We start from the raw sequence: 56,169 nt of genomic DNA on the forward strand, positions 1-56,169 counted from the left end.
AGCGGCGTCACCAACCCAGGCGCGCCCCGCCGCTCCGGGAAACGGGTGGTTCGGCCGGGCTCGGGCCGGTAGCGCCGTGGCTTCGATCATGGAGCCTGAGAATGACATTGCTGGCAGGGAAGGTGGCGCTCATCACGGGGGCCAGTTCGGGGATAGGGCAGGCGGCCGCGACGCTGTTTGCCGCCAACGGGGCCGCTCTGGTGCTGGTCGCGCGGCGGGAGCGGCCGCTCGCGGCGACGGTCGAGGCGATCCGGCAGGACGGGGGGCGCGCCGTCGCGGTGGTCGGCGACGTCACGCAGGAGCACACGCATGAGGAGGCGGTCGCTGCTGCGGAGACGGCGTTCGGCGGCCTGCACATCGCCTTCAACAATGCAGGCCTCGTCGGCCCGATCGCGCCGCTGGCGGCGCTGGCGCCTTCGGATTGGACAGAGGTGCTCGGCGTCAACCTCACCGCCGGGTTCCTCGGCGCGCGGGCGCAGATCCCGGCCATGCTGCGCCAGGGCGGCGGCGCGCTTGTCTTCACCGGCAGTTTCGTCGGCAACAGCGTCGGCCTGCCCGGGATGGGCGCCTATGCCGCGGCCAAGGCCGGGCTGATTGGCTTGGTGCGCGGCATCGCCGCCGATTACGGCGCGCGCGGCATCCGCGCGAACGCCCTGCTGCCGGGCGGCACGGCCACCGAGATGGCGGGCGACCAGGCGCAGCGCGACTGGGCCGCCGGCCTGCACGCGATGAAGCGGATCGCCGAACCGATGGAGATCGCGCAGGCCGCCTTGTTCCTGGCCAGCGAGATGTCGAGCTTCGTCACCGGCTCGGCGCTCTGGGCAGACGGCGGCAACGCCGCCGTGAAGCTGTAGGGCGCTGCGGCGCGCAAGGCCTCATGCCATCGTGGCGCCATCGACGACGCCTGAAGGGCGAGGATGGCGCCCCGATGGCTCGCCGGGCCGCGTCAGGGCCGGCGCGAAATGCGGATGCGCTTGGCCACCAGCTTTTCCTCGACGTCCATCCACTGGGCGCCCTCATGGGGGCGGGAGTCGTCCAGCAGGGTGTCGAGGTCGAGCCCGTGGCGCAGCAGGCCGCGCCGCGCGCCGGCGGGGAGCAGCCGGGCGAGGAGCCGCAAGGGTGCGGTCGGAACCTGGAACTCCTCGACGCGGACGCCGTCGACATATTTCTCGATGACAACTGTGCTCATGGGGCTGCCTTTCCAAAGTGCGGGTGAAGGGAGGGGCGACCGAGCGCGACGGGCCGCTCGGACGGGAACACGGGTCTGTTCTGGAGCGGAAACGCTGTGGCGGCGCGGTTTCAACTGACGTCGGCGGGGGCCATCCCGAGGGTCGCGAAGCGCGCGGCGATTGCGCCGGCAGGTGCGCCTAGCGCGCGCTCGATGACGATCAGCGTGGCCTGCAGCCGCCGCACATGGTCGTCGGGCGACCAGTCGAAGCGCCCGCCGCCGAGCAGCGCGGCTTGGCCGGCGAGCAGGAATTCGATTGTCGCCTCGGCGTCCTCGACATCGAAGGCGCCCTCGCGCCGGCCCTGCTCGACGATCGCGGCGAGCACGGGGGCGACGCGGCGCACCAGCGCGACATTGGCGAGCTCGTGCAAGGCGCTGTTCTCGGGATGGTTCAGCGCCTCGACGAGATGATGCTGGCTGCGGCCGGCGCCCTGCATCGCCAGTACCGCCGCGGCGAAGCGATCGATCGCACCGGCCTCGACAGCGCCCGCCGCCTCGGCCGCCAGCGCGATCTGCTCGACCAGTGCGTTCGACAGCTTTTCAAGGAGATCATCTTTGGTCTTGAAGTAAAGATAGAACGTGCCCTTGGCGACACCCGCGCCCTGGACGATCTCGTCCACGGAGACGGCCTTGACCCCCTTGTCGCGGAAGAGCCGCGCGGCGCTGGCGATGATCTCGCTGGCCTTGTCCGGGCCGGCTGAACGGCGTGTCGACATGCGAACCTCGGTATGACTGACGGTCAGTCAGTACGATTGTCCAGGTTTTCCGTCAAGGATGTTCCTGCCCGAGCTTCTCCGGTACAAGCGGAAACGGACATCAAGCAAGTCGCCCCGCTGCGCTTGCCTTGAGCCTTGGTGCGGCCGACGGTACCGGCCGTGCTCCGCCATTTGCCTGGCTGACCGGCGTAGCCGCCGCGGCGCACTCCTCAGCGTTGCGCCTCGGCCACGAAGTCCGCCACTGCCTGCCGGTTCTGCTCGCCGATCAGCCGCGCGCCGTCGTCGACCAGGTCGGCGAGCGTCTGTGCGCGCAGCGCGTCGCGCCAGACTGCTTCGGCGGCAAGCATGCGCGTCTTGATGAAGCAGTCCGTCTTGTAGGCGCACGGATCCTGGGCCTTGCCCGGGCCGCGGCGACGGATCTCGCGGCAGGTGAAGGCCGGCTCGCGGCCGTCGATGGCTTCGACGATGTCGAGCAGGGTGATCTCCGTCGCGGCGCGCACCAGCCGATAACCGCCGCGAGGGCCGGGCAGGGCCTCGACGACGCCTGCCGCGGCCAGCGCGCGCAGATGCTTGAGCAGATAGGTTTCCGAGAGTCCGTGCAGCTCCGCCAGGCTCTTTCCCGGCAGCACCTTGCCCTCGGGCAGGCCGGCGAGCACCAGGGCGCAATGCAGTGCGGCCTCGACGCCGTCGCTCAATCGCCTCACGCGGTCTCTCCTTTTTCGTTGCCAACCGGCCCGTGGCGGTGCCGTCAAATCATGGATATAACCTATCTACGATTCCTGTCTTACCCACAGAGGAGGCCGCTCCATGCAGCCAAGAATGGATATTTCGCAGCTCGCGCCCGAGCTCTATCGGGCCGTTGCCCGGCTGGATGGCGCGGTGAAGTCATCGGGGCTCGACGGCAGGCTGCTGCACCTCGTCAAGCTACGTGCCTCGCAGATCAATGGCTGCGCCTATTGCGTCGACATCCATGTGAGGGATGCGCTGGCTGACGGGCTGGATTCCCACATGCTGCATCTCGTCGCCGTCTGGCGGGAATCGCCCTTCTTCGACGCCAGGGATCGTGCCGCGCTTGCCTGGACCGAGAGCCTCACCCTGATCGCGCAGACCGGCGCGCCGGATGCCGACTTCGAACAGGTTCGCTCGGTGTTCTCGGATGGCGAGATCGCGCAGCTGACGGTCGCGATCGGCACGATCAACATCTGGAACCGGATCGCCGTGAGTTCGCGGCGCATACACCCGCTCTGACAGGGGAGGCTGCGCGGCCGCCTGACAACGTCGCGGAAGCCGCCGGCGCGTGTGCCGCCGGCAAGTGGCATCGGGGCAGTGTGCCCCGACGCGGCCGTCTTCAGCCCGGCTGGGCGCCGGCATCCGCCACGGCGGCGCGCAGGCGGGTTCGGCCGCCCTCCAGATGGTCCTGCACCGCGGCGCGGGCGGCCTCGCCATCGCCGGCGACGAAAGCCTCGAGAATGCGTTCGTGCTCGGCGAGCACGGCCGGCGAGGGCGCCCCGGTCGAGGAGCGCGTCAGGTAGAGCCGCGACTGCAGCAGGATGATGTGCAGCCCGGCATAGATCTTCGACATGGCCGGGTTGGCGGCGCTGTCGATGATCGCCTGATGGAAGAGCGCGTCCTCGTCGGTGAAGCGGCGATATTCGCGATAGCGCGTGCCGAGGCGGCGCGTGCCGCGCATCTTCTTGAACGACTGTTCCAGCGTGCGCAGCGTCTCGGGCTGGCGCAGCGGTGCGCCGACGGCGGCGCAATGGCCCTCCCACAGGATGCGGAAATCGAGCAGCCCCTCGAGATAGTCGGGCCGCGGCGGCGGCGCGACCGAATAGCCCGAATACAATTCCAGCAGCACGAGTTGCTCGCGCTCCAGCCGGGCCAGCGCCTCGCGGACCGGAGTCGACGAGACGCTGAGCTCGCGCGCCAGCGCGTCGATGTTCAGGCGCGCGCCGGGTGGCAGCGTCTGGTCGATGATGCGTTCCTTGATGTCTTCATAGGTCTGCTCCGCGACCGTGGTTCTCTGCAGCGTTCGCGGGGGTGTGCGTCCTGTCATCATGATCCTTTCCGACATCGTGCACGATCTTACCCGATAAACGACATGTCGCGCCAGAGGCTTGACAGCCTGTCGCGCCTCTGACAGTGACAGTCAACAAGATCCGAAATCGTGCATGATGCACGAAGCATCGGGCACGGAAATTCAAGCGAGGTCCGGTCGACCTGGCGTCCGCGGCGGCCTGAAAGCTTCGCCGCGACGGCAGGGCAGGGGCCGGAATGCGCGAATGAGGCCCGGCAGACGGGCCGAGGGGAGGGTTGTGATGAAGGTGCACCTGCTCGGCGATGCCATGCGCCAGCGTGCCGTGCTGGCGCCGCTGCTGCCGGGGGTCGAGATCGTCGACCTGCCGCGCGAGGCCGCGCAATCGGCCGCCTTCGACGGTGGAATCGCCAGCGACGACGTGGTCGTCGCCCTGCGCTTCCGCCGGCCGGGCGGCGCGCCGCCCTTCGCGCTGCTGCATGTGCCCGGCGCCGGGCTCGACGGGATCGACTTCGAGTCGCTGCAGCAGGGCTGCCAGGTCTGCAACGTCTTCGAGCACGAGGTGCCGATCGCGGAATATGTGATCCACGCCATGCTCGGCTGGGAGCTGCGGCCGCGCAGCATGAGCTTTACCGCCGAGAGCTGGGGCGAGGCGCACCGTACCCGCCAGCCGCATGGCGAGCTCTCCGGCAAGACGGTCGGTATCGTCGGCTTCGGCCGCATCGGCCGTGCCATCGCCGAGCGGGCCCGCGCCTTCGGCGTCAGGATCCTGGCGCTCGACCAGGCGCCGGCGCCGTCCGCGCTGGCCGACGAGGTGATCGCCCCCGCCGATCTCCACCGGCTGCTCGCCGCGAGCGATTATGTCGTTCTCGCCGCGCCGCTCACCGATTCTACCCACGGAATGATCGATGCCGCAGCGCTCGCGGCGATGCGCCCGGACGCGGTGCTGATCAACATCTCCCGCGCCGAGATCGCCGAGGAGGAGGCGCTCTATCGGGCGCTGGCCGAGAACCGCATCGGCGGGGCGGTGCTCGACGTCTGGTACCGCTACCCGGCCGACGCCGGCGACAACCCGGCACCGTCGCGCTTCCCCTTCCTCGACCTGCCCAATGTGGTCGCCACCGCCCATTCCTCGGCCTGGAGCACCGGGCTGCCGGGGCGGCGCTACCGCGTCATCGCCGAGAACATCCGCCGGCTCGCGGCCGGCGAAGCCCTCCTCAACCAGGTCTGGCCCCAGCGGTCGGCCGTCAGCCGGAATGCAGCCAAGTGAACGAGCCGATCAGGATCACCGACGTCCAGACGCTGGTCGTCAACGCCGAGATGCGCAACTGGATCTTCGTCAAGGTCATCACCGACCAGGACGGGCTCTACGGCTGGGGCGAGGCCAGCCTGAACTGGAAGACCCGCGCGGTCACCGGCGCGGTCGAGGATCTCAAGGCGCTGCTGATCGGCAAGGATCCGCGCGACATCGAGCAGATCGTCCGCATCCTCAACAAGCACAGCTATTACCGGCTGGGCATCATCGGGGCGACTGCGATCAGCGGCATCGAGCACGCGCTCTGGGACATTTTCGGCAAGAGCCTGAACCTGCCGGTCTGGCGCCTGCTCGGCGGCAAGACCCGCGACAGCGTGCGCGTCTACACCCATCTCGGCCTGGGCGACATGAAGTCGGTCTACGAGACCTTCGACGAGGGCGCGCTGCGCGACAAGGCGCTGCAGGTCGTCGAGAAGGGCTATGACGCGCTCAAGGTCGTCTTCATCCCGTATTCGCATTATTCGGCGGGGATTCCGGCGCGCAAGCATGTCGGCCGGCTGATGCGCGTGCTGCGCGACGCGGTCGGCGACGGCGTCGACATCATGATCGACTTCCACGGCCGCCCGGCCTCGATCGCCGCCGCGCTGCAGTTCATCGAGGAGTTGGCGCCCTACAACCCGATGTTCGCCGAGGAGCCGGTCATCCCCGGCGATGCCGAGGCGATCAGGCTGGTGACGGAGCGGGCCGGCTGCCCGATCGCGACGGGCGAGCGCCTGGTCGGCTTCAAGGAGTTCGAGCCGCTCTTCGCGACCAAGGCCTGCCATATCGTCCAGCCGGACCTCAACCACACCGGCGGCATCCTCGAGGGCAAGCGCATCGCGGCCGCGGCCGAGCAGGCCTTCATGGGCGTCGCCCCGCACAATCCCAACGGCCCGATCGCCGGTGCCGCGGCGCTGCATTTCGACGTGTCGACGCCGAACTTCGTCATCCAGGAGGAAATGAGCGGCGCCGTGCCCTGGTACGACGACGTGGTCACCGTGCCGATGAAGCGCACCGGCAGCGCCTGGGAAGTTCCCTATGCGCCCGGCCTCGGGGTCGAGGTCAACGAGCGCGAGGCCGCCAAGCACCCCTTCGTGCAGGAAGTCATCCACACGCAGACCGCGCTGCTGCCCGACGGCACCGTGGTGGACTGGTGAGCGCCATGACCCAGGGTTTCGACAGTCGTCGCAGCTTCGCGACACCGGGGGGCGTCTTCAACGCGACGCCGTCGCGCATCGTCTTCGGCGCGGGATCGCTGGCGCGGGTCCGTGAGGCGGTGGAGGCGCATGGCGCGCGGCGCGCCGTGGTGGTCTCGACCCCCGGCCGACAGGGCCTGGCGCAGCGCGTCGTCTCGCTGCTCGGCGAGCGCTGCTGCGGGCTGATCCCCGAGGCGGTCTCGCAGGTGCCGATCGAACTGGCGCGGCGCGGGCGCCGGCTCGCGGCCGAGATGGAGGCCGACTGCATCGTCAGCGTCGGCGGCGGCGCCTCGATCGGCCTCGGCAAGGGCATCGGGCTCGAATACGCCAAGCCGATCGTCGCGATCCCGACCACCTATTCCGGCTCGGAGATGACCGGGTTCTGCGGGATCACGATCGACGGCGTGAAGCGGATGCACAAGAGCCTCGACATGCTCGCATCCACCGTCATCTACGATCCCGAGCTCTCGGTCGGCCTGCCTGTCGACGTCAGCATGGCGAGCGCCATGAACGCGCTCGCCCATTGCGTCGACGCGGTCTATGTCGATACGATCAGCCCGATCGTGCTGGCCGCGGCGCATGAGGGCGCAGCGGTCCTGATGGACGCCATGCCGCGCGTCGCGGCCGACCCGACCGATCTGGCGGCGCGCACCGACCTGCTCTACGGCGCCTACCTCGCCGGCGCGGCGCTGACCGGCGGCTTCGCCTTCCAGCACGGCCTGGCCCATACGCTCGGCGGCTCCTTCGGCATCGCGCACGGGCTGTCGCATGCGCTCGTGCTGCCGCATGTCGCCTCCTACAATCTTCGCCATGCGCCGGATCAGCTCGGCCGGCTCGCCGCCTCAATGGGCGTGGCCTCGATCGGGCCGGCGATCTTCGACATCCTGACGCGCGTCGGCCTGCCGACCAGCCTTGCCGAAGTCGGCTTCCGCGAGAGCGACATCGAGCGGGCCGCCCAGATCACGATCGAAACCGACAACGGGTTGAACCCCGGGCTCGTGACGCTCGCGGATGTCCGCAAGCTGCTGGAGGACGCCCTTCACGGGCGGCGGCCGGCATGATCGAGCGTCTGGTCAACCTCACCTGGATCCTGGTCGGCGCCGCCGCCGCGACATTGTCCTGGCGCATCGGCCTGACCGGTCCCTACGGACCGGATAGCGGGCTGTTCCCCTTCGTCGCCGGCCTGTTCGTCGCGGCCGGCGGGGTCGCGCTGATGCTGGCGCGCAGCCATGCGACCGCCGACCTGGAATGGCCCGATTTCGCTGGCTGGACCCGCATTCTCGGGGTGATCGGCGCGTTGGCCTTCATGGCGCTGGCCATTCCCTATCTCGGTTTCGCCATCGCCAGCCTGGTGACGATGATCATCCTGCTACGCACGGTCGAGCCGGGTAGCTGGCTCTCGACCCTGGTGCTCGCGGTCGTCTCGGTCGCGGCGACCCTCGCGCTGTTCGTGGGCCTGCTCGACCTGCAGCTGCCGCGCGGCCCTCTGGGATTTTGAACCATGGAAGCGATGTCGGGACTGTTCACCGGCTTCGGCGTCATCCTGACGCCTGAGAACCTGCTGCTCTGCCTCGCCGGAAGCTTCGTCGGCACGATGATCGGCGTGCTGCCCGGGATCGGGCCGCTGGCGGCGCTGGCGCTGCTGCTGCCGATCACCTTCTCGCTGCCGCCCATCGCCGGCGTGGTGATGCTGGCCGCGATCTTCTACGGCGCCATGTATGGCGGCTCCACCACCTCGATCCTGCTGAACCTGCCGGGCGAGGCGGCCTCGGTCGTAACCTGCCGCGACGGCTACCAGATGGCCAAGCAGGGCAGGGCGGGCGCAGCTCTCGGCATCGCCGCGATCGGCTCCTTCATCGCCGGCACGCTCAGCGTCGTCGCGTTGACCTTCTTCGCGCCGATCCTCGGCGAGTGGGCGATCCGCTTCGGGCCGCCCGAGAATGTCGCGCTGATGCTGCTCGGCCTCGTCTGCACGCTCTACATGATCACCGGCTCGGCCCTGAAGGGGCTGGTGATGATCGCGCTCGGCGTCCTGCTGGCGATGGTCGGCACCGATGTGGTCACCGGCAACGAGCGCTTCACCTTCGGCTCGATCGACCTCTCCGGCGGGCTCGACCTGCTCGCCATCGTCATCGGCCTGTTCGGCATCTCCGAGATCCTGCTCAATGTCGAGACGATCTCGAAGAGCACGCTGCTCGCCGACAAGATCCGCGGTCTGTTCCCGACGCGGGAGGACTGGAAGGCCTCGCTCGCGCCGATGCTGCGCGGCAGCGGGCTCGGCTTCCTGCTCGGGCTCGTGCCCGGCGGAGGGCCGATCACCGCATCCTTCATCTCCTATGCGGTGGAGCAGCGCGTCGCCAAGGATCCGAGCCGTTTCGGCAAGGGCGCGATCGAGGGCGTCGCCGGGCCGGAGGCGGCCAACAACGCCGCGGTGGGCGGCAGCATGATCCCGGTGCTCTCGCTCGGCATCCCCGGCACGCCGGTGACGGCGCTGCTGCTCGGCGCGCTGGTGATCCAGGGCATCCAGCCCGGTCCGCTGTTCATGCAGCAGCGCCCGGACCTGTTCTGGGGGATCGTCGCCAGCATGTATGTCGGCAACGTCTTCCTGCTGATCCTCAACCTGCCGCTGGTGGGCCTGTGGGTGCAGTTGCTGCGCGTGCCCTACCGCGTGCTGTTCCCGATCGTGCTGATGCTCTCGGTGGTCGGGACCTATTCGGCGAACAAGAACCTGTTCGACCTGTGGGTGATGCTCGCCTTCGGCGTCTCCGGCTACGTGCTGCGCAAGCTCCAATACGATCTCGCGCCCTTCCTCATCGCCTTCGTCCTCGCGCCGCTGCTCGAGCAGTCGCTGCGCCAGACGCTCGTCATGTCGCCCGACGGGATCATGATCATGACCCAGCGGCCCATCGCAGCCGTCCTCATCGCGATCTCCTTCGTGCTGGTGGCGCTGATGATCAGAAGAGGTCTCACGACCCGCAAAACCGGAGGAATCCCCCATGAAGCTCATGTGTAAGCGCCTGGCCGCGGCGGCGGGGCTCGGCTTGGCCCTGATCTCGGGCGCCGCCTGCGCGCAGGGCGCCAAGGCCGCCCTGGCCAAGGTCAAGCCGGCCGACTTCCCGACCCAGCCGATCGAGATGACAGTCGTCTATCCCGCAGGCGGCGGGGCCGATCTCACTGCCCGCCTGCTCGCCAAGACGATGGAAGACATCACGGGCAACCGTATCCTGGTCAACAACCGCACCGGCGGCGCCGGCATGGTCGGCCATGCCTGGCTTGCGACCCAGGCCCCTGCCGACGGCTATGCGATCGGCATGCTGGTCAACCTGGTCTGGGGCGACTCGATGCTGCGGGCCCAGGGCCGCTGGACCCACACCGATCTCGAGCCGGTCGGCTATCTCAACAGCGACCCGATGATGTGGTTCGTCACCAATGACGGGCCGTTCAAGGGCAAGACGCTGAAGGACATCGTCCAGGCGGCCAAGGACAAGCCGGGCACGATCCGCGTCGCGACCGTGCCGGGCTCGATGTGGGATTACAGCATCGAGCAGGTCGAGAAGCAGAACGATGCCCGCTTCCTGCGCGTGCCGTTCCAGAGCGGCGGTGCCGGCGTTGTCGGCCTGATCGGCAACAATGTCGACGTGGCGCTCGGCTTCTACGCCGAGGCCAAGCCGCATATGGAGGCCGGGAAGATTCGCGGCGTCGGCGTCGCCTCGCCCGAGCGGCTCTCGCACGCCAAGGACATGCCGACGCTGAACGAGCAGCTCGGCGGCAAGGACTATCTCTGGACGCTGCTGCGCTTCGTCGTGGTGCCGAAGAAGACCCCGGCCGACCGCAAGGCCTATATCGGCGCCATGGTGAAGGCGGCGATGCAGCAGAAGAGCCTGCGCGACGAATACGCCAAGCTCGGCGTCTATTTCGACCCGGCGCTGGAAAACGCCGCCAACATCACCGAGGCGCTGAACGCCGAAGCCGAGCGCGAGCGCGCCTTCTACGTGAAGACCGGCCGTCTCAAGCCCTGATCCGGCCCCATGGCCTCCCGGCACCGCGCCGGGAGGCCGCTTTCCCCGCGGATTGACGACATGACCACATCACTCGCTCCCGACGCGTTCGGGCGCCGGCTCGCCTGCGGGCTGCTCGGCTTTCCCCTGACCGATTTCGACGCCGCCGGGGAGCTCGCCGGCCAGGCCTTCGGCGACCGCGTGCAATGGATGGCGGGGCAGGGCGCGGCGGCGCTCTTCGCCGCCGGCGGAGCGGGCGAGTTCTTCTCGCTCACCCGCGACGAATACCGCGCCGTCATGGAGATCGCGGTGGCGGCCTGCGCCGGCACCGTGCCGCTGCTCGGCGCGGCCGGCGGCCCGACGCGCGACGCCATCGCCCATGCCGGGATCGCCGAGAAGGCCGGCGCGGACGGCATCCTGCTGCTGCCGCCCTATCTCGCCGAGGCCTCGCAGGCCGGGCTGTTCGCGCACGTCTCGGAGATCTGCCGCAGCACCAGCCTCGGCGTCGTCCTCTACGGCCGCGCCAATGGCCGCGTCTCACCCGAGACGCTGCGTCGGCTGGCCGATGCCTGCCCGAATCTCGTCGCCTACAAGGACGGGGTCGGGGCGACGGAGGATCTCTGGGGGATGCGCAGCGCGCTCGCGGACCGGCTCGCCTTCCTGAACGGCATGCCGACCGCCGAGGTCTACGCGCCGGCCTATCACGCCATGGGCGTGCCGACCTATTCCTCGGCCGTCTACAATTTCGCGCCGGGCGCGGCGATGCGCTTTTTCCACGCCGTGCAGGGCCGCGACCTCGCCACCGTCGACGCGATGATGCGCGCCTTTTTCATCCCCTACGGTCGGCTGCGGGCGCGCCAGAAGGGCTATGCGGTCAGCATCGTCAAGGCGGGCGTCGCCATCGCCGGGCGCGACGCCGGCAAGGTACGCCCGCCACTGTCGGATCTGACGTCCGAGGAGATGGCCGAACTGGGCGTGTTGCTGGAGGCGCTGTCGGCGTTCGAGGGCGACGGTCATGGCTGACCGGAACGATGTCGTTCGGATCGTCACCGCTTCCTCGAGCGCTCAGGCCATGGAGGATTGCCGCGGGCAGGTGCTGATCTCCGGCTCCTATGGCGGCGACTACAACGCTTGGCACGCCGCCAAATGGGGGCTGCGCGGCGTGGTGCTCAACGATGCCGGTATCGGCAAGGACAGGGCGGGCGTGCGCGGGCTCGACTATCTCGACCGGATCGGCCTGCCGGCCGCGACCGCCGACGGCTGGACCTGCCATATCGCCGATGGCGACCACATGCTCGCCCACGGCTTCGTCAGCCATGTCAACGCGGCAGCGCGGGCGCTCGGCTGCGCCGTCGGCCAGAGCGTGCGGGCCTGCGCCGAGGCGATGCGGCGGGGCGAGCCCGTGGTGGCGGAGCTACCGGAGATCGCAGGCGGCAAGCGCTTCGTCCTGCACGATATGCCCGGCGAGCCGCGGGTGATCTGCCTCGACGCCGCGCCGATGCTCGAACCCGGCGATGCCGGTGCGATCGCCATCACCGGCTCGCATGCGGCACTGTTTCGCGGGCAGCCCGACGATGTGGTGAAGCCGGATGTCCATGCGATCGTCTTCAGCGATGGCGGAGTCGGGCTCGACGGGGCAGGGGTGCGCCGCCTGCCGGAGCTCGACAAGCGCGGCATCCCGGCCGGGGCGGCCGCCGCGATGAGCGCGCCCATCGGCGATTCCCGCGCCATCCATGCCGATGGCGTGTTCTCGCATGTCAACGCCACCGCGGCGGCGCTGGGGGCGCATCCGGGCCAGCGCGTCGCGGATTTCGTGGCGCTGCTGCTGGCGCGGGCGCGGGGCAGCCGGGTGCCATGAGGGCGGCTGACGCGCTCTCGATCGCCGACCTGCACACGCTGGCGAAGCGGCGCCTGCCGCGCATCCTGTTCGACTGCATCGAGTCGGGCACGGAAGACGAGACGGCGCTGGCGCTGAACGAGGCGAGCTTCGGCCATTACCGGCTGATGCCGCGCCATCTCGTCGATGTGCGCCGGCGCGATGCGGGGCTGACGCTGTTCGGCCGGCGCTATGCGCAACCCTTTGGCATCGGCCCGACCGGCTTCGCCGGGCTGTTCCGTGTCGATGCGGATGCGATTCTGGCGCGGTCGGCCCTGACGGCCGATATCCCCTTCGTGCTCTCGGGTGCCAGCGTCGCCCGGCCGGAGGCCGTGGCGGCCGTCGCGCCGGCGCATCTCTGGTATCATCTCTACGCCGCGCGCGATCCGGCGATCTCGGCCGACATCATGCGCCGCGTTTCCGGTGCCGGCGTCGAGGTGCTGGTGCTCACCGTCGACAATCCGGTGCCGGCCAAGCGCGAGCGCGACATTCGCAACGGCTTCGCGCTGCCCCTGCGGTTGAAGCCGTCGATCCTGCTCGAGGCGCTGACTCATCCGGGCTGGGTAATCGACTATCTGCGCAGCGGCGGGCTTCCGGGCATGGGCAGCTGGGCGGACTATGCCCCGCCGGGCGCTGGACCTGCCGAAATCGGCCAGTTCTTCCGCTCGCACAGCCCCTCGATCCAGGACTGGGACGATCTCGCTCGCATGCGCGCGCAATGGCGCGGCCGGCTCGTGCTCAAGGGCATCCAGAACCCGGACGATGCCCGCCGGGCTCTGGCGCTCGGCGTCGACGGGATCATCGTCTCCAACCATGGCGGCAAGGCCTACGACATGCTGCCGCTGCCGCTGTTCTCGCTGCCGGCGGTCAAGGCCGCGGTCGGCGGGCGGATCCCGGTCATGCTCGACGGCGGCATCCGGCGCGGCTCCGACATCCTGGTGGCGTGCGCGCTCGGCGCCGATTTCGTCTTCGTCGGCCGGGCCACGCTCTATGGCGTCGTCGCCGGCGGGCAGGCGGGCGCCGACGGGGCCGTCGCGATCCTCGCCGACGAGGTCGATCGGGGGCTGGCGATGATCGGCTGCCCCGCCGTTGCGGATCTCGATGCGCGCTGGCTCACCCAAACCCATCCGGGCAGCGCTGCGACGCTGCCGCCCTTCGACGCGGAGACCGTCCGATGACCAGCCAAGACGAACCCGGCCGGCTCCCGCAGGCACGGGTCGAGGCGGTTCTGGCCGCCGGTGCCGAGGCGGCGCGCGAGCACAGGGCCGCGGTGACGCTGGCGGTCGTCGACGATGGCGGCCATCTGCTCGGCCTCGTGCGGATGGATGGCGTGCATACGGCGACCGTCGAGGTCGCGATCGCCAAGGCGCGCAGCGCCGCCGCCTTCCGCCGGCCGATCAAGCTGTTCGCCGACCAGCTCGCGGCCGGCAATCTCGCTCTGCTCGCCATTCCCAGCTGCGTCCCGTTGCAGGGCGGCGTGCCGATCCGGCCGGATGGGCGGATCGTCGGGGCCGTGGGGGTCAGCGGTGCGGCGCCCGAGGTCGACGAGGCGGTGGCGCACGCGATGGTGCGCCATGCCGCCAGCCTCGATCTCGCCGCGCTGTCCTGAGCGGCCGTCAGCAGGGAGGATCACCGATGCCGTTCATGGTCGTCGCCGACGATGCCGCCGGGGTCGGCGAATTGCGGGCGCGCCTGCGCCCCGCGCATCTGGACTATCTCGACGCCAATCTCGATAGGCTGATCGGCGCAGGCGCCCGGCTCAGCGATGACGGTCTGACGCCGCTCGGCAGCCTCTATCTGCTCGCCACCGACAATCGGGCCGAGGCCGAGGCCTTCGTCGCGAACGACCCTTACGCCAAGGCGGGCGTGTTCGGGCGGATCGAGGCGACCCGCTGGCGCCGCGGCGTGCTCGACCACAAGAGCTTCCTGTCGCGGGGCTGACGTCCGAACGGCGGCCCAGCCCCCCCCGCGTTCGGGGAGGGCTAGGCTGATTGTCGAAACCTGTTCGAAAACAGGGCGATCGCGCGCCTTGTTCGTGCGTCGAATCCGCTTTCTAGCGGCCCTGCCACTGCGGCGGGCGCTTGGCGAGGAAAGCCTCCATACCCTCGCGGAAATCGGCGCTGGTGTAGCACATCTCGACCAGATCATCGCCCTCGACGCCCTCGGCCGCGGCGGCCGCGAGGCGGCGCAGCGCCTCCTTGGTGGCGCGCAGCGTCAGCGGCGCGTGGCCGCCGATGGTGACGGCGAGCTCCGTCACGCGAGCCATCAGCGCCGCGTGGTCCTCGACCAGCTCGTTGTAGAGGCCCATGCCGAGGCCTTCCTCCGCCTCGACGAGGCGGGCGGTGAAGACGATGTCCTTGACCCGCGCCGGGCCGAGCAGGTTCACCATGCGGGCGTAGTTGACCATGGACAGGCAGTTGCCGAGCGTGCGGGCGATCGGGAAGCCGAAGCGCGCCGAGCGCGTCGCGACCCGCAGGTCGCAGGCGCAGGCGATCGCCGCGCCGCCGCCGGTGACGGCGCCCGAGATGGCGGCGATGGTCGGCACCGGGCAACGCTCGATGGTCGTGATGACGCGCTCGATCCGGTTCTCGTAGGCGAGGGCGTCCTCGCCGGTCTCGAAGCTGCGGAACTGCGCGATGTCGGTGCCGGCGGCGAAGGCCTTGTCGCCGGCTCCGGTGACGATAAGGACGCGCGCGCCGCCATGCGCCTGCGGATCGCCGCATATTTCGGCCAGCCGCTCATACATCGCGAAGGTCATCGCGTTGCGGGCCTGCGGCCGGTTCAGCGTGATGGTGCCGATCCCGTCGGCGACGCTGTAGAGAATGTCCTCGGTCATCGCGCAGCCTTCCTCAGATCGCGCCTTCGGAGCGCAGGCGCTCGACGGCATCGGCATCATAGCCGAGCTCGGCGAGAAGTTCGTCGTTGTGCTCGCCGGCATCCGGGCTCGGCGAGACGATGCCATAGGGCGTGCGCGACAGGGTGACGGGCTCGCCGACAACGCGGAAGTCGCCGATCGCCGGATGGCTCACCGGCTGTGCGATGCCGAGATGCTGGACCTGCGGATCCTCGAACATGGCGTCGACCGTGTAGATCGGCCCGGCCGGTACGCCGGCCTCGGCGAAGACCGCGATCCAGTGGGCGCTATCCTGCGTGGTCAGCACCTCCTCGATGATGACGCGCAGTTCGGGGCGGGCGGTGTAGCGCTTGTCGACGAAGTCGAAGCGCGGATCGCTCGCGAGTTCGGGCCGGCCGATGACCTCGCAGAAGATCTTCCAGTGGCCCTCGGCGCCGACGCCGATGTTGATGTGGCCGTCGCGCGTGGCGTAGACGCCCATCGGCGTGGCGTAGGGATGGTCGTTGCCGGCCTGCGGCGGCACCTTGCCCTCGACGAGATAGCGCGCGGCCTGGAAGTCCATCATCGCGATCTGGGCCTCGAGCAGCGAGGTCTGCACCCACTGGCCCTTGCCGGAGACGGCGCGCTCCTGCAGCGCGACCAGCGCGCCGATCGCGCCATAGAGGCCGGCGGCGGAATCGGCGACGGCGATGCCGGCGCGCACCGGCCCCTGGCCGGGCAGGCCGGTGACCGACATCATCCCGCCCATGCCCTGGGCGATCTGGTCGAAGCCGGCGCGCAGGCGGTAGGGGCCGCTCTGGCCGAAGCCGGAGATCGAGACCAGGATCAGCCGCGGATTGAGCGCGTGCAGCGTCTCGAAATCGAGGCCGAGGCGTTCCTTCACGTCCGGGCGGAAGTTCTCGATCAGCAGGTCGGCCGACTTGATCATCTCGCGCAGGATGGCCTGCGCCGCCGGCTTCTTCAGGTTCAGCGTCAGCGAGCGCTTGTTGCGGTGCAGGTTCTGCATGTCGTAGCCATGCCGCGGCCCGCTCATGTTCTCGTTGGGATCGACGCCCGGGGGGCTTTCGATCTTGATCACGTCGGCGCCGAAATCGGCGAAGACCCGGGCGCAGGTCGGGCCGGCGCGGACGCGGGTCAGGTCGAGGACGCGGAGGGATTCGAGGGCAGGCGAGGGCGTCGGGCGAGGCATGGCGATCCGATCTGGCAGGTCGGCGCGACTATTCCGATATCGGCTCGCAGCGTCAACGCATGGCCGCCCGGCGCGGGGCCGGGCGGTGGCTGCGTGAGGTATCAGGTGAGGGCGCCGCGCGCCGCGACGGGCCAGACCGCCTCGACATGCGCGTCCGGGCCCGACAGGCCGCGCACGCAGACATACCAGTCGTGCAGGTTGACGGTGGGGTCGCAATGGCCGGGCACCAGCAGCACGGTGTCGCCGCGATGCGGCACGGCGATCGGGTCGCCGGTCAGCACGCCGTGCTCGTCCGAGGGCTTGGTGTAGATCAGCCCGCTGCGGCCATAGGGCACCGGCATGCCCGAATCGACCGCCGCGGCCTTGTGGCCGGCATCGACGATGGCGCGGTCGGGCACCGGCTTGCTCATCACCCCCGCGAGCACGAACAGCGCATGCTCGAAGCTGTCGAAGGTCGTGCCGTCGGCCTTGCGGTTGCGGGCATAGTCGGCGTCCATGAAGATATAGGAGCCGCATTGCAGCTCGTTCCAGACGCCGGAGCGCCCTTCCAGCTCGAAGGTGCCGGTGCCGGCGCCGCTGACGATCTCGCAGGGCAGGCCGGCATTGGAGAGCCGCTCCACCGCATTGCGGGTCGAGAGCATGGCGCGCTCGATCGCCTCCTGACGCTCGTCGATGGAGCGCATGTGCTGGGCGGCGCCGTGATAGGCCTGAACCCCGCGGAACTGTAGCGAATTATGGCGCGCGACCGCTTCCGCCAGCCGCACGGCGGCCTCGCCCGGCGCGACGCCGCAGCGGCGGCCGCCGATGTCGAGTTCCACCAGCACGTCGAGCACGACGCCTTCGCGCTGCGCCGCCTCGGCCGCCTCGCGCACGCCGTCGACATGGTCGACGCACAGCCCGATCCGCGCATCGCGCGCCAGCCGAGCGAGACGGTCGAGCTTGGAAGCGCCGATCACCTCGTTGGTGACCAGCACGTCGGTGATGCCGCCGGCAACCAGCACCTCCGCCTCGGAGACTTTCTGGCAGCATTGCCCGACGGCGCCATGCGCGATCTGGCGCAGCGCGATCTCGGGAGATTTGTGGGTCTTGGCGTGGGGGCGGAGCCGCATCCCGGCGGCTTCCGCGAAGGCCGCCATGGCGACGAGATTACGCTCGAAGGCGTCGAGGTCGAGAATCAGGGCGGGCGTGTCGATCTCGGCGAAGGACTGTCCGGGCTTGGCCGGAGGAGACATCGGCATGAACTCTCGGGGCTTGAGAAGAGACGGGACTGAATCGATCGCGGCTATCGGACGTCAGCTTCGTGGCTTCAGCAAGACCGGCTGTGGCATGTCGCTGTGCATCATGGTAGGCCGCCCGCCATGAAGATCGGCCGCGTCACCGACGATACCCTCGCGCTCTTCGCCCGCGTCTGGCGCGAGCGCATGGGCGCCTACCTGCCGCAGATCGCGATGATCCTCGGCCTCGTCGTGGTCATCGCGGCGATGACGAGCCTCTATCCGCTCCTGATCAAGGCCGCCTTCGACGCCTTCGCCGACCCGCTGACCACGGAGGCAACGGGATTCGTCCGCCGCGCCGAGCGCCTCGTCTCCAAGTCGATCGGCATCGAGATCGGCGTGGTCAACGCGGTTGCCGTGGTGGTGGTCGTGGTCACCGCGATCAAAGGCTTCTCGCTGCTCGCGCAGACGGTGATGACCAACAGCGTGGTCAGCCGCATCGAGGCCGACATGCAGAGCGCGCTCTACGCGCATCTGATCGACGCCGACCTCGCCCAGCTCCAGCGCGAGAACCCGGCCTCGCTGACGCAGCGCTTCACCACCGACTTCACCTTCGTGAAGGAGGCGCTGACCCGCATCATCAACATCGCGGTGCGCGACGTGCTGACCGCGATCGCGCTCGTCGGCGCCATGTTCTGGATCGACTGGCAGATGACGCTGGCGGTGCTGCTGGTGGCGCCCATCGTCGCCAGCCCGATCGGGCGGATCGGCAAGAAGCTGCGCCGCATGGCGACCTCGCAGCAGGAGCAGACCGGGCTGATGGCCGGCATGGTCACCGAGAGCCTGCAGGGTGCCCGCGTCGCCAAGACCGACCTGCTTGAGCCCTATCTGAAGCGCCGCGCCGCCGAGGCGTTCGAGCGCATCCGGGCGATCAAGATGAAGGCGGCCAATGCGCGCGGGAGGCTCGATCCGCTGCTCGAGGTCGGCGGCGGACTCGCGGTCGCAGGCGTACTGGCCGCGATCGGCGTGCGCATCACCTCCGGTAGTTCCACGGTCGGCGATTTCACCGGCTATGTCTCGGCGCTGCTGCTCGCCGCCCAGCCGATGCGTTCGCTCGGCAACCTCAACGCGATCGTCCAGGAGGCGGGCGCCTCGCTGAAGCGCTATTACGCGCTGATCGACGAGCAGCCGCGGATCACCGCGCGCCCGGGCGCGGGCGAACTCGCCGTGCGGGCAGGGGAGGTCGCCTTCCACGGCCTGCACTTCCGCTATCGCGAAGATGCGCGCGGCCTCGAGGGCATCGACCTCGTCGCGGCCGGCGGCAAGACCACGGCGCTGGTCGGGCGCTCGGGTTCCGGCAAATCGACGCTGCTCGCGCTGGTGCCGCGGCTCTACGATCCCGTCTCCGGCCGGGTCGAGATCGACGGGCAGGACATTCGCGACGTGACGCCCGCCAGCCTGCGCAGCCAGATCGGCGTCGTCAGCCAGGATGTCGTGCTGTTCGACGACAGCATCCGCGCCAATATCGCCTTCGGCCGGCCGGGCGCCAGCGACGCGGAGATCGTCGCCGCCGCCAGGGCCGCCGCCGCGCACGACTTCATCACCGCCATGCCGGACGGCTATGACAGCCGCGTCGGCGAGCGCGGCTCGCGGCTTTCGGGCGGCGAGCGCCAGCGCATCGCCATCGCGCGCGCCATCCTCAAGGACGCGCCCATCCTGCTGCTCGACGAGGCGACCAGCGCGCTCGACACCCATTCCGAGCGGCTGGTGCAGCAGGCCCTGGCCGAGCTGATGAAGGGCCGCACCACGCTGGTCATCGCCCATCGCCTTTCGACGGTGCGCGAGGCGGACCGGATCGTGGTGCTCGACGAGGGGCGCATCGTCGAGAGCGGCGACCATGACGGACTTCTCGCCCAGAACGGCGCCTATGCCCGGCTCTACCGGCTGCAGTTCGCCGAGAGCTGACCGGGCGGGCGAGAGGCAATCCGACGGGGAGGGGGCCTTCCCGTCATCGTCCTGACAGAAATTGCCATGATCGGGTGGCATTGACCCGGCCCGACCGCGACAGAAGAGCTTTTCCGTGACGACTTCCGATACCGCCACGCCCGCGCGCCTCGCGACGCGGCGCGAGTGGCTGGGCCTGATCGCCATCGCCGTGCCCTGCATGATCTACTCGATGGATCTGACGGTGCTGAACCTCGCGCTGCCGACGCTAACGCGTGAATTGCGGCCGTCTGCGGGCCAGTTGCTCTGGATCGTCGACATCTACGGCTTCATGGTCGCGGGATTCCTGATCACCATGGGCACGCTGGGAGACCGGATCGGCCGGCGTCGGCTGCTGCTGATCGGTGCGGCCGCCTTCGGGCTGGCCTCGATCGTCGCGGCGTTCTCCGACAGCGCCGAGATGCTGATCGTGATGCGCGCGCTGCTCGGCGTCGCCGGGGCGACGCTCGCCCCCTCGACCCTGTCGCTGATCACCGTGATGTTCGAGGACGAGACCGAGCGGACCTTCGCCATCTCGATGTGGATCGCCAGCTTCTCGGCTGGCGCCGTGATCGGCCCGGTCGTGGGCGGCGTGCTGATCGAGTATTTCTGGTGGGGCTCGGTGTTCCTGGTCGCGGTGCCGCCCATGCTGCTGCTGATGGCGATCGGGCCGCTTTTGCTGCCGGAATACAAGGCGCCAAGGGCAGGGCGGATCGACCTGCCGAGCGCCCTGCTCTCGCTGGCGGCGATCCTGCCGGCGGTCTACGGCATCAAGCACTGGGCCGAGCATGGCGTCTCGCTGGCCGGCGCGGCCTTCGTGCTGGTCGGCGCCGGTTTCGCCTTCATCTTCATTCGCAGGCAGAAGACCCTCGCCGATCCCATGGTGGATCTTGCGCTTTTCCGGATTTCGGCTTTCCGCGCCGCGCTGGCGATCAACCTGACCGGCATCATGGTGATGTTCGGCAGCTTCGTCTTCCTGGCGCAGTATTTCCAGCTCGTGGCCGGCCTGTCGCCGATCGAGGCCGGCCTGTGGTCGCTGCCGTCGGCGCTGGCCTTCACGCTGGCGTCCTTCGCGGTGACGCCGCTGGCGACCCGGATGAAGCCGTCGCGGCTGATGAGCGCCGGCATGGTGGTCTCGGCGCTCGGCTTCGTCTGGCTGGCGCTGGCGCCGAGCCTGGTCCAGATCGTCGCGGCCTCGATCGTCTTCTCGGTCGGCTTCACGCCGGTGATCGCGCTGACCACCGGCATCGTTGTCGGCTCGGCGCCGCCGGAGCGGACCGGCGTGGCCTCGGCCTTATCGGAGACCAGCGCCGAGCTCGGCGGCGCGCTCGGCATCGCTGTGCTGGGCAGCCTGGGCACGGCGCTGTACCGGGCGCGGATGAGCGATGTTGCGGTCTCGGGACTCGACCCGGCCGTGCTTGAGCCGGCGCGCGCCACGCTGGGCGGCGCTCTGGCGGCGGCCGAGCGCCTGACGCCGGAGCAGTCGGCGCCGCTGCTGGCCGCGGCCCGCGACGCCTTCATGACCGGCTTCCACGCCGTAGCCGCCGTGGCGATCGCCGGCATGGTGGTCTGCATCGTGATCGCGCTGACGGTGCTGCGCGACGCGAAGGCGTCCGGCGGGCATTGAGGCGGCGCCGTCGGGCACTGGCGCTCGTCTGGCGGTAACGGCGAGCCCCGGTGGGCGGGCGACGGCGCCGGCGCCGGGAGGACGCCGCTGACCGCAGACTCAGTTCGACGGACAGCCAGCCTCGGCCGAGGACGCCCGCGGCCCTGCGGTTCCGGGCATCAAAATAAGTTCCATAATATGTCTTATGCGAATCCGATCCGTGGCGAAGCGGTGCCGTTTTCGCGCTCGCCTCCTCGGTGCGGGACCGGCTGTTCCGGCCCCGCCGGGCGATCGCCTCAGACGACGATCACCAGCGCGTTGACGAGCGGCTTCTTGCCCCATTCCTCGTTGACGGCCGAGCGCAGGCCGCGCTCCAGCGCGCTGCGCACGGCCTCCGGGTCGCGGCGCTTGCCCTTGGGCAGACCCTCGATCAGATCCTCGACCGCGTCGGCCACGATGTCGTCGAAGGACGTGCCGTCCTTCGCGGCCAGCGGCAGGCCGACCAGCGCGACCTCGGGATCGCCGGCCAGCTCGCCGCGTTCGTCCATCGCCACCGCGACCGAGATGATCCCGGCGAAGGACAGCTTGCGGCGCTCGGGAATCGAGCGGTCCGCCGCGCCGACCAGCAGCGCGCCGTCCTGGTAGAGCCGGCCGTGCTGGACCTCGGAGATCTTGCGGGCGCCGTCCTGCGAGATGCCGATCACGTCGCCGTTGCCGGCACGCAGGACCGTCTTGACGCCGAGCTCGCGGGCGAAGCGCGCATGCTCGGCCAGATGCAGGTCCTCGCCATGCGCGGGGATCGCGACGCGCGGCTTGAGCCAGCCATAGAGCTTGGCCATCTCCTCGCGACGCGGATGGCCCGAGACGTGGACCAACTGCGTGCGGTCGGTGACGATTTCGATATTGTCGCGCGCCAGCCGGTTGAGGATGGTGGCGACCGCCTTCTCGTTGCCGGGAATGGTGCGCGACGAGAAGATCACCCGGTCGCCGGGCGCCAGCGCGATCTCGGGATGATCGTCGGCGGCGATGCGCGACAGAGCAGCGCGCGGCTCGCCCTGGCTGCCGGTCAACAGCGCCACGACCTTGTCGCGCGGCAGGTAGCCATAGGCGTCGACCGGGCGGAAGGCCGGGATGCCGTCGAGATAGCCGCACTCGCGGGCGACGTCGATGACGCGGTCCATGGCGCGGCCGACCACCACGACCTCGCGCTCGGCCGCCATGGCGGCTTCGGCCACGGCGCGCAGCCGGGCGACGTTCGAGGCGAAGGTGGTGACGGCGACGCGGTTCGGGGCCGAGGCCACCAGCTCCTTCAGCTTGGCCGCGACGTCGGCCTCGCTCGGGCTGACGCCGTCGCGCATGACATTGGTCGAGTCGCAGATCAGGGCGAGCACGCCCTCCTCGCCGAGCGCGCGCATCCGCGCCTCGTCGGTCGGCAGGCCGACCTGGGGAGTCGGGTCGATCTTCCAGTCGCCGGTGTGGACGACGAGGCCGGCGGCGGTGCGGATCGCCAGTGCGTTGGATTCGGGAATCGAATGGGCGACCGGGACGAACTCGATGTCGAACGGGCCGATGGTGACGCGGCCGCCCTGCTCGACGATCTTCATCTCGACCTTCGGCGCCCCCGGCTCGGAGAGCCGCCGCGTCGCCAGCAGGCCTGCCGCGAAGCGCGTGCACCAGACCGGCACGCCGAGCGAGGTCCAGAGCGCCGCGAGCGCGCCGATATGGTCCTCATGGGCGTGGGTGATGACGATGCCGAGCAGGTTGGCACGGTCCTCGATGATGTAGTGCAGGTCGGGCAGCACGATGTCGACGCCGGGCACGTCCGGGCCGGCGAAGGAGAGCCCGCAATCGACCAGGATCCATTTCCGCCTGCCCTCCGGCCCGAAGCCGTAGAGCGCGGCGTTCATGCCGATCTCTCCGAGCCCCCCGAGCGGGACGAAGACGAGCTGGTCGCTGGAACGGGTCACGGGCAATCCTGACGTGGTGCTGAAGGCGGTAACGGACGGTTCGGGGCAGGCCTAGCATGCCCGCCGCCTCGCCTCCAGAGCGGCGGCGGCAGGGCCGGGCGGCGCCCGTCACCCGGGCGGCGGTGCCGCACCGAAGAACAGGTCGCCGGCGTCGATCAGCCGGAGGCCCTCCCCGGTCTCGAGCTCGAGCCGGCCACCGGCGTCGATGCCGCGGAAACGGCCGACCAGCGGTCCCTGCGGCAAGCGCAATGTGATCTCCTGCCCCAGCCAGGCGGCGCGGGCGAGCCAGGCCTCGCGGACCGGGCCGAAGCCGCCCGGCAGCTGCCAGCCGGCGAAGCGCTTCGCCCAGGAATCGGCCAGGGCGGCGAGGACCCGCTCGACGCTCGCCGCGGGCGCATGGGCGCGCAGATGGGTGACCGGGTAGGGCGTGTCCGACGGATGAGAGGCGATGTTGACGCCCATGCCGAGGATGACCGAAAGCCGCCCTGCCCGGCTCTCGCCCTCCAGCAGCAGGCCCGAGACCTTGGCGCCGTCGATGAGCAGATCGTTCGGCCATTTCAGCGCCAGCGACGGCGCGTTCAGCCCGGTCACCGCCGCGACGGCGTCGTGCAGGGCGAGGCCGGCGACGAAGCCGAGCTGTGGCGCGACGGCCGGTTCGCAGGGGGCGACGAGCAGGAGGCTGGCGTAGAGATTGCCGGGGGGCGAGCCCCACTGCCGGCCATGGCGTCCGCGGCCGGCGTTCTGGCTGCGGGCGACGATCCAGAGGCGGCCCGGATCGCCCTCCCCGAGCGCGCGGCGGGCCTCCTCCATGGTGGAGGCGACCTCGTCGCGCATGGTGACGCGGTAGCCCGCGGCCCGCGCGGCCTCGCCGAGCATGGCGGCGGCCTTCAGGTCAGAACAGCGACTTGGCGGCGGCCTGGGCGGCGTTGAACAGCGGGGCAGGCATCAAGGACAGCACCAGCACGAACAGCGCCGAGACCAGCAGCACGGCGCGCACGCCCGGCGCCCCGGTGTCGAAGGCCGGCTTGGCATCGTCGAAATAGATCACCTTCACGACGCGCAGATAGTAGTAGGCGCCGACAACGCTGGTGACCACGCCGACGATGGCGAGCACGTAGAGCTTGGCCTCGATCGCGGCCGAGAAGACGTAGAACTTCGCCCAGAACCCGGCGAGCGGCGGGATGCCGGCCAGCGAGAACATCATCATGGACAGCGCGAAGGCCATCCAGGGATTGGTGCGCGAGAGGCCGGCCAGCTCGGAGAGGTTCTCCACCGGCTTGCCGTCGCGGTTCATCATCAGCACGCAGGCGAAGCCGCCCAGCGTCGTGGCGAGATAGATCGCCATATAGGTGATAACGCCCTGGACGCCGGCTTCGGTGCCGGCGGCGAGGCCGACCAGCGCGAAGCCCATATTGGCGATCGAGGAATAGGCCAGCAGGCGCTTGATGTTGGTCTGGCCGATCGCGGCGAAGGCACCGAGCGCCATCGAGGCGATCGAGACGAAGATGATGATCTGCTGCCACTCGTGCAGCGCGCCCGGGAAGGCGCCGATGAAGATGCGCACCGTCATCGCCATGGCGGCCATCTTCGGCGCCGAGGCGAAGAAGGCGGCGACCGGCGTCGGGGCGCCCTCGTAGACGTCAGGCGTCCACATGTGGAACGGCACGGCCGAGATCTTAAAGGCGACGCCGGCGGCGATGAAGACGATGCCGAATATCAGCCCGAGGCCGCCATGGCCGGCCCGCACGGCCTCGGCGATGCCGGCATAGCCGACGGTGCCGGTGAAGCCGTAGATCAGCGAGGCGCCGTAGAGCAGCATGCCGGACGACAGCGCGCCGAGCACGAAATACTTGAGGCCGGCCTCGCTGGAGCGGGTGTTGTCACGGTCGAAGGCCGCGACGACGTAGAGCGCCAGCGACTGCAGCTCGAGGCCGACATAGAGCCCGATCAGGTCGTTGGCCGAGATCATCATCATCATGCCGATCGTCGCGAGCACGATCAGGATGGGATACTCGAAGCGCATCGCGCCTTCGCGGCGCATGAAGTCGGCCGAGAGCACCACCGCCGCGGCGGCGCCAAGCAGCGTCAGCACCTTCATGAAGCGTGCGAAGCCGTCGGCGACGAAGGCGCCGTTGAAGGTGACCACCCTGCCCTCGCCGCGCAGCACCAGCACGAGCGCCAGCGCCAGCAGCGCGATGGCGGCCGCCTCGAGCGTGCGGGTGGCGCTCTCGCCGCGGATCGCGCCGTAGAGCACCATGGCGATGGCGCCGAGCGCCAGGGCGAGTTCCGGAAGCGCGGGGCCGAGTGCGGGCAAGGTCATTGCGGGCAGCCTTACTGTGCAACCAGCATCGCCGTCTTCGCGGCGGTGATGGCGGCCTGATAGTTCTTGATGAGGGCTTCGGTCGGCGCCGCGAAGGCGTCGAGGATCGTGCCGGGGGCGATGCCGTACCAGATCGTCAGGATGACGAGCGGGGCCAGGATCACGATCTCGCGGCCGTTGAGGTCCTGGATCGTCTTGAGTTCGGGACGCACCAGCTCGCCGAACACGACGCGGCGATAGAGCCACAGCGCGTAGCCGGCCGAGAGGATCACGCCGCTGGTCGCGATCAGCGACACCCACGGATTGGCGCGGAAGGCGCCCATCAGCGTCAGGAACTCGCCGACGAAGCCGGCGGTGCCGGGCAGGCCGACATTGGCCATGGTGAAGACCATGAAGGCGACCGCGTACATCGGCATGCGGTTCACCAGACCGCCATAGGCGGCGATCTCGCGCGTGTGCATCCGATCGTAGACCACGCCGACGCAGAGGAAGAGAGCGCTGGCGACCAGGCCGTGGCTGACCATCTGGAACATGGCGCCCTGGATGCCCTGCGGCGTCAGGGTGAACAGGCCCATGGTCACGAAGCCCATATGGGCGACCGACGAGTAGGCGATCAGCTTCTTGATGTCCTCCTGCATCAGCGCCACCAGCGAGGTGTAGACGATGGCGATGACCGAGAGGGCGAAGACCATCGGCGCGAACATCGCCGAGGCGTCGGGGAACATCGGGATCGAGAAGCGGATGAAGCCGTAGCCGCCCATCTTCAGCAGGATGCCGGCGAGGATGACGGAGCCGGCGGTCGGCGCCTCGACGTGGGCGTCCGGCAGCCAGGTATGGACCGGCCACATCGGCATCTTCACCGCGAAGGAGGCGAAGAAGGCGAGCCAGAGCCAGGTCTGCATGCCGGCCGGGAACTTGTGGGTCAGCAGCGTCGGGATGTCGGTGGTGCCGGCGTGCCAGTACATGGCCATCAGCGCCAGGAGCATCAGCACAGAGCCGAGCAGCGTATAGAGGAAGAACTTGTAGGAGGCGTAGACGCGCCGCTTGCCGCCCCAGATGCCGATGATCAGGAACATCGGGATCAGGCCGGCCTCGAAGAACACGTAGAACAGCACGAGGTCGAGCGCGACGAAGACGCCGATCATCAGCGTCTCGAGGATCAGGAACGCGACCATGTACTCGCGCACCCGCTTCTCGACCGAGGTCCAGGACGCCAGGATGCAGAACGGCATCAGGAAGGCGGTCAGGACCACGAACGGGAAGGAGAACCCGTCGACGCCGAGCTTGAAGCGGATCGCCTCCGAGACCCAGCCATGGGTCTCGACCATCTGGAAGCCGGGATTGGCGGGGTCGAACCGGCCCCAGGCCACCAGCGAGAGGATGAAGGTCGCGACCGTCGCCGCCAGGGCCGCCCAGCGGGCGTTGGCGTTGACCGAGGCCTCGTCGCCGCGCTGCGCCAGGATGAAGGCGGCGCCGACCAGCGGCAGGACCAGGAGACCGGTGAGGATACCGAAGCCGAACATCATCTCACCCGCGCAGGAGATACCAGGTCACCAGGCCGGCGACGCCGATCAGCATCGCGAAGGCGTAGTGATAGACATAGCCGGTCTGCAGACGCACGACCCGGTTGGTCACGTCGACGACGCGGGCCGAGACCCCGTCCGGCCCGAAGCCGTCGATGACGAGCCCGTCGCCCTTCTTCCAGAGGAAGCGCCCGAGCCACTTCGCCGGCCGCACGAACAGGAAGTCGTAGAGCTCGTCGAAGTACCACTTGTTGAGCAGGAAGCGGTACAGGGCCGGATTGGCGGCGGCGAGCTTGCCGGGGACGTCCGGGCGCAGCAGGTACATGTACAGCGCCAGCAGGAAGCCGATCACCATCGCCACGAAGGGCGACCAGACGACCCATTTCGGCACCTCGTGCATGGCGTGCAGGATTTGGTTGTCCTTGCCGGTGAAGAGCGCGCCCTTCCAGAAGCCCTCATAGCCGTGGCCGATGAACGCCTCCTTGAAGGCGAAGCCGGCGGCGATCGCGCCGATCGACAGCACGATCAGCGGCACCAGCATGACGAGCGGGCTCTCATGCGGGGTGTGGTCGTGATGGCCGTGGCCATGGTCGTCGTGATGGGCGTGGTCGTCATGCCCGTGAGCGGCATGGGCATGAGCGTCGTGACCATGGGCATCGTGGCCGTGTGCGTCATGACCGTGACCGGTCCAGCGCGGCTTGCCCTCGAAGGTCATGAAGTAGAGGCGCCACGAATAGAACGAGGTGAAGCAGGCGGCGACGACCAGCAGCACGAAGGCGTAGTCGGTAGAGAAGCCGGCCTTGGCGGCGAAGGCGCTCTCGATGATCGCGTCCTTGGAGAAGTAGCCGGCGAAGAACGGGAAGCCGGTCAGCGCCAGCGTGCCGATCGTCATCGCGGCCGCGGTCAGCGGGATGTGCTTGCGCAGCCCGCCCATGTTCCGCATGTCCTGCTCATGGTGCATCGCATGGATGACCGAGCCGGCACCCAAGAACAGCAGCGCCTTGAAGAAGGCGTGGGTGAACAGGTGGAACACGCCGGCCGAGTAGGCGCCGACGCCGAGCGCGACGAACATGTAGCCGAGCTGCGAGCAGGTCGAATAGGCGATGACGCGCTTGATGTCGTTCTGCACGAGGCCGACGGTCGCGGCGAAGAAGGCCGTGGTCGCGCCGATCACCACCACGACGGTCAGCGCCACTGGGGCGTATTCGAAGATGGGCGACAGGCGCGCCACCATGAAGACGCCGGCGGTGACCATGGTCGCAGCGTGGATCAGGGCGGAGACCGGGGTCGGGCCTTCCATCGCGTCCGGCAGCCAGGTGTGCAGCAGGAACTGCGCCGACTTGCCCATGGCGCCCATGAACAGCAGCAGGCAGGCCAGCGTCAGCGCGTTCCACTCATGGCCGACGAAGCGGAAGGTCTGCGAGGTCATCTCGCCGACGCGCGGGAAGATGCCGTCGAAGGTCACCGCGCCGAACAGCACGAAGAGCAGGAAGATGCCGAGCAGGAAGCCGAAATCGCCGACGCGGTTGACGATGAAGGCCTTCATCGCCGCGGCGTTGGCCGAGGGCTTCTGGTACCAGAAGCCGATCAGCAGGTAGGAGGCGAGACCGACGCCCTCCCAGCCGAAGAACATCTGCACCAGGTTGTCTGCCGTCACCAGCATCAGCATGGCGAAGGTGAAGAGCGACAGATAGGCGAAGAAGCGCGGGCGGTGCGGATCCTCGTGCATGTACCCGATCGAGTACAGGTGCACGAGCGCCGAGACGGTGTTGACTACCACCAGCATGACCGCGGTGAGCGTGTCGATGCGGAAGGCCCAGTCGACGCGCAGGTCGGCCGAGGCCAGCCAGGTGGCGATCTGGATGCGGGTGGTGCCCGCGCCGAAGCCGACCTGGGCGAAGGCGACCCAGGACAGGGCCGCCGACACCATCAGCAGCGAGGTGGTGACGATCTCGGAGGCGCGGGCCCCGATCAGCCGGCCGAAGCAGCCGGCGATCAGGAAACCGGCGAGAGGGAGGAAGACGATCGCGTGATACATGGCGAATTACGGGCGCGGTGGCGCGCTCAGCCTTTCATCATGTTGATGTCTTCCACCGCGATCGTGCCGCGGTTGCGGAAGTAGACGACGAGAATGGCGAGGCCGATGGCCGCCTCGGCGGCGGCGACGGTCAGCACCAGCAGCGCGAACACCTGGCCGACGATGTCGTTCAGGAAGCTCGAGAACGCCACGAAGTTGATGTTCACAGCGAGCAGGATCAGCTCGACCGACATCAGGATGACGATGACGTTCTTGCGGTTGATGAAGATGCCGAGCACGCCCAGCGTGAACAGGATCGCGGCGACCGCGAGATAGTGTCCGAGCCCGATCATCACGCCATCTCCTCGGGAACGCCGGTATGCGACGGCACCTGCTTGACCTCCATCGCAGCGTCCTTGGTGCGGGCGTTCTGCGTAGGGACATGCTGGCGCTTGATGCCGGGCCGATCGCGCAGGGTCAGCACGATCGCGCCGATCATCGCGACGAGCAGCACGAGGCCGGCCGCCTGGAAGTAGTAGATATACGTCGTGTAGAGCACGTGGCCGAGCGCGGCGGTGTTGGTCATGTCGCTCGGGATGGCGGCGACGGGCGCGCTGACGATCTTGGGGTCGATCGTCCAGGTGCCGACGACCAGCAGCAGCTCGACCGCGAAGATCAGCCCGATGAGCGCGCCCACCGGCAGATATTGCAGGAAGCCCTGGCGCAACTCGGCGAAGTCGACGTCGAGCATCATCACGACGAAGAGGAACAGCACCGCGACCGCGCCGACATAGACCACGACCAGCAGCATCGCCAGGAATTCGGCCCCCAGCAGCAGGAACAGGCCCGCCGCGTTGAAGAAGCCGAGGATCAGGAACAGGACCGAATGGACCGGATTGCGCGAGCACACGACCATCACCGCCGAGGCGATGAGGATTCCCGAGAACAGATAGAAGAAAGCCGCTGCGGCATTCATCTTTGCCAGCCTTTCCACCCTTGCGGGCGGTCCTCGTTGCAGTCGCGCCGGATGGGAACCCGGTGCAGTTTGGAGCGTCTATAGTCAGCGTCGACCGAGGGGACAATCATGCCCCCTCGCCTTCCGCCGTCATTCCGCGCCTCGTCCACCGCGGCGGTGGAAAGGCTCTGGACGGACCCTTGCGGGCGGCACCGGTGCGGACCGGTCCCGCCGCCCTCCCCTCAGCGGTAGGGCGCGTCCATCGCGATGTTGCGGGCGATCTCGCGTTCCCAGCGGGCGCCGTTCTCGAGCAGCTTCTCCTTGTCGTAGAAGAGCTCCTCGCGCGTCTCGGTGGCGAACTCGAAGTTCGGCCCCTCGACGATGGCGTCGACCGGGCAGGCCTCCTGGCAGAAGCCGCAATAGATGCACTTCGTCATGTCGATGTCGTAGCGCGTCGTGCGGCGGGTGCCGTCGTTGCGGCGCGGGCCGGCCTCGATCGTGATCGCCTGCGCCGGGCAGATGGCCTCGCACAGCTTGCAGGCGATGCAGCGTTCCTCGCCGTTCGGATAGCGACGCAGCGCGTGCTCCCCGCGGAATCGCGGCGACAGAACGCCCTTCTCGAAGGGGTAGTTCAGCGTCGCCTTCGGCTTGAAGAAATAGCGCATCGACAGGACGAACGCGCCGACGAACTCCTTCAGGAGCAGTCCCTTTGCGGCTTGCGCGAGTGACATCGCCTCGATCTTCCCTTCAGTCCCTTGGCCTGCCCCGGTCACGCCGGTGCCTGCCGATCCTAGCCGAACAGCGCTCGGCCGAGCCCATATCCCAGGATCGGCGTACCGCCGACCAGCAGCACCAGCATGATCGCCCGGAAGAGGCGGATGCGGCGCTCGTAATCGTCCTTCTCGGCCTGCGTCGTCGAACGGTCCGTCCGCTGCAGGGCCTTCGTCACGGCACCCGTGACGATCTTGTATTGCACCAGGCCGACGATCGCGCCGAGGACGGCGCCGATCGGTCCGGCCTGGTCCGCCATCAGCGCACCGGCCCCCAGCCGGTGATCTGCAGCACGGCCGCCACGATCACCACCGAGGCGAGCGACAGCGGCAGGAACACCTTCCAGCCCAGCCGCATCAGCTGGTCGTAGCGGTAGCGCGGCACGAAGGCCTTCACCATCGCGAACATGAAGAACACGAAGCAGACCTTGAGCGCGAACCAGATCACGCCCGGCACCCAGGTGAACGGCGCCACCGGGATCGGCGGCAGCCAGCCCCCCAGGAACAGGATCGTGGTCATCGAGCACATGGTCATGATCGCCACGTACTCGCCGAGCATGAACAGCAGGTACGGGGTCGAGGCGTATTCGACCATGAAGCCGGCGACGAGCTCGGATTCCGCTTCCGGCAGGTCGAAGGGCGGGCGGTTCGTCTCGGCCAGGGCCGAGATGAAGAACACCACGAACATCGGGAACAGCGGCAGCCAGTACCAGCCGAGCATGCCGAGCTTCGAGTTCTGCGCCTCGACGATGGCCGAGAGGTTCAGCGAACCGACGCAGAGCAGCACGCAGACGATGACGAAGCCGATCGAGACCTCGTAGGACACCATCTGCGCGGCCGAGCGCAGCGCGCCCATGAAGGGGTACTTCGAGTTCGAGGCCCAGCCGCCCATCAGCACGCCGTAGATGCCGAGCGACGAGATCGCCAGGATGTAGAGCACGCCGACATTGATGTCGGCGATGGCCCAGCCATCCGCCACCGGGATCACCGCCCAGGCCGCCAGCGCCAGCACGCAGGTAACCAGCGGGGCAAGCAGGAAGATGCCCTTGTTGGCGCCCGCCGGGATGACCGGCTCCTTGAAGACGAACTTCAGCAGGTCGGCGAAGCTCTGGAACAGGCCGAAGGGGCCGACCACGTTCGGGCCGCGGCGCAGCTGCACCGCCGCCCAGACCTTGCGGTCGGCCAGCAGGATATAGGCGATGAAGACCAGCAGGCAGACCAGCAGGAGCAGGCTCTTGCCGGCGATGATCGCCAGATCGATGACGAGATCCCAGTTCATCGGGCCTTACTCCGCCGCCTGGCGCATGCGGCCGGAGGCCAGCGCCGAGCATTCCGCCATCACCGCGGACGCGCGGGCGATGGGGTTCGTGGTGTAGAAATCCGCGACCGCCGGGACGAAGCCCGTCTTGTCGGTGGCGCCGCCCTGCCCTGCCAGCGTCGACAGGCCCTCCGTCTCGGCCGGAGCGACCTGGTCGATCGCGGCGAAGTGCGGGTGCTCGCCATAGAGCGCCTGGCGCAGCGCGCCGAGCGAGTCGAAGGGCAGCGGCTTGCCGAGCGAGGCCGAAAGCGCCCGCAGGATCGCCCAGTCCTCACGCGCGTCGCCGGGCGGGAAGGTGGCGCGAGCGGCCATCTGCACCCTGCCCTCGGTGTTGACGTAGGTCGCCGACTTCTCGGTATAGGCCGAGCCAGGCAGGATCACGTCGGCGCGATGCGCGCCGCGGTCGCCATGGCTGCCCTGGTAGACGACGAAGGCACCCGGTGCGACGTCGATCTCGTCGGCGCCCAGCAGGAAGAGCACGTCGAGCGCGCCCGCCGCCGCCATGCCGGCCGCATCGAGGCCGCCCTCGCCCGGCACGAAGCCGAGATCGAGCGCGCCGACGCGCGCGGCCGCGGTGTGCAGCACGGCGAAGCCGTTCCAGCCGTCCTTGACCGCGCTGAGGCCCTGCGCCGCCTTGGCGGCCAGCGACAGGATCGCGGCGCCGTCAGCGCGGGTGAGCGCGCCCTGGCCGACCAGCACCATTGGGCGCTCGCCGGCGGCCTCTGCCGTCTTCACGACCTCGGCCAGCGTCTCCGGGCCGGCGCCGAGATAGTCGTAGGCGTAGGTCAGGTCGACCTTCTCGCCGATCAGCTGGACCTTGAAGTCGCCGCGCAGCCAGCGCTTGCGGATGCGCGCGTTGACGATCGGCGCCTCGCGGCGCGGGTTGGAGCCGACGATCAGCAGCGAGGTCGCGTCCTCGATCCCGGCGATGCCGGGGTTGAGGAGGTAGCTGGCGCGGCCGAAGGCCGGGTCGAGCTTCGCGCCGTCCTGGCGGCAGTCGAGATTGGTCGTGCCGAGGCCGGCCATCAGCGCCTTGAGCGCGAAGGTCTCCTCGACGGCGGCGAGATCGCCGACGATGGCGCCGACGCGCTCCGGCTTGGCCGCCTTGAGCTTGCTCGCCACGAGGGCGAGCGCCTCGCTCCAGCTCGCCGGGCGGAAACCGCCCTGCTCGCGGATATAGGGCCGGTCGAGCCGCTGGGTCTTGAGACCGTCGGCGACGTGGCGGGTCTTGTCCGAGATCCACTCCTCGTTCACCGCCTCGTTGATGCGCGGCAGGATGCGCATCACCTCGCGGCCACGGGAATCGACGCGGATGGCCGAGCCGACCGCGTCCATCACGTCGATGGATTCGGTCTTGGTCAGCTCCCACGGCCGGGCGCGGTTCTGGTAGGGCCTCGAGGTAAGCGCGCCGACCGGGCAGAGGTCGACAACGTTGCCCTGCATCTCGGAGCTCATCGCCGCTTCGAGATAGGTGGTGATCTCCATGTCCTCGCCGCGGCCGATGGCGCCGAGGTCGGAGGCGCCGGCGACCTCAGTGGTGAAGCGGACGCAGCGCGTGCACTGGATACAGCGCGTCATCGAGGTCTTCACCAGCGGGCCGATATACTTGTCCTCGACGGCGCGCTTGTTCTCGGCGAAGCGCGAGGTGTCGACGCCGTAGGCCATCGCCTGGTCCTGCAGGTCGCACTCGCCGCCCTGGTCGCAGATCGGGCAATCCAGCGGGTGGTTGATGAGGAGGAACTCCATCACCCCCTCGCGGGCCTTCTTGACCATGGGCGACTTGGTCGAGACGACCGGCGGCTCGCCGTTCGGGCCCGGGCGCAGGTCGCGCACGCCGATGGCGCAGGAAGCCTGCGGCTTCGGCGGACCGCCCTTCACCTCGACGAGGCACATGCGGCAGTTGCCGGCGATCGACAGCCGCTCGTGGAAGCAGAAGCGCGGCACTTCCGCGCCGGCCGCCTCGCAGGCCTGGAGCACGGTGTACTCCGGCGGGACGTCGACCTCAATGCCGTCGATGACAATCTTCGTCATGGTCTCACTCCGCCGCCATCATGCGCACGGGCTCGCCATGCGGGTTGGCGGCATAGTCGTCGATGCGCTGCTCGATCTCGTGGCGGAAATGCGCGATCAGGCCCTGGATCGGCCAGGCCGCGGCATCGCCGAGCGCGCAGATCGTGTGGCCCTCGATCTGCTTGGTGACGTCGAGCAGCATGTCGATCTCGCGCTTCTGGGCGCGGCCCTCGGCCATGCGCTCCATCACGCGCCACATCCAGCCCGTGCCCTCGCGGCACGGCGTGCACTGGCCGCAGCTCTCGTGCTTGTAGAAATGGCTGATGCGGGCGATCGCGCGGACGATATCGGTGGACTTGTCCATGACGATCACGGCCGCTGTGCCGAGGCCGGAGCGCAGCTTCGACAGCGAGTCGAAGTCCATCGGCGTGTCGATAATCTGCTCCGCCGGCACCATGCGCACCGACGAGCCGCCCGGGATCACCGCCTTGAGGTTGTCCCAGCCGCCGCGGATGCCGCCGCAATGCTTGTCGATCAGCTCGCGGAACGGGATGCCCATCGCCTCTTCGACGTTGCAGGGCTTGTTCACGTGGCCGGAGATGCAGAACAGCTTGGTGCCGACATTGTTCGGATTGCCGATCGAGGAGAACCAGCTCGCGCCGCGGCGCAGGATGGTCGGCGCCACCGCGATCGACTCGACGTTGTTGACCGTGGTCGGGCAGCCATAGAGGCCCATATTGGCCGGGAACGGCGGCTTGAGCCGCGGCATGCCCTTCTTGCCCTCGAGGCTCTCGAGCAGCGCGGTCTCTTCGCCGCAGATATAGGCGCCGGCACCGTGATGGACATAGAGGTCGAACGGGTAGCCGTGGACGTTGTCCTTGCCGATCAGCTTGGCCTCGTAGGCCTCGTCGACCGCGCGCTGCAGTGCCTCGCGCTCGCGGATGTATTCGCCGCGGATGTAGATGTAGGCGGCGTGCGCGCCCATGGCGAAGGAGGCGATCAGGCAGCCCTCGACCAGCGTATGCGGGTCGTTGCGCATGATCTCCCGGTCTTTGCAGGTGCCGGGCTCCGACTCGTCGGCATTGACGACGAGGTAATGCGGCCGCCCGTCGCTCTGCTTGGGCATGAACGACCATTTCAGCCCGGTCGGGAAGCCGGCACCGCCGCGCCCGCGCAGGCCCGACTTCTTCATCTCGTCGATGATCCAGTCGCGGCCCTGCTGGAGCAGGAACTTGGTGCCGTCCCAATGGCCGCGCTGCTGGGCGCCCTTCAGCGTCCGGTCGTGCAGGCCGTAGAGATTGGTGAAGATGCGGTCGCGATCAGCAAGCATCGTTTTCGCCTCAGTTCACCGGCTTGTCGCCGAGCTTCGACTCCGGCCGCCAGCCGGTCGCGAGCTTCTTCGCCTGGCTGGTCCAGTCGTCGCGGACGGCCCTGCCTTTGAAGCCCGTCAGTCGCGCATCGACCCAGGCCAGTTCTTCCGCGGTCCAGGACGCGATCTGGTCGTAATGCCAGACGCCCATCTCGTTCAGCATGGTCGCGAGCTTCGGGCCGACGCCCCAGATCAGCTCGAGATCGTCACCCTTGCCGCCGCGCGCGGCGGTGAGCAGCGCGGGCTTACTCTCGGGCACGGACGCGGCCTGAGCCGGCGCGTCGGCCGCAGGCTTCGCGGATTCGGCCTTGGCCTCCTTGCCGACCTTGCCGTCCGCAGCCGGCGTATCCTGCGCTGCGCCGGAGGGCTGCGACGGCTCGGACGGCTTGGGGCGGCCTGCCGCAGCGGTCTCGGTCGCGGGCTTGGCTGCGGTCGCAGCCGGTGTCGCCTCGGCCTTCTTGGCCTCGGCCTCGGCGGCCGCCTTGGCGGCGGCGGCTTCCTCGGCGGCCTTGCGCTGCGCCAGGATGCGCTGCTGCCAGTCGCCGGCGCCGACCATCGAGCCGTCGTAGAGGGCCTGGTCCTTCAGCGTCTGCGCGCCGCCTTCCGGCTCGGAGCCGACGCGGCCGTTCTGCGGGCCGGGCTTGGTCGGCCGGCCATGGCGCAGATCGTCGAGCAGCTTGCGGAAATTGTCCGGCGTCAGATCCTCGTAATAGTCGAAGTTGATCTGCGCCATCGGGGCGTTGCAGCAGGCGCCGAGGCACTCGACCTCGAGCCAGGACAGCTTGCCGTCGGCGGTGACGGTCGACTGCGGGCCGATCACCTCCTGGCAGACCTTCTTCAGCGCCTCGGCGCCGCGCAGCGCGCAGGGCGTCGTGCCGCAGAGCTGGACGAAGTGCTGACCGACCGGCTGCAGGTTGAACATGGTGTAGAAGGTCGCGACCTCCAGCACCCGCATCGGCGCCATGCCGAGCTTGCGGGCGACCGCCTCGATCGCGGCGCGCGGCAGCCAGCCGTCATGCTGCTCCTGCGCCTTCCACAGGAGCGGGATCACGGCGGAGGCCTGGCGGCCTTCCGGGTACTTGGCGATCTGCTGGTCGGCCCAGTTCTCGTTCGCCGCGGTGAAGGCGAAGGAAGCAGGCTGGACGTGATCGGGCGCGAGACGACGGACGGACATTAGCGGTCCACCTCACCAAAGACGATATCGAGGGAGCCGAGGATCGCGGAGACGTCGGCCAGCATGTGCTTGCGGCACATGAAGTCCATCGCCTGGAGATGGGCGAAGCCGGGCGCCTTGATCTTGCAGCGATAGGGCTTGTTGGTGCCGTCGGAGACGAGATAGACGCCGAATTCGCCCTTGGGGGCCTCGACGGCGGCGTAGACCTCGCCCTCGGGCACCTTGTAGCCCTCGGTGTAGAGCTTGAAGTGATGGATGAGCGCTTCCATCGAGCGCTTCATCTCGCCGCGCTTCGGCGGCACCATCTTGCCGTCCAGCGAGGAGACCGGCCCGCCGCCATCGGCGGCCAGAAGCTTCTCGCAGCACTGCTTCATGATGCGCACCGACTGGCGCATCTCTTCCATGCGGATGCAGTAGCGGTCGTAGCAGTCGCCGTTCTTGCCGACGGGGATGTCGAATTCCATCTCCTCGTAGCACTCGTAGGGCTGCGACTTGCGCAGGTCCCAGGGCGCGCCGGAGCCGCGCACCATCACGCCCGAGAAGCCCCACTTCCAGCAGGTCTCCAGATCGACCACGCCGATGTCGACATTGCGCTGCTTGAAGATGCGGTTGTCGGTGAGCAGACCCTCGAGGTCGTCGCAGACCTGCAGGAACGGGTCGCACCACTCGGCGATGTCGTGGATCAGCGAAGTCGGCAGGTCCTGGTGGACGCCGCCCGGCCGGACATAGGCCGCGTGCATGCGCGCGCCGCAGGCCCGCTCGTAGAAGATCATCAGCTTCTCGCGCTCCTCGAAGCCCCAGAGCGGCGGCGTGAGCGCGCCGACGTCCATGGCCTGGGTCGTCACGTTGAGCAGATGCGAGAGGATGCGGCCGATCTCGGAATAAAGCACGCGGATGAGCTGGCCGCGGCGCGGAACCGTGACGCCCATCAGCTTCTCGACGGCGAGCGCGTAGGCATGCTCCTGGTTCATCGGCGCGACATAGTCGAGCCGGTCGAAATAGGGCACGGCCTGGAGATAGGTCTTGGCCTCGATCAGCTTCTCGGTGCCGCGATGCAGCAGGCCGATATGCGGGTCGACGCGCTCGACGATCTCGCCGTCGAGCTCCAGCACCAGGCGCAGCACGCCGTGTGCGGCCGGGTGCTGCGGACCGAAGTTGATCGAGAAATTGCGGATGTTGTGTTCGGTCATGCCCCGGCTTCCTGCTGGGCTGCGATGCGCGCGAGGAACTCGGCGCCGGTCAGGCGCGGCCTGTCACCCGCGAAGGCGTAGAGCGCCGGCTTCTCGTCGATGTAGATCTCTTCGCCGAAGGCGAGGCCCTCAACGGCATCGAGCGCCGGGAGGGCGACCGCGACATGGCCGTTATCCTGGCGCAGGCGCCAGAACAGGCTGGAGCCGCAGCGCTTGCAGAACTCGCGCTGACCCCATTCCGAGGACGGGTAGACGCCAAGCTCGGTCTTGTCCTCGATCGTCATGTCGACGCAGGGCACGGCCATGAAGGCGCCACCGCTCCAGCGGCGGCACATCAAGCAATGGCAGACGCCCATCTCGGCGGCCTCGACCACCGCCTTGAAGCGGACGGCGCCGCACAGGCAGCCGCCGGAGACGGACTGGTTGGTGCTGGCGCTCATCACGGCACCTTGGCCTTCTCGTCGCCGGGCAGGACGTAGTCGGTCCCTTCCCAGGGCGAAAGAAAGTCGAAGTTACGGAATTCCTGGTTCAGCTTCACCGGCTCGTAGACGACGCGCTTCAGCTCGTCGTCGTAGCGGACCTCGACGAAGCCGGTCAGCGGGAAGTCCTTGCGCAGCGGATGCCCCTCGAAACCGTAATCGGTGAGGATGCGGCGCAGATCCGGATGGCCGGAGAACAGGATGCCGTAGAAGTCGTAGGCCTCGCGCTCATACCAGTTCGCGGCCGGGAAGACCTCGATCACCGAGGGGACCGGGGTCTGCTCGTCGGTGCGGACCTTGACGCGGATGCGGCGGTTATGGCGCGGCGACAGCAGGTGGTAGACCACCTCGAAGCGCTGCTCGCGCTGCGGATAGTCCGCGCCGGCGATGTCCGTGAAGTTGACGAAGCGGAAGCGCGGATCGTCGTAGAGCGTGCGCAGCACGCCCACGATCTCGGCGGTCTCCGCCAGCACCGTGATCTCGTCATAGGCGACGACGACATCGACGACCGCGCCTTGCAGCGCCGCCTTGATCTCTTCGCCCAGTGTCACGAGCGCATCGCTCATCGCATCACCTTCATCAACCGCGGGATCAAGAACGCCTCAGCGCTCGATCGTCCCCGTGCGCCGGATCTTCTTCTGCAGGAGCAGCACGCCGTAGAGCAGCGCCTCCGCGGTGGGCGGGCAGCCCGGCACGTAGACGTCGATCGGCACGATGCGGTCGCAGCCGCGGACCACCGAATAACTGTAGTGATAGTAGCCGCCGCCATTGGCGCAGGAGCCCATCGAGATGACGTAGCGCGGCTCCGGCATCTGGTCGTAGACCTTGCGCAGAGCGGGCGCCATCTTGTTGGTCAGCGTGCCGGCGACGATCATAACGTCCGACTGGCGCGGGCTGGCGCGCGGCGCGAAGCCGAAGCGCTCGACATCGTAGCGCGGCATCGACAGCTGCATCATCTCGACGGCGCAGCAGGCCAGTCCGAAGGTCATCCACATCAGCGAGCCGGTGCGGGCCCAGTTGATGAGATCGTCGGTGGCCGTGACCAGGAAGCCCTTGTCGGCGAGCTCGTTGTTGATCCCGGTGAAGAAGGGATCGCGGGCGCCGATCGGCGCGCCGTCGGGGCCGAGAAGCCCCTTCGGCGCCGGCGCGACCAGCGGATCGCCACGATCGATAGCGGTTGTAGCCATCACATCAGACCTTTCGCGGACTTTCCCCGGATATAGGCAGCGTCGCCGCCCTCTGCGAGGAAACGCTCAATCCCACTCGAGGGCGCCCTTGCGCCACTCATAGACGAAGCCGACGGTAAGGACGCCGAGGAACACCATCATCGACCAGAAGCCGTACCAGCCGAGCTCGCCGAAGGCGATCGCCCAGGGGAACAGGAAGGCGACCTCGAGATCGAAGATGATGAAGAGAATCGCGACCAGATAGAACCGGACGTCGAACTTCATGCGGGCGTCGTCGAAGGCGTTGAAGCCGCACTCATAGGCCGAGAGCTTTTCGGCGTCGGGCTTCGAATAGGCCACGGCGAACGGGGCGATCAGCAGCGCCAGGCCGATGACCAGCGACAGGCCGATGAAGATGGCCAGGGGCAGGTAGTCGGCGAGCAGGGTCGGGACAGGTAGAGCTTGCATCTGTGACACCCCGCTTCACAAGGCCGGCGCGACGGGGCGCGCCTTCAATCTGCGCAGTCGATTAGACCCTGCTTTAGAATCACGCAAGGGTTCGCCGCGTCGCACAACGCGGCTGTCGCCATGTAATTGCCGCATAGTTGCCAAATGCCGTCCGAACGCTGGCGCGGCCTGCGGCGCCAGCGCCGTTTTTCGCCTCCTTCGCTCCGGACCGTCGCCGGCGCGAAGACCAGGACATGTTGTCCGCGCCCCGCCGCCCATGGCACAGGCGCGCTCCGCACGGGGCTTCGGCCTCGAATCGCCCCGTCCCGCCCGTGCGGCAAGGAGCCCTGCCTTGATCCTTCTGGTCGCCCTGCCCCGTCCCGTCCCCGCCCGCGCTCGTCGATGACGGCTGCGCCCCCTCGCCTGCTGCGCGGCGTCGCCCTGGCCACGCTGCTGGCCACCGCCCTGCCGGCCGCCGCCCAGACCACCGTACTGACGCCGCTGCCGCCGGAGCGGCCTTTCGACCTGCACCCCGGCAAGGAGGCCGAGGTCGGCATCGTGGTACCGCCCCCGGCGAAGGAGCCGGAGCCGGCCAGCGGCGCGCCGGCGCCGAGCATGGCGCTGACCGACGAGGACGAGGCGCCCGAATGGCCGAAGCGCACCCCCGGCCAGCCTGAGCAGGAGCCGGCCTACGACCCGAACGAGAAACCCGAGATTCCTGGCATCTCCACCGATCCCGGCACCTCCATCGCCTGCCTGCCGCAGCCGCTGCGCGACATTCTCGGCAAGATCTCGACCCGCTTCGGCTCCGTGCGGGTGACGTCGACGCTGCGGCCGCCCTGGCGCGCGCGCCGCGGCTCCTATCATCGTCGCTGCGAGGCCATGGATTTCCGCGTGCCCGGCGTCCGGCCGCGCACCGTACTCGACTTCGCCCGCGCCCTTCCGGAGGTCGGCGGACACAAGCTCTACTGGAACGGGCTGATCCACATCGACACCGGCCCGCGCAGGCCATGGTAGCCGGCCCGCCCCGGGATTTCGCCGTGGCCTTCGACGCGGGCTTGAAGCGGCGCGGGCAAGGCCTTACACCGCAGCCGGAAGGGCGGTTAGCTCAGTTGGTAGAGCATCTCGTTTACACCGAGAGGGTCGGCGGTTCGAGCCCGTCACCGCCCACCATGCCGCGACGATCCGCTATCCCTCGGCGTCGCTGCCGGCATCCGGCGTTCCGCCCGCCCCGCCGCTCTTGATCCTCCCTCGCCTCACCGACATTGTCGCGCCGCAGACGTCCCGCGCGGAACGGCCGCGCGGACGAGGAGATCGATCATGGACGAAGAGCTGGTCGCGGCGGCGCTGGAGGCCGGTACCGCCAATTTCGAGGCGACCTCGCGGCGCGTGCCGGACAATTTCACTTTGCTCGCGGAGCATGCCCCGGCCGCGTTCGGCGGCTACGGGCTGATGCGCGCCTCGATCATGCGCGACCGGCCGGAAGGCGGCGCGCTCGACCTCAAGACCAAGGAACTGGTCTTTGCCCTGCTCGACACCATGATCGGCGACCGGCAGGGCGCGCTGGGCCACGCCGCCAATGCGATCCGGGCCGGCCTGACCGTGCCGGAGCTGGCCGAGGGCCTCGTGCAGGTGGTGATGGCCGGTGGAATCACCACCTGGAACCGGGCCGGGGCCGATGTGCTGCGCCATGCGGCCGAGGTCGCGGGCGCGATGCAGCCGCCCGCCGGAGCGAAGGACGCCGTCAGCCCATGAGGGAGGACGCCCTGGCGCGGGCCCTGCTGCCGACCCGTTTCCTCGACGCGGAGTCGGAAGTCGTGCGCGCCTTTGCTGCTGCACATGTCGGCGCCGGCAGTTCGCGAGACAGGGCGGTGCGTCTCTATTACGCCGTGCGCGATGCGGTGCGCTACGACCTGCGCTATCTGGCGCTGTCGGACGACACCTTCGTCGCCTCGCGCTGCCTCGCCGCCGGCGTGGGTTTCTGCGTGCCGAAGGCCGTGACCTTGGCGGCGGTGGCGCGGGCCGCCGGCATTCCCGCCCGCATCGGCTTCGCCGACGTGCGCAACCACCTCGCCTCCCCGCGCCTCGTCTTCCTGATGGGCAACGACGTCTTCCGCTGGCACGCCTACACGCTGCTCTGGATCGACGGCGCCTGGGTCCGGGCGACGCCCGCCTTCGATCGCGGATTCTGCGAGCGCTTCGCGGTGACGCCGCTCGATTTCGACGGGCGGACCGACTCGCTGTTCCAGCCTTTCGCTCCGGATGGCCGGCGCCACATGAACTACGTCCATGAGCGCGGCAGCTATGACGACATGCCGCTTCAGGCCTTCAAGGACGACATGCTGGCCACCTCCCCGCGGCTGATCGCAGGCATGGCGGCCGAGCGCGCGCTCTACGAGCGCCGCCTCGCGGCGGAACGGGGCGGCGCATCTCCGGCGTAGCGCCGCCGAAGACTGCTGCGAAGCGGGTGCTTTGCCTGCCATCGCCAAAAATGCCATCAAGCGGCATGTGCGTGCTCGGGGCCTGGCGTTGACGATCCAAACTCGTGAGACCGAGAGACTGCAGGCGCTGGCGCGCTACGACATGCTCGACACGCCGCGCGAGCGTGACTTCGACGAAATCGCCGAACTGGCCGCGCGTATCTGCGACACGCCGATCGCGGTGGTGAACCTGATCGCGGAGTACCGCCAGTTCTTCAAGGCCGAGGTCGGCCTCGGCGTGCGCGAGACTCCGCTGGACAGCTCCTTCTGCGCGAAGGCGATCCTGGAAGACGACTTCCTGCTCGTCCCCGACGCCACCAAGGATCCGCGCTTCAACTGCAATCCGCTCGTCACCGGCGAGTCGGGGCTGCGCTTCTACGCCGGTGCGCTGCTCAAGACGCAGGATGGCCATGCCATCGGGACGGTGTGCGTGCTGGACTACCAGCCGCGCGAACTCACGGCGCTGCAGCAGGAGACGCTGCAGGTGCTGGCCCGGCAGGTCATGCGCCAGCTCGAACTCCGCAAGGCCTTGAAGGACCGCGACGACGCCCAGCGCCGGCAGGCCGTCCTCAACGCCGAGATCGCCCACCGCATGAAGAACACGCTGGCCATGGTCCAGGCGATCGCGGCGCAGACGCTGAAGGGCGTGAACGAGCGCGATGCGGTCGAGGCCTTCAGCCAGCGCATCATGGCGATGGGCGCCGCCCACGACCAGCTGCTCCAGCAGGACTGGGCCTCGGCCTCGCTGCGCCGGGTGGTCCGGCCGATGCTGGAGCTGCATGGCGACGGGGGCCGGATCGTCGCCACCGGCCCCGATCTCGAACTCGGGCCGAAGGCGACTGTCTCGATCTCGCTGCTGCTTCACGAACTCGCGACCAACGCCACGAAATACGGCGCGCTGTCCCGGCCATCCGGCAAAGTCGATCTGTCGTGGACCGTCGAGGATGGTGGCGACGGGCCGGTGCTCAGGATGATCTGGAAGGAGACCGGGGGGCCGATCGTGAGCGAGCCCAGCCGTCGCAGTTTCGGCTCCAGGCTGATCAGGATGGGGCTCATCGGCCAGGGCGGCGTCGACAAGCAATGGCTGCCGACAGGCCTCGTCGCCCGGTTCGAGGCCGCGATGGCCGACGTCCAGCGCCGCTGAACCGCGATAAACTTTGTCCTCGGGCATGAACCATTCCGCGTCCGCGGAATTGAGACGGTGCAGGTTGGACGTCAGACGTAGGCTGGCTTGAGATGAGCGTCGTGTTGGTGGTGGAAGACGATGCGTTGATCCGCATGGATCTCGTGTCGATGCTCGAGGAGGCCGGGTTCGAGGTCGTCGAGGCGAGCTGCGCCGACGAGGCGATCGCGATTCTGGAGACGCGCCTCGACATCACCACCGTGTTCACCGACATTGAGATGCCCGGCTCCATGGACGGGCTGAAGCTGGCCTTCGCCGTGCGCGACCGCTGGCCGCCGGTCTCGATCATCATCGCCAGCGGCCGCATCCAGCCGCAGGCCCACGAGATGCCCACCGAGGTCCAGTTCCTCAGGAAGCCTTATAGCGAGGCGTCGGTGCTGGAGGCGGTGAGGCTGGTGGCGTAGTGGCGCGAGGAAGGAGGCGCTCAGGACGGCTGGCGGCCACCTGAGGGCGTCACGCCGGGGCGCCATGGCAGAGACGCGAAACCATCATCCTCGGTGCAGATCATCGGCTCTTGGGCGTGCGATGCAGGCACCGCGTCGGCGACCAGAAGATCACGCCACGATAGCGTTGCAATCCCTCCGCCCCTGACGAAGCGGTTGCACTGCGCAGACCGTGTCCCGGCACGTGCCGGAGGCCTACGGCAAAGCCGAAGCTGCACCATGGCCGCGGACGGCGTACACGGCGTACAGTTTCGAAACGTGATGTGAGGAGTGTTGTCGACAGCCGAGGCGGCCAGGGCTGCAATTGTAAGCCCTGTGCCTGCTAAGGCTTTGAAATAAATGGCGCGGGCGACGGGGCTCGAACCCGCGACCTCCGGCGTGACAGGCCGGCACTCTAACCAACTGAGCTACGCCCGCGCTGGGCGGCTGAAACTTTCGTCGTCAGCCCGGTCTCGATATGGCTCCTGCCCTGTGGTGTCAAGCGCGTGGCGCCGGCAAAGTTAGACATTGTCGAACCTGCCAGAAAACGGCGGTTTTCGGGGCTTTTTCGCGGCAGCGAAATTCGCCGGCCTGTGGATATCCTCGTCCGACGCGTGGTTTCCCGAGAATCGCGAAAACGAGCGTCTCGCACAGCGAGTCGCGCGTAACGCAAGAACCTGTCGTCCCCGGCTCCCGCATCCCGACCGCAACGAAAAAGGCCGCCGGCTTGCGCCGACGGCCTCGCGTCTTTCGTCCGCCGGAGCGGTCGGTCAGTGAGCGATGACGCCCGAGGCGGCATCGTCCTCGCCGACCTTGCGGCTGGAGGACTTCAGGTCCTCTTCCCAGGAGATCGGCGTCGGCTGGCTGATCAGGGCGTGCTCCAGCACCTGCTCCATCCGCGAGACCGGGACGATCTCCAGCCCGTTCTTCACCGACTTCGGCAGGTCGACCAGATCCTTCGCGTTGTCCTCCGGGATCAGCACCTTCTTGATGCCGCCCCGCAGCGCCGCCAGGAGCTTCTCCTTGAGGCCGCCGATCGGCAGCACCCTGCCCCGCAGCGTGACCTCGCCGGTCATGGCGATGTCGCGCCTGATCGGGATGCCGGTCATCACCGAGACGATCGCCGTCGCCATCGCGATACCCGCCGACGGCCCGTCCTTCGGGGTGGCCCCCTCCGGAACGTGGACGTGGATGTCGCGCCGGTCGAACAGCGGCGGCTCGACGCCGAAATCGATGGCACGCGAGCGGACATAGGACGCCGCCGCCGAGATCGATTCCTTCATGACGTCGCGCAGGTTGCCGGTGACGGTCATCTTGCCCTTGCCGGGCATCATGACGCCTTCGATCGTCAGCAGCTCGCCGCCCACCTCGGTCCAGGCCAAGCCGGTGACGACACCGACCTGATCCTCGGTCTCCGCCTCGCCATAGCGGAAGCGCGGCGGGCCGAGATAGTCCTCGAGCACCTTGGTGGTGACGGCGACCTTCTTCTTCTTCGAGAGCACGATCTCCTTCACCGCCTTGCGGACGGTGTTGGCGATCTCGCGCTCGAGATTGCGGACGCCGGCCTCACGGGTGTAGCGCCGGATCAGCATGGTCAGGGCGTCGTCGTCGATCGACCATTCCTTGGGCTGCAGGCCGTGCTTGGCGATGGCGCCCGGGATCAGGTGCCGCCGCGAAATCTCGGCCTTCTCGTCCTCGGTGTAGCCGGCGATGCGGATCACCTCCATCCGGTCCAGCAGGGCCGGCGGGATGTTCAGCGTGTTGGCCGTCGTCACGAACATCACGTTCGACAGGTCGTAGTCGACCTCGAGGTAATGGTCGTTGAACGTGCCGTTCTGCTCCGGGTCGAGGACCTCCAGCAGGGCCGCCGACGGATCGCCGCGGAAGTCCTGGCCCATCTTGTCGATCTCGTCGAGCAGGATGAGCGGGTTGGCGGTCTTCGCCTTCTTCATCGACTGGATGATCTTGCCGGGCATCGAGCCGATATAGGTGCGGCGGTGACCGCGGATCTCGGCCTCGTCACGCACGCCGCCGAGCGACATGCGCACGAACTCGCGGCCGGTCGCCTTGGCGATCGACTTGCCGAGCGAGGTCTTGCCGACGCCCGGAGGGCCGACGAGGCACAGGATCGGGCCGGCGAGCCGGTTGGCGCGCTGCTGCACCGCCAGGTACTCGACGATGCGGTCCTTGACCTTGTCCAGACCGAAGTGATCGTCGTCGAGCACGTCCTGCGCGATCTTCAGATCCTTCTTGATCTTGGACTTCTTGCCCCACGGAATCCCGAGCAGCCAGTCGAGGTAGTTGCGCACGACGGTGGCTTCAGCCGACATCGGCGACATCTGCCGCAGCTTCTTGACCTCGGCCAGCGCCTTATCGCGCGCCTCCTTGGTCAGCTTGGTCTTGGCAATGCGCTCTTCCAGTTCGGCCAGCTCGTCACGGCCTTCCTCGCCGTCGCCCAGCTCCTTCTGGATCGCCTTCATCTGCTCGTTCAGGTAGTACTCGCGCTGGGTCTTCTCCATCTGGCGCTTGACGCGCGAGCGGATGCGCTTCTCGACCTGCAACACCGACATCTCGCTTTCCATGAGCGAGAGCACCTTCTCGAGCCGGTGCGCGACGTTCAGGATCTCCAGCACGGCCTGGCGGTCGGCGATCTTGACGGCGAGATGCGAGGCGACGGTGTCGGCGAGCTTGGCCGGCTCGTCGAGCTGCGAGACCGCGGCGACGATCTCGGGCGAGATCTTCTTGTTGAGCTTTACATAGCTCTCGAATTCGGCGACCACCGAGCGGCCCAGGGCCTCGACCTCGACCTTCTTGCCCGGCTCCTCGTCGAGCGCCTCGGCCTCGGCCCGGTAGAAGTCCTCATCGGCGACATAGGACAACGCCTTGGCGCGGCCGACGCCCTCGACCAGCACCTTCACGGTGGAATCGGGCAGCTTCAGCAACTGCAGGACGCGCGCCAGCGTGCCGATCTCGTAGATGTCCTTTGTGTCCGGATCGTCGTCTCCGGCGTTCTTCTGCGTGGCCAGCAGGATGAGCCCGTCAGACTTGACGACCTCCTCCAGCGCACGGATCGACTTCTCGCGCCCGACGAACAGCGGCACGATCATGTGCGGGAAAACGACGATGTCGCGCAGCGGCAGAACCGGATAGCTGTCGGTCGTGCCGGGGACGAGCGGGGCGCGTGGCGTCGAACCAGTCATAGCTTAGTCCTTTGAGTTTTCGCCCGACCGACCCCCTGATGGGCGACCGAACCGGACGTTCCGCGCCAACGCGACCATTCGCGCCGGGCGCCCCTGCGAATCGCGCCCTCGATAGGCACGCGACTCCCGCAAGTGAGGATAAGGTGGAGACTTGTCCCTCCGCTTTCAAGCGAAGGTCCCGCCGGGCCGCCACACATCCCCAACCGGCCGCAGGGCGGCCCGATGAAACGGCCCGAAATCACGCATCCACCCGCCTCGCACCGTCACAAAGCAAAACGCGCGCCATGGGGCGCGCGTTTGCAATGGTCGCGGACGAGACCTGTCAGGCGGAGGCGGACTTCGCCTCTTCCTCGCGGTCGGCGTAGATGAAGAGCGGTCGCGACTTGGTCTCGACATTCTCCGGCCCGATAACCACCTGCTCGACGCCTTCGAGGCCCGGCAGCTCGTACATGGTCTCGAGCAGGATGCCCTCCATGATCGAGCGCAGTCCGCGGGCGCCGGTCTTGCGCTCGATGGCCTTACGCGCGATCAGGCTGACCGCCTCGTCGGTGAAGGTCAGCTCGGTATCCTCCATCTCGAACAGGCGCTGGTACTGCTTCACCAGCGCGTTCTTCGGCTCGGTCAGGATGGTCTTGAGCGCCGCCTCGTCGAGATCCTCGAGCGTCGCCAGAACCGGCAGACGGCCGACGAATTCCGGAATCAGGCCGAACTTCAGCAGGTCCTCGGGCTCCACCTCGCGGAAGATCGCGCCGGTGCGGCGGTCGTCCGGGGACTGCACGGTCGCGCCGAAGCCGATCGAGGTGCCCTTGCCGCGGCCCGAGATGATCTTGTCCAGGCCGGCGAAGGCGCCGCCGCAGATGAACAGGATGTTGGTGGTGTCGACCTGGAGGAACTCCTGCTGCGGATGCTTGCGCCCGCCCTGCGGCGGCACGGAGGCGACGGTGCCTTCCATGATCTTCAGCAGCGCCTGCTGCACGCCCTCGCCCGAGACGTCGCGGGTGATCGAGGGATTATCGGACTTTCGGCTGATCTTGTCGATCTCGTCGATGTAGACGATGCCGCGCTGGGCGCGCTCGACATTGTAGTCGGAGGCCTGGAGCAGCTTGAGGATGATGTTCTCGACATCCTCGCCGACATAGCCCGCTTCCGTCAGCGTCGTCGCGTCGGCCATGGTGAACGGCACGTCGAGAATGCGCGCCAGCGTCTGCGCCAACAGCGTCTTGCCCGAGCCGGTCGGGCCGATCAGCAGGATGTTCGACTTCGCCAGCTCGACGTCGTTGTGCTTCGTCGCGTGGCTGAGGCGCTTGTAGTGGTTGTGGACCGCCACCGAGAGCACCTTCTTGGCGTGCTCCTGGCCGATGACGTAGTCGTCGAGGACCTTGCGGATCTCCTTCGGAGTTGGCACGCCGTCCTTCGACTTCACCAGCGCGGACTTCGATTCCTCGCGGATGATGTCCATGCACAGCTCGACGCATTCATCGCAGATGAACACCGTCGGGCCCGCAATCAGCTTGCGGACCTCGTGCTGGCTCTTGCCGCAGAAGGAGCAGTAGAGCGTGCTCTTCGAATCGCCGCCGCTGACCTTGCTCATTGTCGATCTCCATCTCGGGAGACGGATCCAGCCACCTAAAAACGGCGGCCCGATGTCGTCTACCCGTCATAATAGGCACTCAGATCACGATGATCAGGTTAACGCGTCGCCATGTCACAGATTGCGACGGACCTGATCCGCTATGCGAATCCTGGAACGTCTGTCGCGCCCTTGCGTCCGGCTCATGCAAACATGAGGCCCTTCGATAGGCAATATGGAGGCTCGCCGGCGACGCGCAATCCCGCGCCGCCCTGCGCGTGCCGTCCGGCCTCAGGCCGGGTCCTCCGGACGCGTCTCGATGACCTTGTCGATCAGGCCGAAATCGCGGGCCTGCTCGGCGGTCATGAAGTTGTCGCGCTCGAGGGCGGTGTGGATGTCCTCGTAGGAACGGCCCGTGTGCTTCACGTAGATCTCGTTCAGGCGCCGCTTCAGGCTCTCGACCTCCTTGGCGTGGATCAGGATGTCGGTGACCTGGCCCTGGAAGCCGCCGGAGGGCTGATGGACCATGATGCGCGCGTTCGGCAGGGCGAAGCGCATGTCCTTGGCGCCGGCCGTCAGCAGCAGCGAGCCCATCGAGGCGGCCTGGCCGATGCACAGAGTGGTGACCGGGCAGCGAATGAACTGCATCGTGTCGTAGATCGAAAGGCCGGAGGTGACCACGCCGCCCGGCGAGTTGATGTAGAAGGAGATTTCCTTCTTCGGGTTCTCGGCTTCGAGGAACAGCAGCTGCGCCACGATCAGCGAGGCGGAATAGTCCTCGACCGGGCCCGTGAGGAAGATGATTCGCTCGCGCAGCAGGCGTGAATAGATGTCGAAGGCGCGCTCGCCGCGGCTCGACTGCTCGACCACCATCGGGACGAGATTGTTATAGGTCTCGATAGGATCGCGCATCATGGCCTGCCCTCGAAAAGAACGCTGTACGGAGAATCAGCCGGAGACCGGCGCCGAGCCCCACATAAGCATGCCGGCTGCGGCTGAAAAGGGAAGCGCCGCCCCGCCGAAGCGGAACGGCGCCTGATCCGGAAACATGGTTTCCGTGGAGCGGTGTCAGGCCGAGGCGTCGTCGGCCGCGGCGGCCTTCTTCGCCTTCTTGGCCTTGGCGGGCTTGGCCTTCTCCTCGGTCTCCGCGTCCTCGTCGGCGTAGAGCTCCTCGCGGGAGACGGTCTTGTCCTCGATCTTCACCTGGCCCAACAGGTGGTCGACGACCTTCTCCTCGAAGATCGGCGCGCGGATCTCGGCCAGCGCCTGCGGGTTCTTGCGATAGAACTCCCAGACTTCCTTCTCCTGGCCCGGGAACTGGCGGGCGCGCTCGATCAGGGCCTGCGTGACTTCGTCGTCGGCGATCTGGACCTTGGCCTGCTCGCCGATCTCGGCGAGCACGAGGCCCAGGCGCACGCGGCGCTCGGCGATCTTGCGGTACTCGGCGCGAGCCTCGTCCTCGGTGGTGTCCTCGTCGGCGAAGGTCTTGCCGGCGTTCTTCATGTCGGCCTCGACCTGGCTCCACACGGCCGAGAACTCCTGCTCGACCAGCGAGGGCGGCAGCTCGAAGCTGTACTTGCCGTCGAGGGCGTCGAGCAGGCTCTTCTTGACCTTGCGGCGCGACTGGGCGGCGAGCTCGCGGCCGAGCTGCTCGCGCACGGCGGTCCTGAGCGCGTCGAGCGACTCCATGCCGAAGCCCTTGGCCAGCTCGTCGTCGATCTTGAGCTCGCCCGGAGCCTGGACCTCGTCGACCGTGACCTCGAACTCGGCCGGCTTGCCGGCGAGATGGGCAGCGCCGTAGTTCTCCGGGAAGCTCACCTTGACGGTGCGCTTCTCACCGGCCTTGGCGCCCTCGAGCTGCTCCTCGAAGCCCGGGATGAACTGGCCCGAGCCGAGCTCGAGCGGAATGCCGCTGCCGGTGCCGCCGTCGAAGGGCTTGCCCTCGAGCGTGCCGACGAAGGAGATCATCAGGCGGTCGCCCTTCTCTGCGGCGGCGCCTTCGGCCTTCGCCGAGAAGTTGCGGTTCTGGCCGGCCATGCGCTCCAGCGAGGCATCGATGTCGGCGTCCGGAACCTCGGCGACCGGCTTGACCAGCGAGACGTCCGACAGGTCGGCGATCTCGATCTGCGGCAGCACCTCGAGCGCGACGGTGAAGGCGAGGTCGCCCTTGGCCTCCATCGCGGCCTCGATCGAAGCCTGGTCCTCCGGGAAGCGGACCTGCGGCTCGAGCGCGAGCTTCAGCCCCTTGTCGGCGACGATCTTCTGGTTGGCCTCGTTGACGGCGTTCTGGACGACGTCGGCCATAACCGAGCGGCCATAGAGCCGGCGCAGATGGCCGACCGGGACCTTGCCGGGGCGGAAGCCGTTGATGCGCGCCTTGCCCTGCAGGTTCTGCAGCTCGCCGTCGAGCCTCGACTTGAGGTCGGCGGCGTTCAGCACCACCTGAAATTCGCGCTTGAGGCCCTGCGACAGGGTTTCGGTCACGTTCATTGTCTGATCCGCCAACAGCTCGTTACTTCAATGTCCAGAGCGCGACGCCGGGTGACCGCCGCCGCGCTCGCGAAATTCCGAATCCTGGTGCGGGCGGAGGGACTCGAACCCCCACGACTTGCGCCGGCGGAACCTAAATCCGCTGCGTCTACCAGTTCCGCCACGCCCGCCGGCCCGATACGCCGCGCGCGAGCAAACGCGACGCCGCCATCGTTGGGCCGCGGTGCTATACGCATTTCGGACGCGTCATGCAGCAAAAAAATGCGACGATTCTGCGAAGCTGGCCGGGCTGAGCGCCACTCTCGCCAGCCGGATCGCGCCGGGCTATGTCCTGTGACGATGACCCGCGCCCCTTTCGCACCGCCATCCGCCCCCCGTCCGAATCGCCGCCAGGCGCTGGCCGGGCTCGCCGCCGTGACGGCGCTCCCCCTGCCCGCCTTCGCGCAGGCGCGTGCCGAAACCGACGCAGCCGCACCCGCGCGGACGCCCGCGCCACCGCGCGAGCTGGTCGCCGCCCCTGCCCGCCAGCGGTTGCGGCCGTCGCAGGAGACGGCAATCTGGACCTTCGACGGCGGCGCGGCCGCCCCGCCGCTGCGCCTCAGGCGCGGCGAGAGCGTCACGCTTGGCCTCGTCAACAAGACCGAGCGGCCGCTTTCCCTGCATTGGCACGGCCTGCGCGGCGACAATGCCATGGACGGCGTCGGCGGGATGACGCAGGAGCCGGTCGCGCCCGGCGCACGCTTCGACTACCGGCTGACCCCGCCCGATTCCGGCACGATCCTTTACCGGCCGCTGCTGCTCGGCGGATCGTCGGAGCCGGCCGGGCGCGGGCTCGCCGGCCTGCTCGTCGTCGAGGAGGAGACCCCGCCCGTGGTCGATCTCGACCTGCCGGTGCTGGTGCAGGACTGGCTGCTCGACGACGGTGGCGCGATCGCTGCCTTCGATGCAAGCGCGCCGCAGGGCGCAGGCGGCGGGCGCCTCGGCAGCTGGCTGACGGTGAACGGCGCCGCGCCGCCGCACCAGATCAAGCTGCGCCCGGGCTCGCGCGTGCGGCTGCGGCTCGCCAATGCGTGCAATGCCCGGATCATGCGGCTGCGATTCGACGGCCTCACAGCCCATGTCGTGGCGGTCGACAGCCAGCCGACCGACACGTTCGAGCCGGTGCGGGCGCAATTGCCCTTCGCGCCGGGCACCCGCTACGACGTGATCGTCGAATTGCCGGAGCAGGAGGGCGCCAGCGCCAGCCTCATGGCGCTGATCGGCGCCGGCCTGCCGCTGGTGCGCTTCGTCTGCGAGGGCAAGCCGCTGGCCAAGCGCGAGGCGCTCGTCGCCCTGGCGCCGAATCCCGCTCTGCCCGCCGCGGTTCGGCTTCAGGATGCCCGCCGCGCCGATATCGTGATCGAGGGCGGCGCCAGGATCGGCGCCGACAACAGGCTCGACCTCGGCGCCGTCGATCCGAAGCGCCCCTGGGCGATCAACGGCAAGGTCGGTGCCGCCGGCGACAAGCCGCTGCTCAGCGTCAAGCGCGGCACGCCGCTGGTGCTCGCCGTCACCAACCGCACCGACTTCATGCAGCCGCTGCATGTGCACGGCCACAGCGTCAGGCTGCTGCACCCGCTCGATGACGGCTGGGAGCCCTATTTCCTCGATACGGTGCAGATCCCGGACGGCAAGCGGCTGCACATCGCCTTCATCGCCGACAATCCCGGGCGCTGGCTGATCTCGTCGACGATCCTGGAGCGCTTCGACCTCGGCATGTGGACCTGGTTCGAGGTCACCTGAGCGCAGCGGCTCAGGCGATCTCGACGCTGCGGCCGAGGAGGCGCGCGAGCTGCTTCAGCCGGCCGGCGACGCGGTCGCTCGCCAGCGAGCGCAGTTCCTCCGGCAGGCGCATCACCAGCCGGTCGTCCTCGCAGGAAACGGGCACGCGCGGCAGGATGCCGGGCATGCCGGCCGAGATCAGGTAGGCGACGCGGAAGATCGCGGCCAGCAGCTGCACCCGCTCCAGCAGGCGCGGCGCCAGCAGCCGGCGCAGCCCGTCGGCCGAGACGGCCGTGGCTTTCAAGCCGGCATAGCGATGGAAGGCGGTCAGCGCGAGGAAGGCGCGGCCGGGATGGTCGATCCCGATCAGCGAGGCATGGGCGATGACGTTGAGCGTCTGCTCGCCGCGATAATCGGGATGGGCTCGCCAGCCGATATCCGAAAGCAGGCAGGCCGCCTGTTGCAGCCGGTCCAGCGCCGGATCGTCGTTCGGATGGGCGCTGGCCACGATCCGGTCGGTCCAGGCGATCAGGTCGGCGGCATGGCGCGGCTCGCGCGCCCGCAGCTGGTTGTAGTCCTGGGCGCCGCGCAGCAGCGCGTCCTGCTCGCGCTCGGCTTCGGGAAGCTCGCCGAACAGCAGCCCCTCGCGCACGCCATGGGCGGAGATCACGATATTGCGCGGCCGGCCGCGCTTGATGATCTGGTCGAGCACCAGCGCGCCATAGGAGAGCAGCGGCCGGCGGGCGGACGAGACCTCCTCGACCGCCTCCAGCATGGTGCTGTCGGCGCGCTCCACGACGCGCACGAACTCCTTCGCCTCGCGGGCGGGGATGGTGTAGCCGTGCATGACGTTGAGCGGATAGCCGGTCTGGCGCTGGTGCAACGTCGCCAGCGCGCGCCATGTGCCGCCGACCGCGAAGAAGTCGCGGCCGCGCATTGCGGCGAGCTGCGGCAGCGTGCCGAGATCGCCCCGGACGATCTTCTCGGCCGCCTTGATCGAATTCTTGGCCCGGTCCATCAGCGCCAGCCCGCCGAGCGCCAGGCTGACGCCCTCCCCGATCCCGTCATCGTCGACACCGACCAGTTCGAGCGAGCCGCCGCCGAGATCGCCGACCACGCCGCGCGGCCGGTCGAAGCCCGAGACGATGCCGAGCGCCGAGAGATAGGCCTCGCGATCGCCGGAGATCACCTCGATCGGCTGGCCGACGGCCGCCTCGGCGCGTGCGATGAAGTCGGGACCGTTCTCGGCATAGCGGGCGGCGGCGGTGGCGATCACGCGCGGCCGGCCGACATGCATCGCCTCGCAGAGGATGCGGAAGCGCACGAGCGCGGCCAGAGCCTTCTCGACCGCGTCGGGCGCCAGCATGCCTGTCGTGGCGACGCCGCGGCCGAGCCCGGCCATCTCCTTCTCGTTGAAGACCTGGGCCGGAGCGCGCGAGAGGTTCTCGTAGACGACGAGGCGGACCGAGTTCGATCCGATGTCGATGATCGCGATGGTCTCGTCGAGGCTCAGCCGCCCATTGGCGGCCTCACGCCTTCTTTCCGCTCCGGCGGGAGAGGCTGCGGGGACTCGAGCTCGAGAGGGACTTTCCACGGCCGGACAGACTCGGGTTCGTCATGAAATACTTGTGGGCGTTGAACGACTCGTCGGCCGATGGCGGGACAATGCGGCGCGAACCGCCATCCGGCAAGATGGTCCAGCTCTGTTCGTTGTCGAGAAAGTTCGCCAACATGATCTGCTCGAGCAGCTGCTGGTGCACCGTGGTGTTGAGGATCGGGGTCAGCGCCTCGACGCGCCGGTCGAGATTGCGCGGCATCAGATCGGCCGAGGAAATGTAGAGCTTGGCCTTGGCCGACGGCAGGCCGTGGCCGGCGCCGAAGGCGTAGACGCGGGTGTGCTCGAGGAAGCGCCCGACGATCGACTTGACCCGGATGTTCTCCGAGAGGCCGGGCACGCCCGGCCGCAGGCAGCAGATGCCGCGCACCACGAAATCGACCTGCACGCCGGCCTGGCTGGCGTCGTAGAGCGCGTCGATGATCTCGGGATCGACCAGCGAGTTGCACTTGCCCCAGATCGCGCCCTTGCGGCCGGCCCTGGCATGGGCGATCTCCTCGGCGATGTCGTCGAGCAGCCGCTTCTTGAGGTTGACCGGCGAGACCGCCATCCGCTCCAGCTCGGCCGGCTCGGCATAGCCGGTGATGAAGTTGAAGATCCGCGCCACGTCCTGCGCCATCACCGGGTCGGCGGTGAAGAAGGAGACGTCGGTGTAGATTCGCGCCGTGATCGGATGGTAGTTGCCGGTCGCGACATGGCAATAGGTCGTCAGCTGGCCGGCCTCGCGGCGCACGACCATCGACAGCTTGGCGTGCGTCTTCAATTCGATGAAGCCGTAGACCACCTGCACGCCGGCCCGTTCAAGGTCACGGGCCCAGCGGATATTGGCCTCCTCGTCGAAGCGGGCCTTGAGCTCGACCAGCGCGGTCACCGACTTGCCGGCCTCGGCCGCCTCCGCCAGCGCCTGGACGATCGGCGAGTTCGAGGAGGTGCGGTAGAGCGTCTGCTTGATCGCGACCACGTTGGGATCGCGCGCCGCCTGCTGCAGGAACTGCACGACGACGTCGAAGCTCTCATAGGGGTGGTGGACGATCAGGTCCTTCTGGCGGATCGCGGCGAAGCAGTCGCCGCCATGCTCGCGGATCCGCTCCGGGAAGCGGGCGTTGTAGGGCTTGAACTTCAGGTCCGGCCGATCGACGCCGACCAGCTGCGACAGTTCGTTGAGGCCGATCATCCCCTCGACGGTGACGATCTCGTCGGGATCGACCTTGAGCTCGCGCACGATCAGGTTGCGCAAATGGTCGGGCATGCCGGCATGCAGCTCGAGCCGGATCACCACGCCGCGGCGGCGCTGCTTCAGCATGGTCTCGAAGACACGCACCAAGTCCTCCGCCTCCTCCTCGATATCGAGGTCGGAGTCGCGGATGATGCGGAAGGAGGCCGTGCCCTTCACCCCATAGCCGGGGAAGAGCTTGCCGATGAACAGCGCAATCAGGTCCTCCAGCACGATGAAGCGCTGGACGCCGTCGCGGGCGAAGTCCGGCAGCTCGATGAAGCGGTCCATCTTCACCGGCACGCGGATCAGCGCGTCGAGCGGCCGGCCGTCGCTGATGC

At 68.5% G+C, this 56,169-nt stretch carries 52 protein-coding genes and 3 tRNA genes (1 of these 55 only partly in view); 22 read left to right on the forward strand and 33 right to left on the reverse strand.

Annotation, left to right across the window (positions count from 1 at the left end; translation table 11 throughout):
- Positions 1-101 precede the first annotated feature (101 nt).
- Positions 102-854, forward strand: coding sequence for an SDR family oxidoreductase (locus tag ABE438_RS04315; RefSeq protein WP_346501301.1), 753 nt, complete (start codon positions 102-104; stop codon positions 852-854).
- A gap of 92 nt (positions 855-946) precedes the next feature.
- On the opposite strand, the gene ABE438_RS04320 is transcribed toward ABE438_RS04315, so the two are convergent.
- From ABE438_RS04320 to ABE438_RS04330, 3 genes are all read right to left on the reverse strand, one after another.
- On the reverse strand, positions 947-1,189 hold the full coding sequence (locus ABE438_RS04320; protein WP_346501302.1) for a hypothetical protein: 243 nt from the start codon (positions 1,187-1,189) through the stop codon (positions 947-949).
- A gap of 110 nt (positions 1,190-1,299) precedes the next feature.
- Positions 1,300-1,944, reverse strand: a complete 645-nt coding sequence (locus tag ABE438_RS04325; RefSeq protein ID WP_346501303.1) for a TetR/AcrR family transcriptional regulator — start codon at positions 1,942-1,944, stop codon at positions 1,300-1,302.
- A gap of 209 nt (positions 1,945-2,153) precedes the next feature.
- Positions 2,154-2,648: an RrF2 family transcriptional regulator gene (locus ABE438_RS04330; RefSeq protein WP_346501304.1), complete on the reverse strand. Its 495-nt coding sequence runs from the start codon at positions 2,646-2,648 to the stop codon at positions 2,154-2,156.
- 103 nt (positions 2,649-2,751) lie between these two features.
- On the opposite strand from ABE438_RS04330, the gene ABE438_RS04335 reads away from it, so the two are divergent.
- Entirely contained in the window at positions 2,752-3,192 is a 441-nt protein-coding gene (locus ABE438_RS04335; protein WP_346501305.1) for a carboxymuconolactone decarboxylase family protein, read from the forward strand.
- 100 nt (positions 3,193-3,292) lie between these two features.
- Here ABE438_RS04335 and ABE438_RS04340 read toward each other — a convergent pair whose 3' ends face one another.
- Positions 3,293-4,003, reverse strand: coding sequence for a GntR family transcriptional regulator (locus tag ABE438_RS04340; RefSeq protein WP_346501306.1), 711 nt, complete (start codon positions 4,001-4,003; stop codon positions 3,293-3,295).
- Positions 4,004-4,262: 259 nt separating this feature from the next.
- On the opposite strand from ABE438_RS04340, the gene ABE438_RS04345 reads away from it, so the two are divergent.
- The 11 genes from ABE438_RS04345 to ABE438_RS04395 are packed head-to-tail and all read left to right on the forward strand — an operon-like array spanning position 4,263 to position 14,284.
- Positions 4,263-5,249, forward strand: a complete 987-nt coding sequence (locus tag ABE438_RS04345; protein WP_346501307.1) for a 2-hydroxyacid dehydrogenase — start codon at positions 4,263-4,265, stop codon at positions 5,247-5,249.
- Positions 5,246-6,430 (forward strand): enolase C-terminal domain-like protein, encoded by a 1,185-nt coding sequence (locus ABE438_RS04350; RefSeq protein ID WP_346501308.1) that lies wholly within the window; start codon positions 5,246-5,248, stop codon positions 6,428-6,430. Before ABE438_RS04345 ends, ABE438_RS04350 begins: the two co-directional genes overlap by 4 nt.
- Positions 6,431-6,435: 5 nt before the next feature.
- Positions 6,436-7,530: a maleylacetate reductase gene (locus ABE438_RS04355; protein ID WP_346501309.1), complete on the forward strand. Its 1,095-nt coding sequence runs from the start codon at positions 6,436-6,438 to the stop codon at positions 7,528-7,530.
- Positions 7,527-7,967, forward strand: coding sequence for a tripartite tricarboxylate transporter TctB family protein (locus tag ABE438_RS04360; RefSeq protein ID WP_346501310.1), 441 nt, complete (start codon positions 7,527-7,529; stop codon positions 7,965-7,967). Before ABE438_RS04355 ends, ABE438_RS04360 begins: the two co-directional genes overlap by 4 nt.
- Before the next feature lie 3 nt (positions 7,968-7,970).
- Positions 7,971-9,482: a tripartite tricarboxylate transporter permease gene (locus ABE438_RS04365; RefSeq protein ID WP_346501311.1), complete on the forward strand. Its 1,512-nt coding sequence runs from the start codon at positions 7,971-7,973 to the stop codon at positions 9,480-9,482.
- Positions 9,466-10,488 carry a tripartite tricarboxylate transporter substrate binding protein gene (locus tag ABE438_RS04370; protein WP_346501312.1) on the forward strand — a complete coding sequence of 341 codons (1,023 nt, stop codon included), beginning with the start codon at positions 9,466-9,468 and terminating at the stop codon, positions 10,486-10,488. The genes ABE438_RS04365 and ABE438_RS04370 overlap by 17 nt, the downstream gene beginning before the upstream one ends.
- A 60-nt stretch (positions 10,489-10,548) precedes the next feature.
- The gene (locus ABE438_RS04375) at positions 10,549-11,490 is read left to right on the forward strand and encodes a 5-dehydro-4-deoxyglucarate dehydratase (RefSeq protein WP_346501313.1); all 942 of its coding nucleotides are present in this window, start codon (positions 10,549-10,551) and stop codon (positions 11,488-11,490) included.
- Positions 11,483-12,325 (forward strand): hypothetical protein, encoded by an 843-nt coding sequence (locus tag ABE438_RS04380; protein ID WP_346501314.1) that lies wholly within the window; start codon positions 11,483-11,485, stop codon positions 12,323-12,325. The genes ABE438_RS04375 and ABE438_RS04380 overlap by 8 nt, the downstream gene beginning before the upstream one ends.
- Positions 12,322-13,521: an alpha-hydroxy acid oxidase gene (locus ABE438_RS04385; RefSeq protein WP_346501315.1), complete on the forward strand. Its 1,200-nt coding sequence runs from the start codon at positions 12,322-12,324 to the stop codon at positions 13,519-13,521. Before ABE438_RS04380 ends, ABE438_RS04385 begins: the two co-directional genes overlap by 4 nt.
- A complete protein-coding gene (locus ABE438_RS04390; RefSeq protein ID WP_346501316.1) occupies positions 13,518-13,952 on the forward strand; it encodes a GlcG/HbpS family heme-binding protein in 435 nt (144 codons plus the stop codon). Before ABE438_RS04385 ends, ABE438_RS04390 begins: the two co-directional genes overlap by 4 nt.
- A gap of 26 nt (positions 13,953-13,978) precedes the next feature.
- Positions 13,979-14,284, forward strand: a complete 306-nt coding sequence (locus tag ABE438_RS04395) for a YciI family protein (RefSeq protein ID WP_346501317.1) — start codon at positions 13,979-13,981, stop codon at positions 14,282-14,284.
- Between the two features lie 112 nt (positions 14,285-14,396).
- Here the strand turns inward: ABE438_RS04395 and ABE438_RS04400 are convergent, their stop codons facing one another.
- The 3 genes from ABE438_RS04400 to ABE438_RS04410 all read right to left on the reverse strand — a co-directional run bounded on the left by ABE438_RS04400 (position 14,397) and on the right by ABE438_RS04410 (position 17,624).
- A complete protein-coding gene (locus ABE438_RS04400) occupies positions 14,397-15,179 on the reverse strand; it encodes an enoyl-CoA hydratase/isomerase family protein (RefSeq protein WP_346501318.1) in 783 nt (260 codons plus the stop codon).
- 13 nt (positions 15,180-15,192) lie between these two features.
- The gene (locus ABE438_RS04405) at positions 15,193-16,386 is read right to left on the reverse strand and encodes a CaiB/BaiF CoA transferase family protein (protein ID WP_346501319.1); all 1,194 of its coding nucleotides are present in this window, start codon (positions 16,384-16,386) and stop codon (positions 15,193-15,195) included.
- 101 nt (positions 16,387-16,487) lie between these two features.
- On the reverse strand, positions 16,488-17,624 hold the full coding sequence (locus ABE438_RS04410) for a DSD1 family PLP-dependent enzyme (RefSeq protein WP_465248549.1): 1,137 nt from the start codon (positions 17,622-17,624) through the stop codon (positions 16,488-16,490).
- A 120-nt stretch (positions 17,625-17,744) separates the two neighbouring features.
- On the opposite strand from ABE438_RS04410, the gene ABE438_RS04415 reads away from it, so the two are divergent.
- Positions 17,745-19,565, forward strand: a complete 1,821-nt coding sequence (locus ABE438_RS04415) for an ABC transporter ATP-binding protein (protein ID WP_346501320.1) — start codon at positions 17,745-17,747, stop codon at positions 19,563-19,565.
- 79 nt (positions 19,566-19,644) lie between these two features.
- Positions 19,645-21,210, forward strand: a complete 1,566-nt coding sequence (locus ABE438_RS04420; protein WP_465248555.1) for an MFS transporter — start codon at positions 19,645-19,647, stop codon at positions 21,208-21,210.
- Between the two features lie 275 nt (positions 21,211-21,485).
- Here ABE438_RS04420 and ABE438_RS04425 read toward each other — a convergent pair whose 3' ends face one another.
- The 18 genes from ABE438_RS04425 to ABE438_RS04510 all read right to left on the reverse strand — a co-directional run bounded on the left by ABE438_RS04425 (position 21,486) and on the right by ABE438_RS04510 (position 39,915).
- The gene (locus tag ABE438_RS04425; RefSeq protein WP_346501322.1) at positions 21,486-23,156 is read right to left on the reverse strand and encodes a ribonuclease J; all 1,671 of its coding nucleotides are present in this window, start codon (positions 23,154-23,156) and stop codon (positions 21,486-21,488) included.
- Between the two features lie 108 nt (positions 23,157-23,264).
- Positions 23,265-24,032, reverse strand: coding sequence for a biotin--[acetyl-CoA-carboxylase] ligase (locus tag ABE438_RS04430; protein WP_346501323.1), 768 nt, complete (start codon positions 24,030-24,032; stop codon positions 23,265-23,267).
- A 16-nt stretch (positions 24,033-24,048) separates the two neighbouring features.
- Entirely contained in the window at positions 24,049-25,476 is a 1,428-nt protein-coding gene (gene nuoN, locus ABE438_RS04435) for an NADH-quinone oxidoreductase subunit NuoN (protein ID WP_346501324.1), read from the reverse strand.
- An 11-nt stretch (positions 25,477-25,487) separates the two neighbouring features.
- The gene (locus tag ABE438_RS04440) at positions 25,488-26,999 is read right to left on the reverse strand and encodes an NADH-quinone oxidoreductase subunit M (protein ID WP_346501468.1); all 1,512 of its coding nucleotides are present in this window, start codon (positions 26,997-26,999) and stop codon (positions 25,488-25,490) included.
- Positions 27,000-27,003: 4 nt separating this feature from the next.
- Positions 27,004-29,037 carry an NADH-quinone oxidoreductase subunit L gene (gene nuoL / locus ABE438_RS04445; protein WP_346501325.1) on the reverse strand — a complete coding sequence of 678 codons (2,034 nt, stop codon included), beginning with the start codon at positions 29,035-29,037 and terminating at the stop codon, positions 27,004-27,006.
- A 26-nt stretch (positions 29,038-29,063) separates the two neighbouring features.
- On the reverse strand, positions 29,064-29,372 hold the full coding sequence (gene nuoK / locus ABE438_RS04450; protein ID WP_346501326.1) for an NADH-quinone oxidoreductase subunit NuoK: 309 nt from the start codon (positions 29,370-29,372) through the stop codon (positions 29,064-29,066).
- Entirely contained in the window at positions 29,369-29,992 is a 624-nt protein-coding gene (locus tag ABE438_RS04455) for an NADH-quinone oxidoreductase subunit J (RefSeq protein ID WP_346501327.1), read from the reverse strand. The genes nuoK and ABE438_RS04455 overlap by 4 nt, the downstream gene beginning before the upstream one ends.
- 221 nt (positions 29,993-30,213) lie before the next feature.
- Positions 30,214-30,702 carry an NADH-quinone oxidoreductase subunit NuoI gene (nuoI, locus tag ABE438_RS04460; RefSeq protein ID WP_346501328.1) on the reverse strand — a complete coding sequence of 163 codons (489 nt, stop codon included), beginning with the start codon at positions 30,700-30,702 and terminating at the stop codon, positions 30,214-30,216.
- A gap of 59 nt (positions 30,703-30,761) precedes the next feature.
- Positions 30,762-31,001 (reverse strand): hypothetical protein, encoded by a 240-nt coding sequence (locus ABE438_RS04465; RefSeq protein ID WP_346501329.1) that lies wholly within the window; start codon positions 30,999-31,001, stop codon positions 30,762-30,764.
- A complete protein-coding gene (gene nuoH, locus ABE438_RS04470; protein ID WP_346501330.1) occupies positions 31,001-32,020 on the reverse strand; it encodes an NADH-quinone oxidoreductase subunit NuoH in 1,020 nt (339 codons plus the stop codon). The genes ABE438_RS04465 and nuoH overlap by 1 nt, the downstream gene beginning before the upstream one ends.
- A gap of 6 nt (positions 32,021-32,026) precedes the next feature.
- Positions 32,027-34,090, reverse strand: coding sequence for an NADH-quinone oxidoreductase subunit NuoG (gene nuoG, locus ABE438_RS04475; protein WP_346501331.1), 2,064 nt, complete (start codon positions 34,088-34,090; stop codon positions 32,027-32,029).
- 4 nt (positions 34,091-34,094) lie between these two features.
- Positions 34,095-35,399 (reverse strand): NADH-quinone oxidoreductase subunit NuoF, encoded by a 1,305-nt coding sequence (gene nuoF / locus ABE438_RS04480; protein ID WP_346501332.1) that lies wholly within the window; start codon positions 35,397-35,399, stop codon positions 34,095-34,097.
- A 10-nt stretch (positions 35,400-35,409) separates the two neighbouring features.
- Complete coding sequence (gene nuoE, locus ABE438_RS04485; RefSeq protein ID WP_346501333.1) at positions 35,410-36,612, reverse strand: NADH-quinone oxidoreductase subunit NuoE; 1,203 nt, start codon at positions 36,610-36,612, stop codon at positions 35,410-35,412.
- Positions 36,612-37,802: an NADH-quinone oxidoreductase subunit D gene (locus tag ABE438_RS04490; protein ID WP_346501334.1), complete on the reverse strand. Its 1,191-nt coding sequence runs from the start codon at positions 37,800-37,802 to the stop codon at positions 36,612-36,614. The genes nuoE and ABE438_RS04490 overlap by 1 nt, the downstream gene beginning before the upstream one ends.
- On the reverse strand, positions 37,799-38,242 hold the full coding sequence (locus ABE438_RS04495) for a GFA family protein (RefSeq protein ID WP_346501335.1): 444 nt from the start codon (positions 38,240-38,242) through the stop codon (positions 37,799-37,801). The genes ABE438_RS04490 and ABE438_RS04495 overlap by 4 nt, the downstream gene beginning before the upstream one ends.
- Positions 38,242-38,847, reverse strand: a complete 606-nt coding sequence (locus ABE438_RS04500) for an NADH-quinone oxidoreductase subunit C (RefSeq protein WP_346501336.1) — start codon at positions 38,845-38,847, stop codon at positions 38,242-38,244. The genes ABE438_RS04495 and ABE438_RS04500 overlap by 1 nt, the downstream gene beginning before the upstream one ends.
- 36 nt (positions 38,848-38,883) lie before the next feature.
- Entirely contained in the window at positions 38,884-39,468 is a 585-nt protein-coding gene (locus tag ABE438_RS04505) for a NuoB/complex I 20 kDa subunit family protein (protein WP_346501337.1), read from the reverse strand.
- Positions 39,469-39,534: 66 nt separating this feature from the next.
- Entirely contained in the window at positions 39,535-39,915 is a 381-nt protein-coding gene (locus tag ABE438_RS04510; protein ID WP_346501338.1) for an NADH-quinone oxidoreductase subunit A, read from the reverse strand.
- A 381-nt stretch (positions 39,916-40,296) separates the two neighbouring features.
- Here ABE438_RS04510 and ABE438_RS04515 point away from each other — a divergent pair, with 381 nt between their 5' ends.
- From ABE438_RS04515 to ABE438_RS04540, 6 genes are all read left to right on the forward strand, one after another.
- Positions 40,297-40,911 (forward strand): YcbK family protein, encoded by a 615-nt coding sequence (locus ABE438_RS04515; protein ID WP_346501339.1) that lies wholly within the window; start codon positions 40,297-40,299, stop codon positions 40,909-40,911.
- An 80-nt stretch (positions 40,912-40,991) separates the two neighbouring features.
- Positions 40,992-41,067: transfer RNA gene (locus tag ABE438_RS04520), tRNA-Val, on the forward strand.
- 147 nt (positions 41,068-41,214) lie between these two features.
- Complete coding sequence (locus tag ABE438_RS04525; protein WP_346501340.1) at positions 41,215-41,649, forward strand: carboxymuconolactone decarboxylase family protein; 435 nt, start codon at positions 41,215-41,217, stop codon at positions 41,647-41,649.
- Positions 41,646-42,335, forward strand: coding sequence for a transglutaminase-like domain-containing protein (locus ABE438_RS04530; protein ID WP_346501341.1), 690 nt, complete (start codon positions 41,646-41,648; stop codon positions 42,333-42,335). Before ABE438_RS04525 ends, ABE438_RS04530 begins: the two co-directional genes overlap by 4 nt.
- Before the next feature lie 88 nt (positions 42,336-42,423).
- Positions 42,424-43,518, forward strand: coding sequence for a sensor histidine kinase (locus ABE438_RS04535; RefSeq protein ID WP_346501342.1), 1,095 nt, complete (start codon positions 42,424-42,426; stop codon positions 43,516-43,518).
- 92 nt (positions 43,519-43,610) lie between these two features.
- The gene (locus ABE438_RS04540) at positions 43,611-43,961 is read left to right on the forward strand and encodes a response regulator (protein ID WP_346501343.1); all 351 of its coding nucleotides are present in this window, start codon (positions 43,611-43,613) and stop codon (positions 43,959-43,961) included.
- A gap of 379 nt (positions 43,962-44,340) precedes the next feature.
- Here the strand turns inward: ABE438_RS04540 and ABE438_RS04545 are convergent.
- The 6 genes from ABE438_RS04545 to ABE438_RS04570 all read right to left on the reverse strand — a co-directional run bounded on the left by ABE438_RS04545 (position 44,341) and on the right by ABE438_RS04570 (position 51,409).
- Positions 44,341-44,417: transfer RNA gene (locus ABE438_RS04545), tRNA-Asp, on the reverse strand.
- 332 nt (positions 44,418-44,749) lie between these two features.
- The gene (lon, locus tag ABE438_RS04550; protein WP_346501344.1) at positions 44,750-47,179 is read right to left on the reverse strand and encodes an endopeptidase La; all 2,430 of its coding nucleotides are present in this window, start codon (positions 47,177-47,179) and stop codon (positions 44,750-44,752) included.
- A gap of 322 nt (positions 47,180-47,501) precedes the next feature.
- Positions 47,502-48,770, reverse strand: a complete 1,269-nt coding sequence (gene clpX, locus ABE438_RS04555; RefSeq protein WP_346501345.1) for an ATP-dependent Clp protease ATP-binding subunit ClpX — start codon at positions 48,768-48,770, stop codon at positions 47,502-47,504.
- 270 nt (positions 48,771-49,040) lie between these two features.
- Positions 49,041-49,661: an ATP-dependent Clp protease proteolytic subunit gene (locus ABE438_RS04560; RefSeq protein WP_346501469.1), complete on the reverse strand. Its 621-nt coding sequence runs from the start codon at positions 49,659-49,661 to the stop codon at positions 49,041-49,043.
- Between the two features lie 156 nt (positions 49,662-49,817).
- Positions 49,818-51,239: a trigger factor gene (tig, locus tag ABE438_RS04565; RefSeq protein WP_346501346.1), complete on the reverse strand. Its 1,422-nt coding sequence runs from the start codon at positions 51,237-51,239 to the stop codon at positions 49,818-49,820.
- An 85-nt stretch (positions 51,240-51,324) separates the two neighbouring features.
- Positions 51,325-51,409: transfer RNA gene (locus tag ABE438_RS04570), tRNA-Leu, on the reverse strand.
- Between the two features lie 169 nt (positions 51,410-51,578).
- On the opposite strand from ABE438_RS04570, the gene ABE438_RS04575 reads away from it, so the two are divergent.
- Entirely contained in the window at positions 51,579-53,021 is a 1,443-nt protein-coding gene (locus tag ABE438_RS04575) for a multicopper oxidase family protein (RefSeq protein ID WP_465248550.1), read from the forward strand.
- A gap of 10 nt (positions 53,022-53,031) precedes the next feature.
- On the opposite strand, the gene ppx is transcribed toward ABE438_RS04575, so the two are convergent.
- Together ppx and ABE438_RS04585 are read right to left on the reverse strand one after the other, a co-directional pair.
- Entirely contained in the window at positions 53,032-54,594 is a 1,563-nt protein-coding gene (ppx, locus tag ABE438_RS04580; RefSeq protein WP_346501348.1) for an exopolyphosphatase, read from the reverse strand.
- On the reverse strand, positions 54,530-56,169 hold the 3' portion of the coding sequence (locus ABE438_RS04585) for an RNA degradosome polyphosphate kinase (RefSeq protein ID WP_346501349.1). Its footprint extends 556 nt past the window's final position; only the last 1,640 of its 2,196 coding nucleotides appear in the window; its start codon lies off the right edge, out of view — the gene reads right to left on this strand; its stop codon occupies positions 54,530-54,532. The genes ppx and ABE438_RS04585 overlap by 65 nt, the downstream gene beginning before the upstream one ends.

Origin of the sequence: Allobosea sp. TWI1241 (assembly GCF_039673065.1) — a bacterium.
Classification (GTDB): domain Bacteria; phylum Pseudomonadota; class Alphaproteobacteria; order Rhizobiales; family Beijerinckiaceae; genus Allobosea.

Excerpts from the sequence above, each read along its gene's own strand:
- ABE438_RS04540 (WP_346501343.1), top strand. The coding sequence starts at position 43,611 with ATGAGCGTCGTGTTGGTGGTGGAAGACGATGCGTTGATCCGCATGGAT.
- ABE438_RS04415 (WP_346501320.1), top strand. The coding sequence starts at position 17,745 with ATGAAGATCGGCCGCGTCACCGACGATACCCTCGCGCTCTTCGCCCGC.
- ABE438_RS04380 (WP_346501314.1), top strand. The coding sequence starts at position 11,483 with ATGGCTGACCGGAACGATGTCGTTCGGATCGTCACCGCTTCCTCGAGC.
- ABE438_RS04465 (WP_346501329.1), bottom strand. The coding sequence starts at position 31,001 with ATGGCGGACCAGGCCGGACCGATCGGCGCCGTCCTCGGCGCGATCGTC.
- nuoL (WP_346501325.1), bottom strand. The coding sequence starts at position 29,037 with ATGTATCACGCGATCGTCTTCCTCCCTCTCGCCGGTTTCCTGATCGCC.
- ABE438_RS04455 (WP_346501327.1), bottom strand. The coding sequence starts at position 29,992 with ATGAATGCCGCAGCGGCTTTCTTCTATCTGTTCTCGGGAATCCTCATC.
- nuoF (WP_346501332.1), bottom strand. The coding sequence starts at position 35,399 with ATGCTTGCTGATCGCGACCGCATCTTCACCAATCTCTACGGCCTGCAC.
- ABE438_RS04500 (WP_346501336.1), bottom strand. The coding sequence starts at position 38,847 with ATGAGCGATGCGCTCGTGACACTGGGCGAAGAGATCAAGGCGGCGCTG.
- ABE438_RS04525 (WP_346501340.1), top strand. The coding sequence starts at position 41,215 with ATGGACGAAGAGCTGGTCGCGGCGGCGCTGGAGGCCGGTACCGCCAAT.
- ABE438_RS04510 (WP_346501338.1), bottom strand. The coding sequence starts at position 39,915 with ATGCAAGCTCTACCTGTCCCGACCCTGCTCGCCGACTACCTGCCCCTG.
- nuoN (WP_346501324.1), bottom strand. The coding sequence starts at position 25,476 with ATGACCTTGCCCGCACTCGGCCCCGCGCTTCCGGAACTCGCCCTGGCG.
- clpX (WP_346501345.1), bottom strand. The coding sequence starts at position 48,770 with ATGAGCAAGGTCAGCGGCGGCGATTCGAAGAGCACGCTCTACTGCTCC.
- ABE438_RS04365 (WP_346501311.1), top strand. The coding sequence starts at position 7,971 with ATGGAAGCGATGTCGGGACTGTTCACCGGCTTCGGCGTCATCCTGACG.
- ABE438_RS04400 (WP_346501318.1), bottom strand. The coding sequence starts at position 15,179 with ATGACCGAGGACATTCTCTACAGCGTCGCCGACGGGATCGGCACCATC.
- tig (WP_346501346.1), bottom strand. The coding sequence starts at position 51,239 with ATGAACGTGACCGAAACCCTGTCGCAGGGCCTCAAGCGCGAATTTCAG.
- ABE438_RS04355 (WP_346501309.1), top strand. The coding sequence starts at position 6,436 with ATGACCCAGGGTTTCGACAGTCGTCGCAGCTTCGCGACACCGGGGGGC.
- ABE438_RS04410 (WP_465248549.1), bottom strand. The coding sequence starts at position 17,624 with ATGCCGATGTCTCCTCCGGCCAAGCCCGGACAGTCCTTCGCCGAGATC.
- ABE438_RS04490 (WP_346501334.1), bottom strand. The coding sequence starts at position 37,802 with ATGACCGAACACAACATCCGCAATTTCTCGATCAACTTCGGTCCGCAG.
- ABE438_RS04370 (WP_346501312.1), top strand. The coding sequence starts at position 9,466 with ATGAAGCTCATGTGTAAGCGCCTGGCCGCGGCGGCGGGGCTCGGCTTG.
- ABE438_RS04345 (WP_346501307.1), top strand. The coding sequence starts at position 4,263 with ATGAAGGTGCACCTGCTCGGCGATGCCATGCGCCAGCGTGCCGTGCTG.
- ABE438_RS04390 (WP_346501316.1), top strand. The coding sequence starts at position 13,518 with ATGACCAGCCAAGACGAACCCGGCCGGCTCCCGCAGGCACGGGTCGAG.
- ABE438_RS04575 (WP_465248550.1), top strand. The coding sequence starts at position 51,579 with ATGACCCGCGCCCCTTTCGCACCGCCATCCGCCCCCCGTCCGAATCGC.
- ABE438_RS04495 (WP_346501335.1), bottom strand. The coding sequence starts at position 38,242 with ATGAGCGCCAGCACCAACCAGTCCGTCTCCGGCGGCTGCCTGTGCGGC.
- ABE438_RS04560 (WP_346501469.1), bottom strand. The coding sequence starts at position 49,661 with ATGCGCGATCCTATCGAGACCTATAACAATCTCGTCCCGATGGTGGTC.
- ABE438_RS04325 (WP_346501303.1), bottom strand. The coding sequence starts at position 1,944 with ATGTCGACACGCCGTTCAGCCGGCCCGGACAAGGCCAGCGAGATCATC.
- ABE438_RS04515 (WP_346501339.1), top strand. The coding sequence starts at position 40,297 with ATGACGGCTGCGCCCCCTCGCCTGCTGCGCGGCGTCGCCCTGGCCACG.
- nuoE (WP_346501333.1), bottom strand. The coding sequence starts at position 36,612 with ATGTCCGTCCGTCGTCTCGCGCCCGATCACGTCCAGCCTGCTTCCTTC.
- ABE438_RS04315 (WP_346501301.1), top strand. The coding sequence starts at position 102 with ATGACATTGCTGGCAGGGAAGGTGGCGCTCATCACGGGGGCCAGTTCG.
- lon (WP_346501344.1), bottom strand. The coding sequence starts at position 47,179 with ATGACTGGTTCGACGCCACGCGCCCCGCTCGTCCCCGGCACGACCGAC.
- ABE438_RS04340 (WP_346501306.1), bottom strand. The coding sequence starts at position 4,003 with ATGATGACAGGACGCACACCCCCGCGAACGCTGCAGAGAACCACGGTC.
- ABE438_RS04430 (WP_346501323.1), bottom strand. The coding sequence starts at position 24,032 with ATGCTCGGCGAGGCCGCGCGGGCCGCGGGCTACCGCGTCACCATGCGC.
- nuoG (WP_346501331.1), bottom strand. The coding sequence starts at position 34,090 with ATGACGAAGATTGTCATCGACGGCATTGAGGTCGACGTCCCGCCGGAG.
- nuoH (WP_346501330.1), bottom strand. The coding sequence starts at position 32,020 with ATGAACTGGGATCTCGTCATCGATCTGGCGATCATCGCCGGCAAGAGC.
- ABE438_RS04375 (WP_346501313.1), top strand. The coding sequence starts at position 10,549 with ATGACCACATCACTCGCTCCCGACGCGTTCGGGCGCCGGCTCGCCTGC.
- ABE438_RS04320 (WP_346501302.1), bottom strand. The coding sequence starts at position 1,189 with ATGAGCACAGTTGTCATCGAGAAATATGTCGACGGCGTCCGCGTCGAG.
- nuoI (WP_346501328.1), bottom strand. The coding sequence starts at position 30,702 with ATGTCACTCGCGCAAGCCGCAAAGGGACTGCTCCTGAAGGAGTTCGTC.
- ABE438_RS04395 (WP_346501317.1), top strand. The coding sequence starts at position 13,979 with ATGCCGTTCATGGTCGTCGCCGACGATGCCGCCGGGGTCGGCGAATTG.
- ABE438_RS04405 (WP_346501319.1), bottom strand. The coding sequence starts at position 16,386 with ATGCCTCGCCCGACGCCCTCGCCTGCCCTCGAATCCCTCCGCGTCCTC.
- ABE438_RS04360 (WP_346501310.1), top strand. The coding sequence starts at position 7,527 with ATGATCGAGCGTCTGGTCAACCTCACCTGGATCCTGGTCGGCGCCGCC.
- ABE438_RS04530 (WP_346501341.1), top strand. The coding sequence starts at position 41,646 with ATGAGGGAGGACGCCCTGGCGCGGGCCCTGCTGCCGACCCGTTTCCTC.
- ABE438_RS04440 (WP_346501468.1), bottom strand. The coding sequence starts at position 26,999 with ATGTTCGGCTTCGGTATCCTCACCGGTCTCCTGGTCCTGCCGCTGGTC.
- ABE438_RS04505 (WP_346501337.1), bottom strand. The coding sequence starts at position 39,468 with ATGGCTACAACCGCTATCGATCGTGGCGATCCGCTGGTCGCGCCGGCG.
- ABE438_RS04335 (WP_346501305.1), top strand. The coding sequence starts at position 2,752 with ATGCAGCCAAGAATGGATATTTCGCAGCTCGCGCCCGAGCTCTATCGG.
- ABE438_RS04385 (WP_346501315.1), top strand. The coding sequence starts at position 12,322 with ATGAGGGCGGCTGACGCGCTCTCGATCGCCGACCTGCACACGCTGGCG.